The following is a 57,671-nucleotide window of genomic DNA, read 5'->3' on the forward strand; positions in this document are numbered from 1 at the left end:
AAGGGCACGGTGGTGTTTCCCTGTGCCTTCTTTTCCATATGCCTGAACGGCTTTCCACAATCCAGTCTGGTTTTGATCACCGAAAAAGCGTTTATATTCCATGGATAAATCGATTTGCTTGCCGCGGAACGGGAACTCAACATTTGCTCTTTGGCAGTTTTGGCGCAATACCTTCATATCCATGTTTCCCCAAGTAACAATCGAAGTAGGCTGATTTTGGTCATATTTTTTCAATAAAGCAATAAGGTCTTTAAAAGGTATCCCGCTTTCAACCTGTTCCTGTGAAATATTAAGGAAAGTTTTACAGCGATCTGTAAGTTTAGAGAATTTAGAGGGGATGACAAATGATGAAAATTGATCGATAATTTGCTCATTGATAACGGCCGCCAGTCCGACTTCAATAATTTCCGGGTAAAAACCATCAGGATTCATCTTTCCCTCAGGCATGGTAAATTCAAAATCGATAAATAAATGCTGTTGCCCACCTTCCATTTCCGCGCCTCCTTTCCTTATATATATAAAACGTTCATATTTTTAAATAATTGGCTCTGTTAAATTCCATTGTTGATTTTCAAATGGTCATGGAATCTACTCGCTTTCCGCGGACGAACTGGCAAGCCTCCTCACTCGTACCTCGCTGGGGGGTCTTGCCAGCCCGTTTTTCCGCAGGACGTTGAATCATCATCCTTGAATAGACACCGCACGAGAAAATGCGTATGCATTTTCGAGGAGTCTCGCAGATTCCCTTCCCAAAAACAACATTATCGTTTAACAGAGCCAAATAATTAATAACCTTCTATCTGCATCATTATTCAAACATTATAACAGAAACTTCTGAATAATTTTTATCTTTTTTGCATTTTATTCGGTATTTTTCTTAGCAACCCCTTTTTTCCTGCCAGGTTTTGGATTATCATGGGGAAGTAAATCGAGATTATTCGACACGAATCGATTGACGGTCCTTTAAGCGAAGAATTCTCCTGTACGCAGATAGAGACTACCTGTATCTGCCAAGCTTTAAGTCGGTGCCGTCATACCAAAATATATTAGATTGGAAGTTGGCTTATGCGCAAGTTTCTTGGCTATTTTTTTATCATCATGCTCATTCCTTTGCTTACGCTCTTGATTCTTCTATCATATCGAGAATGGACTTCCGCCGAGAGCTTCCACAAGCTGCTTGATACGAAAATTTCCGGCGATGGGATTAAATTGCCTCAAACCAGCTTCATGAGAGCAGCGGACGGCACCGTCATTTCTGAAATTTCAGGTCTTCAAAAAAGGAAATATATTTCTGATCAAGAAATTCCCTCATTTCTGAAGGACCTCTTTGTCACGATTGAAGACAGGCATTTCTATCAGCATGCCGGAATAGACGCTGTAGCCATCAGCCGGGCCATCGTTGTAAACTCCCAGAGTGACTCGATTGAACAAGGCGGCAGCACGATCACCCAACAGCTGGCCAGGAATGTATATCTTTCACAGGAAAAAACCTATAACCGAAAACTGACTGAACTTCTCTATTCCTATCAGCTGGAAAGGACTCTGTCTAAACCTGAAATCTTAGAATTGTATATTAATGCCATATACTATCACAACGGAAATTACGGGATCGAGTCAGCGGCTCAATTTTACTTTAGTAAGCCTGCGAAAAACCTTTCGAAGGCGCAACTTGCTTTTCTCGCGGCCATTCCAAACAACCCGAATTTGTATAATCCTTTGAAAAACTACGACGCTACCAAGAAACGGCAGGAACGGATTCTTTCCCAGATGGTAGAAACAAAAAAACTGACAAAAGAAGAATTTACGCAAATTGTCAATGAACCGATTGTGTTAAATGTCAGGAAACAAAATGACTTGCACCCAGATTATTCAGACTATGTGAAAAGGGAGCTTAGAAGCCTGGTCGCTCATTCTGAAGGAATGAGGGAAAGATTGAACGATCCCGATGCAAAAATTCGAGAAAAGGCTGCAGCTGAGCTTGATAAGAAGGTAACTGACTTGTTGGAATCGGGTATTACCATACACTCGGCTCTAGATACCGGGATACAGAGTCGTGCGAAACACGCGGTACAAAACCGCTTATCCTCCACCTCCGTTGAAGGTGCTGCAGTTGTCATACAGCATCATACGCACGAGCTTGTCTCTTTGATTGGGGGAACGGATTATAAAAAAAATTCTTTCAATCGGGCCTATCAAGCGTATCGCCAGCCGGGGTCGGCTATTAAACCATTATTGGTCTATGCCCCTTATATTGAAGAAACGAACGCAAGTGTCCTGGAGGGTGTCAGCGGGGCACGCTATTGCAAAAATGGATATTGCCCCAAAAATTACGACGGTAGTGTGTATGGAACAGTGACCATCAAAAAGGCATTTGCCAATTCATATAACACACCTGCCCTTAGGCTTTTTGAAAAAACGGGCATAAGAAAGAGCTTTAGCTATTTAGACAAGTTTCAATTTAGTCAAGTAAACGAACTGGATCACCATCTTTCTGCAGCAATTGGCGGGTTTACAAATACGATCAGTCCGCTCGAACTGACCAATGCCTTTACATCCTTTAAAGATGGCACCTATCTCCCTGCCCATGCCATCCGCAAAGTGACAAGCAAGGATGGAAAAGTGCTATATCAATGGAACGATAAACCGCAAACGGTATGGAAGCCAGAAACCGTAAAGAAAATGAGAGAACTGCTGCATGAAGTAACATTAAACGGCACAGCCAGAAGTGCCTACTTTCCCACAGAATACATTGGCGGTAAGACGGGCACGACAAATGATGTTAAGGATATGTGGTTCGTAGGGCTCACAAGTGACTATACAACGGGCGTATGGATTGGAAAGGACAAACCAGCTAGCATCGAGCATATTCAGCATACCTATCCGAACTTATCAATCTGGAAAGATATTAATAAAGATTTTAACTAAAGGCTCTGTTAAACGATAATGTTGTTTTTGGGAAGGGAATCTGCGAGACTCCTCGAAAATGCATACGCATTTTCTCGTGCGGTGTCTATTCAAGGATGATGATTCAACGTCCTGCGGAAAAACGGGCTGGCAAGACCCCGCAGCGAGGTACAAGTGAGGAGGCTTGCCAGTTCGTCCGCGGAAAGCGAGTAGATTCCATGACCATTTGAAAATCAACAATGGAATTTAACAGAGCCTAATTAAAAAAGCGGGAGGTCATTTTGATAGACTATCAAAATGACCTCCCGCTTTTCTTTGCTATAACGGCAAACTTGCCATCATGCTGTTGTAAAGCCTGATGGACGAATAAGCCACAACCAAAACAAGCGCCAACCAAATGAAAGTATCAAAGAAGATTAATCCAATCAACCCTGAAGTCGTCAAGCTCGGGCTTATTTTATACACGAGATAAATAAAAGCAATGACGGTCGTCCCTAAAAAAATAGCCGCCAAACCCAAAATCGAATTCACGCTGACCAAAGAAACCACTCCGCCAATAAAATAAATCATCGCACCCATCCGGATATTCTTTAAATCGTCCCCGTCCGAGTCCTTGGAGAAAAATAACAGAGAGAGTTCGATTATCGTATCGGAAATCAGCTTAAGGGCAGAGAACAGCATAAAACAAATCAGAAACATGACAATTAATAAGGAAAGCTTGATCCCCGTCTCGGATACAAATTCAAGCATTCCATCGTATATTCCAATATTCTTCAGCAAAATCAGAACTTTCATCTGCCCATATATCGCAAACGAAAGACTGAAAAGAACAATCGCAATCAACGGAAAATAACCAATCAAATATGTATTTTTCATTCTGTGTCTCCATCTCTATATCTAGTTCTCTTCCATTATGCAAAAATATCCATCAATGTACAATGGTCTTTTGAATTTGGACGGCAAAAGAGACAGCGACCGCTTCATTCTATCAAAACTGATGCCTACCCACCGCCATGGATTCGCACAGGATATCATCATTCCCTTCGCCATTCTCCAAGAGGGAGTTTATAGATAATTTTTTTTGGCGGATTTCGACCGGTTTCTACCTATTTAATAACTCGGGTTCTGTTTGCCGGCCAGGTAAACTGTATGCAATGCAGCAGCCTGAAAATTAGTTTATAATTTGCTTTATAGAAACTTTCTTATTTTTTTATATTATCTACAGATACTAAGGAAACATTTCGATAATTTTAAAAAACATGTACACCTTTACATATTATAAACGTACATTTTTAGCTATTCTCTAAGGAGGCTTACTCATGTCTTTACTTCACTGGGCCATCTTTTCCCCTTTTTTGGCCGCGCTTTTTGTGCCGCTTTTGTTTAAGCATTTCAGAAGTATTCACACCGGATGGTTTGTACTTATTGTACCCACCCTGCTGTTTACATACTTTTTTCAGTCTATTCCCAAGACGAGCAACGGGGAAATCCTGTCGGAAAGCCTGGCCTGGATCCCCTCGCTGAAAGTAAATATTGATGTATACCTGGATGGTCTAAGTCTTTTATTCGCTCTTCTGATCACGGGCATTGGGTCTCTAGTCATATTGTATTCCATTTTTTATCTGGATAAGACCAAAGAAAAACTTCACAGCTTTTACGTGTACCTTCTCATATTCATGGGTGCCATGCTTGGTTTGGTACTATCCGATAATCTCATTGTGCTGTATATGTTCTGGGAATTCACCAGTTTTTCTTCCTTCCTTTTGATCGGTTATTGGCATCATCGGGAGCGTTCCCGCTACGGTGCCCAAAAATCGATGCTGATCACCGTTTTGGGCGGGCTTAGTATGCTTGGGGGAGCTGTGCTGTTGGCTTTCATGGGTGAAACCTTCAGCGTGCGTGAGCTTATTGGCAAGAGTGGAGAATTGACGGCCCATCCAGTATTTAACGCCACCATCCTGCTTATACTGCTTGGGGCTTTCACAAAATCCGCACAATTTCCGTTCCATATCTGGCTACCCGATGCAATGGAGGCTCCTACACCCGTCAGTGCTTATCTTCATTCGGCTACCATGGTAAAGGCAGGGATCTATCTTGTTGCAAGGTTGAGTCCTGTGTTTGCCGAGTCTGGCTTATGGCTCTGGCTTATCGCCGGTTTTGGGATCCTTACTTTATTCTGGGGGTCGTTTTCTGCCGTAAAGCAAACCGACTTAAAAGCGATACTCGCCTATTCGACGATCAGCCAGCTTGGAATGATCATGTCATTATTGGGGCTTGGTGCAGCCGCCCTCCACTATGAAAACATGAATGAAAATATATATATGGCCGCAACTGTCGCAGCCGTGTTTCATTTGATTAACCATGCTACCTTTAAGGGGAGCCTGTTCATGGCCGCAGGTATCATTGACCATGAAACCGGGACACGCGATATCCGGAAGCTGGGCGGGCTGATGAATTTTATGCCGATCACCTTCACGATTACTTTAATCGGTGCGCTGTCAATGGCAGGTGTACCCCCTTTTAACGGGTTTTTAAGCAAGGAAATGTTCTTTGCGGCTATGATCCTTGTAACGGAAATGGATTTATTTAATCTGGACACATGGGGTGTGTTGCTTCCGGTTATCGCCTGGACGGGCAGTATTTTTACATTCATCTACAGCTTGATTATTGCCTTTAAGCCATTTACAGGAGTTTTTCGGCCGGAAATGCTGGAGAAAAAACCACATGAAGCGCCGATTGGTATGTTGATACCTCCTGTTATCCTGGCTTCATTGGTGATAATATTCGGCCTTTTCCCAAACCTGCTGGCTTCAAGCATCATCGAACCCGTCGTTGCGGCGATCCAACCCGGGCTGGCGAAAAATGAATTCCATGTTCACATCTCACCTTGGCATGGCTTTGAGCCAGAGTTATTCATGACCATCGGGGTTATCATTTTTGGGGTGCTTCTTTACCTCACATTGGACAAATGGAATAAAATCTACGGAATATTGCCGGATCGATTTTCTTTGAACCGCTTCTATGATGCCCTTATTAAAGGAGTCGAAAAAGTCTCCCTCTCGATAACAAAGCTGTTTATGACAGGCTATATCCGAACCTATCTTGTTTATATTTTTCTCTTTTTTATCCTTTCACTCGGATTTACGCTCTTCTGGAAAGATGCCTTTGCTTTTGATAGTGAAAACACTGCAGCCATCGGGATCTATGAACTGATTCTGGCAACGATCATCGCTGTTGGTGCCATTGCGATTCTTTTTGCAAAGTCCAGGTTAACCTCAATCATCATCCTTGGGGCGGTAGGCTATATGGTATCCATTTTCTTTGTGTTATTTAGGGCCCCTGACCTTGCGCTTACCCAGCTGGTGATCGAGACGATATCCGTTGCTCTATTTCTGCTTTGCTTTTATCATTTGCCGAAGCTACCGAGCAGGAAGGAAGAGCGGATGACCTTCAAACTGAATAACGCACTTATCTCTATCGGTGTTGGTGTCATAGTTGCTTTAATCGCCTTATCATCGCACAGTAACAAATTGTTTGACTCCATTTCCGGCTACTATGTGGAGAACGCGTATAAGGAGGCGGGAGGGAAGAATATTGTTAACGTCATTCTCGTAGATTTCCGCGGTCTTGATACCATGTTTGAAATAACTGTGTTAGGAATTGCAGCCCTTGGCATATTTGCGATGATTAAATTAAGGCTGACGAAGGAGGATGATGACGGATGAAAACGAATGATCTGATCCTACAAACCGTTACAAAAGTGGCATCCCCTGTTATCTTCCTTTTTTCCATCTATATATTTTTCGGGGGACACTACTCACCCGGGGGAGGATTCGTAGGCGGATTGCTGGCTTCGGGAGCCATCGTTTTGCTGCTCCTGTCCTATGATATAAAAACGGTGGCAAATATCTTGCCAATTGATTACAAGCTGGTGGTGGCTATCGGACTTCTGATTGCAGCATTAACCGGGACCGGAGCGCTGATCTTTGATGCTCCGTTTATGACCCATGCCTATCAGTATTTTGATTTGCCTATAATCGGTCACACGTCATTACATACAGCCGTTCTGTTTGATTTAGGTGTATATCTTGTGGTTATTGGCGTGACGATGACCATTATTCAAACGATTGGGGAGAGTGAATAATGGAAGTATTAATGGCAGTTGTTATTGGGATTTTGTTCATGAGCGCAACGTACTTGATGCTTTCGAAAAGCATATTGCGCATTATTATTGGTACCGGATTACTGAGCCATGGCGCCCATTTGCTTATTTTAACGATGGGCGGATTGAAGCATGGGACGGCGGTTCCACTGCTCGGGGAACAGGCTGAATCTTATGTCGATCCTTTGCCGCAGGCGCTGATTTTAACGGCAATCGTAATCAGCTTTGGGGTTACTTCCTTCTTTCTTGTCCTCGCTTACAGGACATACCAAGAGCTGGGAACGGACAATATGGATCAATTGAGGGGAAAAGAAGCTAATGAATAATATCGTTTTCCTGCCTGTTTTGCTGCCGTTCTTAACAGGCATCATCCTGATTTTCTTTTCAAAAAAGATACAAACACAGCGGATCCTGTCCCTGCTTTCTGTAATTCTTGGAATCGTGATTTCCATCGTCCTGGTTTTGAATGTGCATCATCAAGGGATTATGGCACTCGAAGTAAGCAGCTGGGAGGCGCCGTTTGGAATTGCCATGGTGGCGGACATGCTATCGAGCCTGCTTGTGGTTACAACAAGCATCGTAGGATTTGCGATTATGATTTATTCGTTTTATTCGATCGGTATTGAAAGAGAAAAATTCTTTTATTATCCGGTCTTTCAATTCCTGCTCGTTGGCATTAACGGGGCCTTTCTGACCGGGGATATCTTTAATCTGTTCGTATTCTTTGAAGTAATGCTGATGGCTTCATATGTCCTGCTCGTATTGGGCGGCACAAAGCCACAGCTTAGGGAATCGTTGAAGTATATTCTTGTGAATGTCATTTCGTCAGCACTTTTTGTCATTACCGTTGCCTATCTTTATTCCGTCGTGGGCACGCTGAATATGGCGGATATCAGCAGAAGGATTGCCGAAGCAGGACAGCCGGGCATCATTACAGTTATTGCTGTTTCCTTTTTGATTGTATTCGGCTTGAAAGGAGCGATTTTCCCGTTGTTTTATTGGCTGCCGGGTTCCTATTACGTTCCGCCCATCCCGGTGATTGCTCTCTTCGGAGCACTGCTGACCAAGGTCGGTCTCTATTCGATTATGCGCACCTATACGTTGCTTTTCTACCATGATCAGGGCTATACACACGAACTTCTTGGGATCCTTGCCATCGCAACGATTATCGTTGGTGTCATCGGGGCGGTTGGCTATTGGGATCTAAAGAAAATCATTATCTATAATATCGTGATTGCTGTGGGGGTTATCGCGTTCGGAATCTCTTTAATGAATGAACAAGGGTTGTCTGGTTCGATCTTTTATATGATTCATGACATCATCATCAAAGCAGCTTTATTTCTTTTGATCGGGGTCATGATTAAGATAACGGGCACGAGCAACCTGCGTGAAATCAGCGGGTTGATCAATTCCTATCCTTTCCTCGGCTGGACATTTTTTATCGCCGCCCTTTCGCTTGCCGGCATCCCGCCATTTTCCGGATTTACCGGTAAGCTGTTACTGCTGCGAGGAGCTGTAAGTGGAGGGGAATATGTTGGTTTTGCGGTGATTCTTCTTTCCAGTTTAATGATGCTCTACTCCGTCATGAAAATTTTCATCAATGGCTTTTGGGGCCCCCCATCCCCCTCCCGGCCACGTGCATACGCGGATGCCGAACGTGTGCCTGTCAAACGGCTTTTGTTTCCGTCTGCTCTTCTAGTTGCTGTATCGATTGTCTACGGTGTTGGCGCGGAGGCGGTCTACCCATTCATTTCCCAGGCAACGGAGACGCTAATGCAGCCCGACATTTATATCAATGCGGTTTTAAAGGAGTAATTTTATGGCCTTTCAAATATTGTTGAACGTGTTCCTTGCGTTTATATGGATGTTTTTAAAAAATGAATATAGCGGGAACACCTTTTTAATCGGTTATTTCTTTGGTCTGCTGATTATCTTGGGCATCCGAAGGTTTTTCGGCAGCAGGTTCTATTTACTGCGTGTCTTTGCGGTTGTGAAACTGATCCTGATTTTCACCAGGGAGCTGATTCTTTCCAATATTTCAGTGCTAAAGGTCATTCTCAGACCAAAGCTGGATATCCGGCCGGGCATCTTTGCCCTTGAGACGGAACTGGAGAAGGATTGGGAGATCACCATTCTCGCAAACCTGATCACGTTAACACCGGGTACTCTCGTAGTGGATGTTTCTCCCGACAATAAAACGCTCTATATCCATGCCATGGATATCGCTGATAAAGAAGAAGCAATCCAGGATATTAAAGGTTCGTTCGAAAAAGCGATTATGGAGGTGAGCAAGTAATGTTTGAGATTGTTTTGCAGATTTCCCTGCTTTGTGTCTCCATCTCCATGCTCGGCCTCCTCTACAGGTTAATTAAAGGTCCCACCGTTCCTGACAGAGTCGTGGCCTTAGACGCAATGGGCATAAACCTAATTGCGATTATGGCGCTAACTTCCATGCTCCTGGATACAACCGCTTACCTGGAAGGCATTCTTTTATTAGGGATCCTTTCGTTTATCGGAACTGTTGCGTTCTCGAAATTCATAGAGAAAGGGGAAGTAATCGAAAATGACCGAGATCTTTAAATTCATTTCAGGAGCATTTATTTTACTGGGCGCTTTCTTATCGCTCGTATCGGCATTCGGCATCATCAGGCTTCCAGACGTCTATACACGAAACCACGCGGCCTCGAAAACGTCAACCTTGGGAATTATGTCGCTGCTGACCGGCACATTTATCTTTTTCTTTGTGGAACATGGCCATTTTAATTCGAGAATTTTACTTGGCATATTTTTTATCTTCATGACCGCTCCGGTTGCCGGCCACCTAATCAGCCGGGCTGCCTATAATACGGACGTTAAGCTATGGGATCAGAGCGTTGAGGATGACTTGAAGGAGAGCCGGGACCGGGTGTCCACTCCTCCTACTAAAGAAGATTGAGGGGATTTGGAGGAAGAATTGGAAATTCTTCTTCCTATTCTTCATTCCTTTTAATGAGGACAAAATAAATCTAAACCGACTTTTTGGTTATATTCTTTAGGAGAAATGACAAGGGCTGGCCTTCTTCCGGCTTGCTCATGGCCAGATTGCGGCGTGAATCGCAGCCAAACCAAGTCACCGCGTGTGCGAATATACGGCGCCACCATTCTTCACTCCCCTGTTGATTACCCGTAGGCACTTCCTTATGCAGATTGTCCGATGTGACCTGAGACAATAAATGATCAGGGTTCGCCGTTTAGGTCGAATAGCTATTTGATCGCCTTCAATATGGAAATATAGAAGTAATGATAGAACCTAGGGCTTTCTTAGTGTACACCGGATGATAGTGTGGTTCATGTTTACATTGGGATGATGCCTTGGTTCTTTACCTTCCCCCTACTCTTTTAGCAGCTACTTTAGCATCTTTTTTAGATCTAAACCTAATCTGTTGCTGAGCTACATTCTAAGAGTTTCAAAGAAGGCCAACTCAAAAGTCACTTTAAGTGTTTTTGAAACTGCCCCTTGTCGAACTTAAATATATTTATTTGTTACATATACAATATCTTCTTCAAGATTGGCTAATTTTGAAACAAAACTCTCTCCATCTATTTTCACTTTCTTTAAAATCGGTAAATTCTCTACACCATAGACATCAGTATACATATGAAAATGAAAGGACAAACTATAACCTTCACTAATTAGTAATCTAAAAAGAGAGGCTAAAAACGGCAAATACTGCGACATCTTTTTATTATTACTAGTTTTTTTAAAAAAGTCGCAAGAGCACATACCGTTTGTTACAGTATAAACATAGCTATATTTGCCGGAAAATATATGAATAGAGTTTCCCTCAGATACTCTTTCGATCAAAATATTTTTTAACTCTAAATTATCTATTACCTGTTCCGATATTTCTTTATCTAATCCAATGGTGATTATATAACACACCTATGCAGCCTCCCTTAATAAAACGAATGTCCTCCTGATCGTTTTCAATTGTAATAGGGAATCAGCTTATATTTATATGTTTTAATTTATATATAGAGAAAAACAAACAAAAAAAGAGGGGAAAGTCCCCGCTATAATTACTTATTTTCTGTAATGATAAAGTTTCTCAGGTTTTTTGCAATTAATCGAGTATCTCCACTTTCATGTTCCCAGATATAGATTGGCTCCATCATTTGTTTATCCTGATTTTTAAAGCAAAGATGATTTCCACTTCCATCTTCCCCAATAATAATGTAATCATATTCATTTGAATATACTTGTTTATGGTTTGCTCTTACTATATCATCAAATGTTTTTTTTAGATTTTTTGGATCCTTTATGGGATAAAAAATCCACTCTCCTATCTCAGGTTTATTCGTAAGCATTACCAGTTCTCGATATTGAATAGGAAACGAGGTTCCTAATTGCTTTTCTGTTTCACATATTGCATCTGAAGTAACTCCTGGCTTGCTCGATTGTATCAAATCCAATAGGTCTTGCACACCTGCTCCTCCCTCTTTAAACTAAAGGAATTCAAGACTCAAAAATTTCTTTTTTTTCTTCTTTAGTCATACCCGTAAAGAATACTTTATGAACTCTTAGTTCTCTTGTTTTTTTTAGTATTCCTTTTTCTATCCATGTTGTAGCCAGCGGTATATGTTCTGGAAACGAGTTGACTTTAATTAGAAATTCCTCATATGGAGTTAAATCCATTTCTTCATCCTTTAGGCTACTATGTAAACTTGCAGCGTCTAACAATGCTAACTGCTTAGCTGTAATCGGTTCTTTTAATGTCTTAACGACACCATATCGAGATGGGATCCGTTTACCTGTTACAGAAACAAAGAAGTGATGTTCTTTTGGTAAACGGCCCTTCATCTTATCGTTAGCACCTGCAAGATATAAATAATCACCTTTATCTGCGTAGCACTTTAATGAAGCATCTCCAATTCCCACAAGCATTTTAGTGTACTTATTCATTACCTCATCTCCGCTTTCTTCCATAACCATCATGTTGATGTTGAGTTCTATGATTTCTTACATTTTGAAGTACGATATAAGTATATCCGTAACTTTTTTTGCTTCATAACCCTATCCAAAGATTTCACAATGCACTACGGATGCAACTAAGCATCTTTCTTAATGGATATTACCGCAAGGGTACAGCGGGATACGCTTATCAATTTGTCCTCTTCGTCACGGATTTTTATATCCCATACCATCGTCGTTTTGCCTTGATGCAGGATATTTCCTTCCGCCGTCACTACGCCATTTCTTTTTCCGCGGATATGATTGGCGTTTATTTCAAGTCCTACGACCGCTTCCCTCTCTTTATCAACCAATTCAAAGCCCCCGATGCTCGCCACTGTCTCTGCAAGAGCCACAGAAGCTCCTCCATGAAGCAAACCGAATGGCTGCCAGGTCCTTTCATCGACCGGCATCGTAGCGATAACTTTGCCCTCCCCCAGCTCTTTAATTTCTATTCCTAATGTGTTCATTAATGTTTTTTCCAGGTTCATATCAGTTCTCCTCATTCTCTTTTTTTAAAATGGTTCGTCATATTCCCCCTAAAACCCTTTTTTTCTTAAGATTTTTTCCACAAGAAGACAGTAAAAAACCGAAGCTTACAAAAAGCTTCGATGATTTATTACTCTTTTTCTTCCGCCAATCTCTCAACTAAAAGTGCAAGGGTCCTTACCATGACACCTGTGGCTCCTGCTGACCCTAAATCCGAAGCGCTGCTTGTTGTGGAAGTACCTGCAATGTCCAAATGCACCCATGGCGTATTTTCAGCGAATTCTCCGATAAACGCTCCACCCATGATCGCATGGCCCGCGCTTCCCGGTGAGTTGTTCAAATCGGCTATCTTGCTTCCGCGTACGCGTTCTTTGTCTTTCTCCGTAATCGGAAGACGCCACACCGGTTCCCCGGCTTCAAAGGAAGCTTCCAAAACCTGTTCAAAGAATTCCTCATTGTTAGTCATCGCGCCGGTCATATCATTCCCTAACGCTGTGATGACACCGCCTGTCAATGTAGCCACATCGACCAAGTAATTGGCTCCATGTTGCTTCGCATATGTAACGGCATCAGCGAGGACAAGTCGTCCCTCTGCATCGGTGTTCAGCACTTCAATTGTTTTCCCGCTCATCGAAATGATCACATCATCCGGCTTGAACGCGCTTCCGCTGATCATGTTATCGGTAGAAGGAATAACAGCGACCACATTTTGTTCCGGTTTTAATTCCCCGATGATTTCCATGGCGCCCAAAACGGATGCCGCGCCTCCCATATCCGTTTTCATGCCGACGAGGCCGGCTTTGGTTTTAATCGAGTATCCTCCCGTATCGAAGGTAACTCCTTTACCGACAAGACCGATAACGTCCTTCCACTCTTCCTTGCCTTGATATTTCAGAACGATCATTTTTGGAGCCTCTGTTGATCCTTGGTTAACCGCTAGCATGGCTCCCATGCCAAGCTTAAGCATTTCTTCTTTTTCAAGGATTTCCGCTTCAAAACCATAGCGTTCAGAAAGTTTTAGTGCATAATTGGCGAGATCGGTAGCTGTAAGCAGATTACCGGGAATGTTCACCAAATCTCTCGCCGAATTTGTCGCCTTTCCGAATACATGGCCTACCGTTAAGGATGCTGAGATCTCCTCTTCATCGGCTTCGCTATAGACCGTGATAGCCTCAATTGCTTTATCGACCTCATTTGATTTTTGCTTATAACCCGCAAATTCATAGGTGGAAAGTGCTAAAGCCTCGCCGAAAGCATGGGCCGTGTCTAACGCATCCACATTTGCTGTCGTGAATGTATCCAGTGCCAGGGACACGTTTGTGAATTTGGAGCCTTTCAAGGATTTAACAGCCTTACCAAATGCTTCTCTCAGACTTTCAAAGGTCAGTTCTTTTTCCTTTCCTAATCCTACGAAAATCAATCTTTTTGCTCCAAGACGCCCGAGGGTATGTACTTTGGCTACTGCTTTCTTTTTGGAAGAAATCTCTCCTTCCTTTACCAACTCCGTCAACTGACCGTCTAGCTTTTCATCTGCAGCCTGTGCCACGCCTTCCAGCTTGACCGGTTTATCAAATACGCCCAGCAGGAGACATTCCTGTTTATCATCTAAGTTAATGTTCTTTTGAACAGTAAACATTGTTCTACCTCCAAACTTTTCTCTCATACATTATATCGAAGTTACCACCAATTATGAAATTTCACCTCATCTGAAACCTCATAAGTAAAAAAGATTTTTCCTGATTTACGTTTAGTGTGTATCCATTTAGTTTAAAGACAATATATCTATGGAATCAGAGGCGTAATCAGAATAGATTATGGAAAAACTATTCAAATATCTGTAATCTCCTTTACAATGAAGAATAACAGTGGAAAGTAGGTTGGTCGCATGGAAATGTTTTTGAACTTCTCTTTAGTCGCATCCTTGACAGCGATTTTTTTCGCTCAATTCGTTAAGGTGCCGATTCAATATATTGCCCTTAGAAAGTTGGATTGGTCGCTGCTCACCTCCACCGGAGGAATGCCGAGCTCCCACTCTGCTGCGGTGACTGCACTCGCAACAGCAGTGGGACTGGAAGCCGGGATGACCTCGCCTGTATTCGCGGTTGCTTTGATATTTGCTATCATTACGATGTTCGATGCCACAGGGGTAAGGCGTCAGGCGGGTGAACAGGCTGCGGTATTGAATAAGCTTGTTACGGACTTCAATGTATTTGTCTCGGAAGCAAAGAAATGGCAAAATAAAGAAGAAGGCCAAAAGCAAAGAAAGCTAAAAGAGCTGCTTGGCCATAAGCCGATTGAAGTATTTTTTGGCGGGTTGACAGGAATCTTTATCGCACTTGTTCTTCATTTTTTTATTTTTAAAGGGTAGGTGAATCTATGTGAGGATTATCTCAATATGTCCCAGCAATACCGAACTTTGCGCCTATCTGGGTATCGAAGATCTACTGATCGCAGTTGATGATTATTCTGACTGGCCCGAAATGGTCGCCAGCCTTCCTAAATTAGGCCCGGATTTATCGATCAACATAGACCGGGTTGAAGAACTGCAGCCAGACTTGGTGCTAGCTTCCTTGAGCGTGCCAGGGATGGAAAAAAACATCAAACAGCTGGAGGAAAGAAATATTCCCCATATCGTCCTAAACCCGCAGTCTCTTGACGATATAGCCAATGATTTAAAGATAGTAGGGGAAGCTGTAGGAAAAAGACAACAGGCTGTAAAAAAGGCGGAAGAGTTTTTAGATATCATCGCACAATTTAAAAAGGTTTCCGCTACTATTCCAAACAAGCCTTCTCTTTATTGGGAATGGTGGCCGAATCCGTTATTTAGCCCCGGAGGCATTAACTGGCTGACTGAAATAAGCCGGCTAGCGGGGGCTTATAACCTCTTGGAAGATATTGAGCTTGCAAGCGTACAGATGTCAGCCGAAGAGATCATCAAACGCAATCCCGACTTTATTTGCCTCGCATGGGTTGGCGTTCCCGAAGAAAAAGTCAGGCCCGCGCTGGTAAAAAAACGCAAGGGCTGGGATGAGATGGATGCCGTTAAAAATGACAAAATCCTCATTCTCGAAGAACCTCTATACTGCCGGCCATCCCCTCGCCTGATCGAAGGCTTGACTAAACTTGCGAAAACTCTTCATCCAGAAAAATATAAGGCGTTAGAAATAATACACTTATAAGCAACACCATAAAACCTTGCCCCGAAATTGGAGCAAGGTTTTTGCTGGTAAATAAGTATTAGCCTTTTCAGCTGGGAAATAGACTAAATAAGTTGAATTTATAAATTTATAGCTGCCCGCCAATATATTTCGGCTTATGCAGTTGGAGCTTAGATGAGCCAAAAAGCAACAATATTATTTATCAATCTGTAATTCTTTAGTTCCACTTATATAGAAATGAAGGCTATTATTTTTTCGCCTTCCTGGTATATTGCTGGCGGAAAACCTGCATGTCTTTATCTTCATTCAAAGCGGTCAGTTCTTGCTCGGATAATTCCCCGTTTCCTTTCTTCATTATATATACGTCTAATGTCTTTTTTCCCCAATGATTATATACTTCATCGACGGTATCATAATAAAGATCCAGCTTGTTTCCTTTTATGGCTCCGCCTTTATCTGCAACGACTCCAAAACCATAATCCGGGATGAAGAGGATCGTCCCCACCGGAAATACAGTTAAGTCCGCCGCAACGGTAGAATACAAATCCCGTTTCACTTTTACGCCCGAATAGGTGATTCCATAAGAAGGGCTATCTGGATTCTTTCCAGTAGATTCATACCCTGCTGTATAACCGGTTGCCACAACATTATGCTTGGGATACTCGGAAAAGTCCACGGATTCCTCAATTGTCTTCGGTCCCGTGACCGAAGTCAACGTATCACTCCTGTTTTCGACCTGCAATGAACCAAGATTAACGTTCCGGCCTCCATTTACAGGTGGTTCCTTCTTAAAAGAATCATATCTTTCTGTCAAATACATACTAGCGTCGACTCCGGTAATGTGAACGAATGTAGTATGAAGTGCCAATAAAAATAACAATATAATAGCGACCCTTTTACATATTTTTTTCATATAAAGTTTTTCACTCCTCACAAGAATATTATTTTCCCAAAAAACAGAGAAGTATTCCTAATGGGAACAAATTTTTTTTTTAGAATAACGGTTAATCCAGGAAAAAAGCGAAAAAAAAGGCTTGCACATGACGTGCAGCCTGGCTTTCCTCTAAAACATCCGGTATCCCATTTTTCGTAACAATTTAATGACAATTCCAGCTAAAATTGCACCAGCAAGTCCGCTTAGCAAGATGATAATATCCGCAGTATGTAAAGCTGCGAATTTCTCCCCAAGCTGTCCAAAAGAATCACCCGGATTCCTGAAATACTCAATTAATTTCACTTTATTAACGATTGAAATGGCTACTAAAGGAAATATAAAAACCATAATCCAGGAAGATCGAAAAAGCATATTCAGCAAAAAGCCGATTCCAAAGAATAAAACAAAAAATAAAAGCACGGATATAAGTAATATAGGTATAGACATCTGTACTAGCCCCTCCCTAAGAAGCATCATTACTAGTGTACTTAATGAGGAGGGGCTCGTCAATATCGTATGCTTTAACCCTTTTCTCTTTAATTATCTTGTTTTTTTCCGCTTCCTCCGCAGCAGGAGCAGGTTTCTGAGCCACCAAGAAGTAGCTGGAAATAACCTTTTCCCGAACAATAGTCGCATTCATTATTTTTAGATATCATAAAAATCACCTTTCGAATAAAAGTTTTAATTTTCTGATAATATATCAAGAATGCTCAAAAATAGAAAATCCCATAATCGTTTATGTAAGCGAATACATATATCATTTTCTCTTATTAGCTTTATTTTTATCTAATTTACTGAAAATTACAAATATTTTCGATATGCCATATACCCAAACAGGTTCCTCGGATTCAGACCGTTAAAAAAGGGTCTGCATGCCTTCTTCTTATAGGAGAACGGTTGATCGAGCTTCAGTGAGCCTGTTCTTTCTCGCCCTATTATTCAATATAACTGAATCAATTTCATAAATTTCACCCTAAGAGCCCCAATGGTTCTGAGACGCAAAAAAAGGAGTACCTCCCCAAAATATAGGCTGTGTTAGTACTCACTCTTGATTTCCAAACCGGTTGATTGGAGCGGATACGGCGACCCCTGCGGGAAAAGCGTGGCCAGGTGAGACCCCGCAGGAGCGAAGCGACGAGGAGGCTCACGGACCGCCCGCGGAAAGCGTCCGCCTGTAGCGAAAATCAACAGCCCCATTCAACAGGTACAAACTCGACATCGTTACGTTCATTTATAATGCTTCATTTGTATCCATGCTCAGTTAAGTTAACAAAATATACGCTGTGTTAGTACTCACTCCTGATTTCCAAACGGGTTGATCGGAGTGGATACGGCGACTCCTGCGGGAAAAGCGTGGCCAGGTGAGACCCCGCAGGAGCGAAGCGACGAGGAGGCTCGCGGACCGCCCGCGGAAAGCGCCCGCCTGTAGCGGAAATCAACAGCCCCATTCAACAGGTATAAACTTAAGAAAATTTTTGAGTACCTAATATTCAGTTGGTCTGTGTTTCTTTATAAAAAGGAATTATGAAATTGATTCAACTTAGTAAACACTCATTCGGATAAAATAAAAAACTGCCAAGGAATAATCCCCGGCAGTCGTTCCTGATTAAATACTATAGAATATTGAACTTCCCTTTTTTGATAACCATTGAAGGTCCGCCAATCATATAAAGAGCGCGGTTATCGATCATTTTCTTCATGAATGAAGCCTTCTTCCCGGTCATTTTCTTGCCAAATGCGACACCGATGGCATCGTCTTCTCCAAGTGAGCAAACAGTACCTTTAATATCAGGTGTGAAAGTTTCCAGATTTTCCTCGTTACGCACTAAAGCTGTAAGGTTCTTCGCAACGACTTCTCCTTGTTGCATCGCGATTTGTGCAGTAGGCGGATATGGACGGTTGATTTCTTCGTTGATGATCAAGCTGCAATCCCCAATAATAAAGATATTATCATGTCCTGGTGCTCGGAGATCAGGATTGACTTTGACACGGCCGCGCATAGCCTCGATGCCGGAAGCCTCGATGATCGAATTACCGCGGACGCCCGCAGCCCATACAACGGTACCGGCTTTAATTTCTTCCACTTCATTTTCACCTTTGGCCACGATGATTCCTTCAGGTGTACAGCCCTTGATGGCAGTGCCGATTCTAAACTCAACACCTTTTTTCTCAAGATGAGAAACAGCATAGCTTACAAGTTCAGGATCAAAGCCCGGTAACGCGCTTGGGGCTGCTTCAACACAGATGACACGTACTTTATGGAAATCGACATCATATTGTTTGCAAAGCTCGGGAATACGGTTCGCTAATTCACCAAGAAATTCAATCCCTGTGAAGCCTGCACCGCCGACAACAATTGTCAAACGCTCATCTTTCTTTATTTCTTCAGTATTATAAGTAGCAAATTGGTATTCAATATGGCCACGGATTTGACGCGCAGAGTTTAGGTTGGAAATGGAGTATGCATACTCTTTCATCCCCTCAATTCCAAATGTTTCTGATTCCCCACCAAGAGCCACTACAAGGTAATCATAAGAAACTTCGCCGTTTCCAAGCTTAACGATCTTTTCAGCCGGTTTAATTTCCAGCGCAGTATCTTGAATGAAATCAATTTTGCTTTTGTCAATGACGCTGCGAATATCGTAGCGAACTTGATCAGGTTGCAGCGTGCCTGCAGAAGCTTCATGCAGCCAAGTTGTTTCATAATGGTAATCATTCTTGTTCACTAATACGACTTCAGCTTCGTTTACTCCTATAGACTTTTGCAAGCGCGTTGCAGTCATTAGACCACCGTAACCTGCACCCAGAATAACTATTTTCGGCTTTCTCACGTTATCAATTCCACCTTTACAATTTTTGTTGCTTTCCATAATTATATGTTTTCACAACTGGACAAACTTCATTATAAAAAGCTAAAAGTACTGAATGTGAATTACTTCACGAATAAATCTAAAAAAAGTCATAAAATCTTAACAAAATAATGTCTAAATAAATATTATTCCTTTTTATCCTCTTTTTCAAGACTGAAAACGCTTTTCCAAGTAAAAAATCATGTTTACAACCATTTATTTGTTAAATAAACGTTAAGTAGAAAGTAACGAAAATTGATGTAATTATCATCTGTTAGCATCAAAAGATACTATTTGAATATTCTTAAGAATGAATTATTTTTCACAATATCTCTGTTTTTCCATGCCTTTTTTCTTTAGTCGACAGCAATTTATGCTATTATATTAAATAAACAATTTTTACTTGAGGAGGATTACATTGAAGGAGAACGAAAAGGTATACGATATTACGATCATAGGCGGAGGCCCAACTGGCTTATTCACTGCATTTTATGGTGGAATGAGGCAGGCATCCGTTAAGATTATCGAAAGTCTTCCACAGCTAGGTGGACAATTATCTGCGCTCTATCCGGAAAAGTACATATATGATGTAGCAGGCTTTCCGAAAGTCAGGGCACAGGAGCTGGTTAACAACCTGAAAGAACAAATGGCAAAATTTGAACAGACGATTGCTCTTGAGCAGGCTGTTGAAAAACTGGAAAAGCAAGCAGACGGCATTTTTAAGCTTACGACTGATAAAGAAATTCACTATACAAAAACCGTCATTATCACTGCAGGCAACGGTGCATTCCAGCCTCGCCGCATTGAATTGGAAGAAGCCCATCAATATGAAGGAAAGAATCTGCATTACTTTATCGATGATTTGAATAAATTCTCAGGCCAAAAGGTCGTTGTCTTCGGCGGTGGAGACTCAGCGGTTGACTGGGCGTTGATGCTTGAACCGATTGCGGAAAAAGTGACGATTGTGCACCGCCGCGATAAATTCCGCGCACATGAACACAGTGTCGAAAATCTTAAAAATTCCAAGGTGGAAATAAAAACCCCCTATGTCCCGGCTGAAGTCATTGGCGAGGGCAATGAAATAAAACAGGTCGTTTTGGAAGGCGCTAACGGGGAGGAAAAAGAAATACTCGATGTGGACGCAGTTATTGTTAACTACGGTTTCGTTTCTTCACTCGGCCCGATTAAAGAGTGGGACCTTGAAATTCAGAAGAACTCCATTGTGGTGAATTCTAAAATGGAAACAAATATCCCGGGCATCTATGCTGCAGGCGATATCTGCACGTACGATGGGAAGGCAAAGTTAATCGCAACCGGTTTCGGTGAAGCGCCAACTGCCGTCAATAACGCGAAGCAATATATCGACCCTAAAGCGCGCGTCCAACCCCTGCACAGTACTTCCATGTTTTAATGTTCATTTAAAAAGGCCTGCTAAGCCGTATATGCAGGCCTTTTTTTGTTTACTAAAAACAACAGCGGGTACAAACACTATAGTGGTGATAAGGCATGTATAACAAAAACCTTGCATACCAAAAGCAACGTGAAAGGATGATATATTTTGAACATTTTAATAGCAGGGGCAAACGGAAAAACAGGCAAAATCCTTGTCGATCTTTTAGCGCAAAATGGACATACCGTTAAGGCAATGATTCGAAAGGAAGAACAATCTGAAAAAATGAAAGAACTGGGGGCAGTGCCGGTACTGGCAGACCTTGAAAAAGACACTAACCATGCCTTTAAAGATATCGATGCCGTCATTTTCGCTGCAGGATCAGGCTCAAAAACCGGACCCGAAAAAACAATCGACGTTGACAGAAATGGAGCGATTAGACTGATTGATACTGCGAAGAAAAACGATGTCAATCATTTTGTCATGCTCAGTTCCATGGGTGCCGACCATCCGGAGCAAGGCGTCAAGGAAATGCAGCCCTATTTCCAGGCAAAACACGACGCTGACGAGCACTTGCTAAGTAGTGGTTTAGCATTTACAATCGTCCGCCCTGGATTTCTGACAGATGGTGAACCGACCGGTGAAATCATCGCCCAGACAAAGCTGGAAAATAATAAGGGGGAAATTACCAGAGGAGATGTTGCCAAGGTCCTGGTTGAGTCCCTAATGCTGGAATCGACAAAAAACAAAACGTTTGAAATATTAAACGGCAATGTTCCCATAGAAGAAGCTTTAAATCATTTATAAGATAGTTGTATTGTATAAAAAAACAGGGAGGCCCCTGACATTTGCGCCGGGTCTCCCTGTTTTATCTGGTTATTAACAATTCTCCGGTGTACCGGCATTTACCGCTGTACGGAATGACGATCCGCAACCGCACGAGGCAATCGCGTTTGGATTATCAATCGTGAATCCGCCGCCCATCATGGACTGCTTAAGAATGTTGATATATAAAGGTTTATTTGTATTTTTGAGGGTTATAAATTGCAAGCATGGTTGTTAATTGCAAGCCAACTCGATTGTTAATGTCGTTAACCTAAGAATACCCAAATCCTTTACACATTTCAAGTAATAGCCGCACCATACCTAATGACTAATTAAAATATATTGATTCTTTTCCTACACTATAATAATAAGTCTTGAATTTTTTAAAATGCTCTAATTTTTCTTCCAACTTTTTTGTCTCTTCACCTGTAAGTGACCCAAGAGGTAACTCCCAATTTATTAATGATAGAGAATCGTTCACAAGTTCACGGGTAACTTCAAAAATTCTGTGTGCAAATGTACGTAAATCAAATAATTTTCCTTCATTAATTTTTGAATTAAACCCCCAGAAATTAGATTCCTTTATACTTAAACTTTCAAAAAGGTCTGGTGACTCATGTGGCAAAAATAATAAATTTGGTAATTTCTTGTCGGATGTAGAATAACCCATTCCTTGAATAAAAGTTCTATGTTGTAAAGAGTGCCTAATTTGGTAAATAATATTGATTTTTTTCTGGGTTACCTCATCTAATAAAAAGGCATACAGTTTAGGATTGAACACAGATAACTTCTTTATAAAATCAGTATTTTTTTTCTTCAATGGAACTTGAATAGAAATTTTCTGCGGATTTATTTCAAATTTGTAAAAGTCTTTAATAATCCAAGCTATTCCATCAAACGCACCTGTTACCAACATAATCATATAACCTAGATGATAAAGACATTCATCCAATGTATCATTGTTTGGGTTTTTTAGTGAATGAAAATCTATTTTATCTAATGCCTTGGATATTAAATACAACCTCTGATGTAAACTTCCAAAATTCGAGGGATGAATGGAAATTTCTTCATTTGAAATTGAATCCCATTTGATACTTGATTCAATAAGTCGTGGAAAATTAATTCTGACTCTATATGAGTAATATGTCTCTTCACCATAAATTCTACTATTTGGACGGTCATAAAAAATACCGTAATAAACTAAAAGTATTCGTAGTTCCTGTAAAAGTTCGTTAATAGTTATCTTTTTAGCATTTATACTGTTTCTTTCATAAAACTCATCATCCTTACTCATTACAAAGTAATCTGGATTAATGTGTGCTATTGCTTGTGAATCCAATACTCTAACCTTACTTTCTCCAACATACACTGCTCCCCACTTTGATAAATTACCATTTAAAATCCCTTTTTCTTTCCCGTTATACTTCAGTGCAACTTTTTCTTGAGAATACTTTGTATCTATATATGAACTGAATTCAATGTTTTCCTTTTGGAATAATGCTATTAAATGATTATTCGCTTCTCTCACAGGTAAAAATAACAAGGAAACAAAAGGAAGCTTAGAAATGTCAATAAGTTTCCTTACAGATTTAGATAATTGTTCATAATGTTCACTAAAATATTCTGTATGAACTACTATTACAATTGGATTGTTTCCAGAGGGTATTCCTCTATCAAATGGATTCTTTTGTATTTCATTCTTGTACATACCGTAACCCCTTAAATGTTTTAATCCGCTCCAACAAAAAATGTGGAAATAGACATTAATTCACTAAGTAATGTTGAGTTCCCTTTAATTTTATATTATCAATATGCACTTTTTATATGATGTTGTCGAGTTGTTCGATTTGTCTCGGCAACTTTTGAATTTTTGGGATGTGGAGATGAGGCAACCTATCCCATCTCCCGTCCATAACCCCCATGAAAATGTTGAATTCATCCCCCCATACCGATAGGAAATGAAAAAGAGACTCTTGGAGAGTCCCTATAGGCTAAAGTTATCCAGTTCATTGTCCGTCTCTTCTTTGTTGATGCCAATATAGGTAAGTGTAATCTTTGGGTGTGAATGATTCAGTATCTCTTGAAGCATTGCCACATTGTTGGTCTGCTTATAGAAGTGATAGCCGAATGTCTTCCTCATAGTATGAGTTCCTATTGACTCGATTCCTGCGAAATCTCCCGCCTTTTGAAGCTGTCTATAGGCTTGAATCTTGCTTATTGGCTATTGGCTTATCACCTTTACGAGAAGGAAATAGACACTCACTATCAAGTTCTGAGGCATATGTAAATACTTCATTAAAGATAGATGTGATATTAATTGTTCTTGCCTTCTTTGTCTTGCCCTCTTTGATTTGAAACTCCTTACGCTTCTTTGATTTCAACTTGATGATGGATTCTTTTTTCAGATTCAAGATATCACTCACTCGCAGTCCTGTGTTGATTCCGATTAGGAATAGGATATAGTCTCGCCCTGAACAGTGCCTCTTTAATGCCCACTTCATATCTTCTATTTGAGCCTTGCTTCTGATTGGTTGTACATCGATTAAGTGTTCTTTTTTAGTCATGCTAACGACTCCTTTATTATCAATGATTTGAATGTATACTTTTATATTGTATCCATAGCATATCACCAAAAATAGAGGAAGTCTATTATTATCAATGAAATGAATGTTAACTTTTATCTATTAGTTTACATTCATCTTGAGCAGTACAAATTCGCAAGCTTCCGATAAAAACACAAAAATGAAGCGATATCTATTCTTTTAATATCACTTAATGGGAAACATATTCGATTTAGATTATCCTTTTCGAACAACATCAGCTTATTACTTCCTGTTTTATCACTTTACCGCACTATAACACATCCATTTTTTGTGTCGTGTCGGAAATTTACCGAATACAAGTTTGTGAATGAGAGTGGTTTCTGATTTATGCCAACATACTAAGGAGTCACTAAAGGCTTCCAAAATACCCTCAGATTCAATCGTTAGCATCTTAGATTACTGGAAGGGAAAGAGGATTGGAGGAAACTCTAGACCCCCAACCACGAGCCATACTGAGCCTCTGTAGGCGTGTGAATATGAACTGTTGATGCTTCCCCTAACCTTGTATTACCACAACACCAAAAAGCATTCCTACTTTATCCAGAAACGCTTTAGCGGAATATTGGATTTGATTCCCATTCTTCTCGTAGAAGTCCCATACGGATAGAATCATAATGATTTCCATTATAAAAACGACACTTTCTAAGCCTAGCCTCCATTTTCATTCCAAGTTTTTCACCAAGCTTAATCATACGTTCATTACCTGACCAAGTGGCAAACCCTACACGAACCAAAGGTAAGGTGTTAAACAGATGATTAATCCATAAACGAAAAACTCTAGTGCCATAACCTCCACTCCAAAAGTTTGGATTATAAATTGCTATCCCCATTTCGAGCCAATTCGATGGCTTATGCTCCCAATAATAATTTACTGTCCCAATAACCTCTCCATTTACTTCAATAACCCATCGATTGTCTTGATTTACAATAGTTTCTTTGTTCGATAAAAACTCTTCATATGGAACTCGCTTAAGTTCGAAATAAGGTGCATCCCACTTTTTCCATTCGGGAGATTCTTCTTTATACATTAACTCCCATAGTTTTGGTAAATCGCCATCAATTATTGGTCGAACAATTAATTCATTATCCTTATAACACACAACCATTTCCTCCAAAACTTCACTAAATTCCCTTTAAATATATAGTTCTCGTCCTTGCCTTTATTTCCTCCTAAAAATTTCACTATTTCACTTGACAATAATACAAACAAAAAATTTTCCTTTTAAGCCTTGCATCTTAATACTGATAGGTAATAGGGTGAAGACCTCTCTTTTTCCACCTTACCGTTACAACCATCTGAACAGAGTGTCGTTTAGATGACACTTCATTCCAAAATAGGTTTAGATAAGGAGCATCCCTCACATGAGGCTTACATAATGTCTCAGATTCAATTTTAAGCACATCTTCAATTAAAGGGAGGGGAAGAGGTGATGATAAGTAAGGAAGACTCTCAAACCGCCACCACGAGCCATTCTGAGCGGCTATGTGATGGTTAAACCCTTTAGCATAATACAAAAAAGCGTTCCTGCTAGTACAGAAACGCTCCATTTAGTTTAATACCATGCTATTCTTTAAAGGCACTTCCTGAGATATTGACTCTCTTTGATACAAAGAAATATACAAATACATAAACAAATAAACTTCCAATTACAAGATAGTATATTTTAGCAGTAGAAGTATGAATCAACATAGCGAAAGATAGTATGAAAAATTGTGCATATAATATAATCAAGACAAACTTTAAGAAAGAATCATTCTTCTGGGATTTAGAAATTGGATAAAGTAATACACTTTGTTTAATTTCATGTTGTAAAGGGATTACTTGAAATCCAGTCATAAATAAAATTAGGAGATTAAAAATCCAACCATTTGTTGGCACAGCATAATTAACAAATATACCAATTAGAGTTAGCCTTAAATAAAGATAAAAGTAATCATTATATCTGACAAACAAGTGTAAGTATAAATATACAAATGTACGACTTTGACTATATGGAATAAACCTTTTCACAATCATAGTGAGCAAACGTCTATGACGATAAGAACGTTTAAGATTAGGAACATCCATGAAAACATTAATAAATTTAAAGTTTCTTAATAAGGCACTTTCTTCTTCGGCTATTAGCCACTGCCAATTCAGATTTCTTTTTTTTCCTATAAAATAAATTAAATAGAAGAAATTTATACTCATTAAAACAAACTCAAAAATCCAGTCATTATTAAACAAAAAATAACACATTAAATATACTGAAAAAATCCTCATCAAGCTATGTAACATAGATTGTACATAGTTCTCTATCCATTGTTCAGTCCATTTCATTAAAATGTTATAAGCAACAATCCCAATTATAAAAAAAAGGATGTGAAGATTAATTTTAGTTGTGTGTAAAAATAGGGATAAGAAAACAGAAATGAAACTGAGCAATTTAATCGTATCAATAACAAAACTATATCCAAGTGATTTAATAAAATACGGCTTTAACTCCCATTCTAACGGCAACAAAAAGACTATATCTGCTCTTTTAATAAATGTTCGAACTTTTGTCCGTATTAAAAGAAAGGTTATAAACAGGGATAAGATTACCTCAACTGATATGTGAGGAGGCATCCACTGAAGAAATAAATGAAAATAATAAATAAAGATACTACCAATGACCAGAAAAAAATAAACTACATTCGCACCAATGATTGAATAGTACCTGAACATTTTTCTATAAAATTCCTTAACTCTTAACTCCCATAAAGATTTTATATCCATTAGTACACCATACTTTCATTGAATAATATCCTAATGGCACTATTGTATATTTCAATTAGCTTTTTTCTTTTTGTAAAATTACCCCCGTTGTTTGAAAAGTAAAATAATTAAGCACCAGTAGTAGTCAAAAAATACATTCCAATAAGTATAATCATTATAACCTATACACCTATGAGAAAACGTTTCAAAATAATTCCTCCAATAAAATATTACTCCAATACCTACTTATGACTGAATATTCTCCATTCGAATTGCATCCCTTCTTTCACTAAGAAGCCAGTCAGTTTAAGTACATTCCATCACAAAAAATATAGCCTTTTTTAAGGGAAATAAATACACCACATTAGGCTTATATAATGCCTCAGATTCAATCCTAAAATACAACAACATAAGAAGAAGGGGGAGAAGACTCTTAAAACGCACCACGAGCCATTGTGAGCGTCTATGGACAGGGTACATTATAAACTCATCTGTTTTCCACTTATCGGGTTCAAATCGATACTAAAAAAGAACTTGGAAAGTTTCCAAGTTCTTCATCGAATGTACAACTATTGCATCAGTAATTGGAATATTTTTTTTGGTTCAATATTGTTAGCTAATTTATATCAATTTTAACTTTCTCTAACTCAACAGGTATATTCGCACTTAAAATTCCCATATTAACCCTTAATATATATTTACTTTGGCTAAAATCATCAAGCTTGCTAATATCAAAAGTGCTTCTAAATCGCAAATCGTCTTTCTTAACAGTTTCGACAGAATGTTTGATTGGTTCTTTATATATCTCTTTCTCTGATTCTTTAACTAAAGTGATATCGTTACGAGCAAAATCCTTAAAGAACATAAAGTTCCAATTCCTTTTATCACCATTATTAACTTGAAAATCGACAGTGACACTCTTATCTTTAACAGTAATATTTTCAACTTCCACTGACAATCTTTGCCTATTAGCCTTTATTTCAATAGGTGTTGGCTGATTTAATGATACAAATTGGTCTGGTTGACTTAAGGCTACTTTCGGATGTACCTCTATATAACTTGTTTTTCCTTTTAATGATTCTGGAATGATACTTCTCCCTTTAACAATAATTTTATCCTTTTCTTTAGTTGTTTCTAGGTCAATACCATCTTGGGAGATATTAATTTCGTTACTCGTATCATCGTATGCCTCCAACCTTACTTGGTCTTGTTTTCCTTCAATAAGGAAAGTAGCTGTATAGTTGATAGCAGTTGATGCTTTACCTACAATAATTGAATCAAATTTAACTTTAACACCTGCATTTTCTTGGATAATTTGTTTATCAATTGTTTCCGTTTCATATGGTAATTGGCTAATCGGAACATCGAACCTCCAACTTCCTTTTTTATCTCCAACCATTTTGAATTCTAATGGGAATGTAGTATTCGAAGGTAATTCAGTTTTAGGATAACTTAATTGAATATGACCAACAAATCCATTTTTAGAGGGCTTCATATATACGACTTCTTTACTATCAGATATACCTTCCTTGCCATCGAATATCTCATAAAAGCCAAAAACATTACCGTTTTTTTCGGTCTTCAAATCTCCCTTAACATTAAAAGTCACCCCAATAATTGCCCCATCATAATAGGCACTCGTAATTGAAACATCTATACCTTTACTGGTCGATGTCTCATTTAATGTTGTTATTAATTTTTGTGATTCTAAGTTTCTTCCAACTAAGTCGTTAAAAGACAGATATATTTTTCCTAGTAAAGGTACATCCGCCATAACACTTGAAATTGTAGGTGAAATAAAACTTGATGAGATGAAAATTGTTGCAGCCAAAACTGCCGAAATAACAAATGGTCTAGGATTCTTTTTATATGCTAACGTATGTTTTCCTTGCGATTCTAATAGTTCAATATCAGTTAAAATTCGATTTTTCAAATCTTGTTTTTGTTTTGTCTTCCACAAAAAATCGGAATCAAGCTTTTTCAATGGACTATCAAATTCAGTATCTTCGTATTGCTTCCTCACTTGAATATCCCTCCTTTAGTAATTGTTTTTTTAATGCTGGAGTTGCTCTAAAAAGAGTTGATTTCACTTTACTCTCAGACCAATTTAATATCTTTGCAGTATCTTCAATTGAAAACCCTTTGATTTTTCTTAAAATTATTACCTTTCTATATGTATCTTTAAGTTCTCCCAATGCTTTATAAAGTTCAAATGATTCTTCTTTTAATTGAAAAATTTCTTCTGGCAATGGGACGTGGTCTTTTTGCATTAGAAAAATCTCTTTAAAAAACGTGGCTGGTTTACGTTTCCTTAAAAAATCGACAGTAATATTATGGGCAATACTAAAGAGCCATGTTTTTTCACTGGAATAATGTTTAAATGAATCATAATATAAGTACGCCTTTACAAATGTATCGTGAGTTAAATCCTCCGCTTGCTGATAATCTTTTACCATAAGTAAAATAAAGCTTAGTATAGATTTGCTATGTTGGTCATACCAATCAGACATTTCTTCCTTTTTATGCTCTAACAAATACCACCCCTCCTTTCATGAATGTTCAATACTTAGACGTATGAGTTAACTAAAAGTTGTGGTTATTTTACCAAATTTTTTTGAAATTGTCGGTATCGATACTGGTATTAAAAAACATCATTTTCCATAGAAACTTGAATTCGTAGATAAACAAAGAAGGTAAGCCACTATCTTGGCTTACCTTCTAGTTAGAACAATCATCTTTTTTAGATTAGTATCAAAAAGCAGGGAGGATTGAGATTCTGTAACTCTTAATGAAATCACAGTTTTATTAATCGTTGGGCAGCTGCGTCTTGAAAATCACCCTATGTCCAACCATCCGCTCCAATGCACAAAAAAAAAGGAGAGACTCAAATATGAGTTCTCCTTATCATTTTCCACCATTCCTAATCCTTTGAAATACTTCTAACGGATTGTTTGTAGTTTGCCTCCACTTCACAGTCTGTCCTCCCTCAAACAGCTTATCCCATTTCCTACTCTCTGCTTCCTTTTCACGTTGCAATTTCTGTTTATACTCGGCTATACTTTCTTCTGCTTTAACCTCTCTTGCCAACTCCATAATAACAGAGTCAAGTCTCAAGTATTCCATAGCTTTATCTCCATACTTTTCTTCATACTCACGAATCTCATCTCTAATGTCTTCTATTGCTGCCATATATTCATCATCCAAGATTTCATTATTGTGATTGGTAGGTTCAATATTTGATTTAGCTATAGTGGTAATACCCTTTTGTTTAAGGTTTTCTACTCCATTCTCCTTATTGGTTTGATTAGCTTGATTTTGTTTAATTTGTTCTTTCTTAGTCAATTCTTCATGCTGTTCAATATTCACAGAGGATTCATCATAATTATGAATTCCATTCTTTTCACTTTTATTACTCTCTATTTGTTCTGGATTATCCAGTCCTAACTGTTCAAATTCTTTCCTTCTATCTTCATCAATCATTTTTTGAACAGCTTTGATTTCTTTAATGTCAATCTCATTCATGCTATGCAATTGGATATGGATGTTTCTAATGCAATCAACATACTTATCACTCTCAAGTAGAGACACATACGGTGAAGGCTCTTTTTGGTTCAAATCGACCTCCTCTTCTTCCTGTTCCCTAACAAATGCAGTGGCTTCTTCTTCTGTTAGTCCTAACCCAATCATGATTTCTTTCATAGCTTCTTTATTTTGAACTTTTTTGCCCTGCTTCTTCATCAAGTAATTGTCATGTTCCTTTTGAGCATTTCCTAAAACATAATCTAGCAACTTGCTATGGTATGCCTGTTCATTTTCTTGCAGCTTGAATGAATCAATCTCAAAAGGATAATGTGCCTTAATGAACTCATCAAGTGCGTTTTTGTTTAGAACCTCGATTTGGAACACTTCATAAATATATTGCAATCGCATTGCATCGCCTTCGGCATCTTCAACATTCTCGATATAGTCAAGCCAATCAGCTTTAAAAGCTTTAGTCTTTGGTGAGTTCTTAAACATTAGTGAATATGATTTAGAGATTTCATGCTTTTTGAGTAACTCGGCTTCGATGTAATTAATTTCCATTGCTATTGCTTCATCTATGTCAATCGGCTCTCTGGAAGCTTTCACCTTACCTTTCCATGAGGAGATTATCCTAATCATACCCATTCCTGAAGCTTGATTAAATACAGTCTGTAATTGTCCTTTACTTACGTTCCTTAATGTATATGCAATGTCTTGAAATACCTTCTCTTCTCCATCCGCTAAGATACCTAATCTAATCATGTACTCTTTGTATGGCTTAATTACTTCTTCACTGTAAATACCACTCATGATATCTTGCTCAGCTGGTGATATAAGTCCAAAATAGGTCGCCCAACCATTCTAGTCCTCGCCTTGTTATCTATGCCATCCATCTTACTCATAACTATTAGTGCTAGGTGCTTTGAATGAGACGGTGCTATTCCTTTATTGAAATGTCGCTTGTCTTCTTTCGGAACTTTTTCTTTTCGCTTCTTATCTGTGTAAATGATTCGATTCTTACCAATGCCTTCATACCAAACCTCTTCATAATAACATTCAATTTCTTAGATAAGAGATTCTAATTCACGTTTGTTTAAATTACCTTTATTCCTCTTCAATGATTCTATCTTTTCTGGTTTAAACTTCTTTACTGCATTTTCAAGTGTCCATTTTTTTGACACTTTGTTCACCTACTTTCTCCTTATTTTTTCAATATAGTGATACACCAATACAGTAAATTAATTAGAAAATCAAAAGGAGTGACCGAAGATGTCACTCCTTAATTATTTTTTACCTTCTCTTTGTTACCATCTTCATTACTGGTGAGAATGTATCATGACTTTTTCTAAGGTCGTCAGTGTCCATCTGAATGTACCTTCTCATTGTCCTTATATCTGACCATCCGCCCATCTTTTGCAGTGTAAAAGCATCGCACCCATTTAAGGTCATATACTTTGCCCAAGTATGCCTGTATACGTGAGCGGTTACCTTTTTGCCTTCTATTCCTGCTTTTTCTCCGTAATACTTAAGACGCTTGTTGAAATGATTTTGACCAAGCGGTTCTCCGTATGAAGAAAGGAATATCCTATCCGTTGAAAAATGCTTTTTATTTTCATTAATCAGTTGCAACAGTAATTTAACTGTATGTGCAGAAATCGGAACAATCCGAGGTTTACGATTTTTATTTTTCTCCCCGCCAAGTGTAATAAACCTTGTTTGGAAATCAACATCCCCTGCACGTAAGCTAAGTAGTTCATTGGCTCTGATTCCACTGTCTAATAACAAAACCATGGCTACATAATCTCTATATCCAACATAATCTCGTTGATTTGGCTGCTTTAGTAACTCTTTAACTTCTTCATCAGTAAAACAGTTTGTAAGGTCTATATCCTGTTTTAATAACCGTACACCTGACATCGGGTTAACCTCGATTAAATCTTCCCGCTCAAGAAAATTAAACATGGCACGATACACCCTGAGTCGAATATTAATGGTTGTTTCGGATAAGCCTATGCCTTGGTCACTTTGAATAAATTTATGCCCATTATACTTTGGTGCATCGTATTTCAAATAATTGATGTAGTCACGAAATATCTGAGGTGAAAGTTCATCTACAGTTTCAATTTCATAATTATTTTGAAGCCAAGTAACGAAATATCCCCAATCCTTTCGATAATCCTTTAATGTCCGTTCTCTTAAACCTTCTGCACTCTTTCCAGAAACAACTAGGTCAATTGCTTGTTCCATCGTTAATTTTGGATATTCCTTTTGATTGGACATTTTCCCTACTGGTTTTTTCCTTATTCGCTTGTTTAAAGACATAAAAAAGCCTCCTCAAATAGTAATGTTTTTCAACATTAACTATCGAGAAGGCATGTAATTCACAACCTTAATTTATTGCTTTTAGGGTTGTTAACACATCTTTTGAGACTTGTGTACACTCAAAATTTCAATGTAATTCATAACCCTATCCTTAGCAATTCTCCGGTGTACCGGCATTTACCGCTGTACGGAATGACGATCCGCAACCGCACGAGGCAATCGCGTTTGGATTATCAATCGTGAATCCGCCGCCCATCATGGACTGCTTGTAATCAATTTTAATTCCGTTCAAAATCGGGGCATCCTGGCTATCGACGAGAATATGGATGCCGAACTGTTCAAGCTGCTGATCCTTTTCGGCTGCTTCCTGTTCAAAGCCCATACCATAAGAAAGTCCGCTGCAACCACCACCTTTTACAGCTACTCTTAAGAAAGAGCCTTCTTCGCCATTATGCTTCATCATTTCTTTTATTTGAAAAGCTGCCGCTTCCGTTAATTGTAACTCTTCACTCATATAAAACCCTCCCTTAATAAATTTGAGAAAGTGCAAAATTTCCACTCGAAACCATCGTGACAATACTCTGTATAGTGAGAAGTTCACTACTCCCCTAGTATATACTAAAAAATTCAAGGTGCTCAACTCATATACATTTAAAGGCTGAAAGAATCCAATTAATCCTGTAAAAGTATTAACGTATTCGCTATAATTATTCTATAGGGACAAATTCCTATGATAAAAGAATCACATTATACATATGGCAAAGGGTGATGGAATTGGAAGAACTACAGCCTGCATTTGACCGGAAAGTTGAATGTATCTATTGCAAAAATAAATTCACAACTAAAAAACTTCGAGCCCAATTTGTTAAGGTAACCGAGTACGATACTGACTTCCGTCCACAATACGAAAGCGATCATGCAAATCCGCTCTTTTATAATATTTTTGTCTGCCCGGAATGCGGTTTTTCATTTTCCGAAGATTTCACGAAAACTTTTGCACCCGGAACAAAGAAACAGATAGAAGAAAAGATTGCATCCAAATGGACGAAGCACGATTATAGCGGCGAAAGAACAATCATTGATGCGCTCAACACTTATAAACTGGCAGGTTATTGTGCAACGTTAAAGAAGGAAAAACATATCACTACGGCTGGTATTTACATGCGTCTCGCCTGGCTATACCGTCAAAAGAAAGATGATGAACAGGAAATCCGATTTTTAAAGCTCGCACGGAAGGAATATCTTGAATCCTATTCAACAGAGGATTTTAAAGGCACACAAGTCACGGAAATCCGCCTTTTGTATTTAACGGGCGAGTTGTCGGTCAGAATTGGCGACATGGCTACGGCAACAAAATATTTTTCCATGGTTATTGAGAAACAAAAACAGGCTGTGGAGACAAAGCTGGTTGAAATGGCGAGAGAACGATGGCAGGAAATCCGTGATCGACAAACGGCAAAATAAGTGAATGAAAACCTGAAAAAGAAGCTGCCCATTTGAGAACAGCTTCTCTCATCCGTTTTCACGCCTTTCACATGCTTGAAGGGGAGGCTGCGGAATTATTTTTAAAACATTGGATTTTCTTCCAGATATTTATATATATTCTCGACAAGCTCTTCAGGAGTATCACCTGTAACCGGCTCGCCGTTAACAAGAGCATATAAGCTTGCCGCACATTTACCGCAATAACCCAAACAACCGTATTCTACAATATCAAAATTGGGATCTTGCTCTAGTTGTTCCAACGCCGTCTGAGCTCCACTGGCAAGGTTGCTTATGCAAAATTCTATGATTGGGTTCATTCTCTCACCTCTCTATCACTAACAGATTATCCTACCCTTTTTCTTTTAAACAGTCAACGAAACAAGTTTTGGAAAACGCTTTATTTTCACAATATTATTGTGATTTTGCCACAATTTCGATATACTTTGTATGGATTTAAAAATCGCAATATTTGAATTGAAAAGTAATTATTAAACTATTTAATACCCGTTATCATTGGAGCCGATATTTATTTCACTTTAATAATAATATCTACAATATAGGGTAAGTGAAAATAGTAACAAGTTATTCTGCAGAAACAAAGGGGAAATTCACGATGAGAAACTTAGTCATACTTGGCGGCGGTTACGGAGGAATGAGAATCCTTGAAAAATTATTGGATGGACAACTTCCAGACGATGTTAAAGTAACATTGGTTGACCGGAATCCATATCATTGTTTAAAAACCGAATATTATGCATTAGCAGCGGGAACGATTTCCGATCAACACATCCGGGTTGCATTTCCGGAGGATACGAAATTGAATGTCACTTATGGAGAAATCCATTCTATTGATTTAGAAGAAAAAAAAGTCATCCTGAAAGATCAGGAACCCATCGAATATGATGACCTGGTGATTGGGCTAGGGTGTGAAGATAAGTATCACAATGTTCCGGGTGCTGATACCTATACATACAGCATCCAAACAATCGATAAATCACGCCGCACCTATCAGGCTCTGAACAATCTTGGGACAGGGTCAACCGTTTCCATCGTCGGCGCAGGGTTGAGCGGTGTCGAGCTGGCAAGTGAACTGATTGAAAGCCGACCTGATTTAAAAATTAAATTATTTGACCGCGGTGATCATATTCTTTCCGCTTTTCCTAAACGATTAAGTACATATGTTGAATCATGGTTTCACAAACATAACGTTGACATCGTTCCAAATTCAAATATTACCAAGGTTGAAGAAATGCTTTTATATAACCATGACGAAGCGATATCAACTGATGTAATTGTCTGGACTGCCGGAATCCAGCCGAATAAAGTTGTCAGAGATATGAATATTGAAAAGGATAAACAAGGCCGTGCGATCTTAACTCCTCAGCATTTCCTTCCGACGGATGACAGCGTCTTTGTTGTAGGGGACTGCGCAAGCCTTTCTCATGCTCCGAGTGCTCAACTGGCTGAAGGTCAGGGTGAACAAATCGTGACAGTCCTTTTGAAAAAATGGGCAGGCGAACCGCTACCTGAGAGCTTTCCGACCATCAAATTGAAGGGCGTACTGGGCTCGCTGGGCAAAAAACACGGTTTTGGTCTTGTAGCTGACCATGCCATTACGGGAAGAGTAGCCCGTTTATTAAAATCAGGAATCCTCTGGATGTATAAGTATCATAGAGGCTAAAAAACTTGCTGAATTTCAGCAAGTTTTTTTGTTTTGACCTGCTTGTTGATTTCTGCTCCGGACGCTCGCTTTCCGCGGGCAGTCCGGGAGCCTCCTCGACGAAAGGCACACCTGCGGGGTCTCCCCTGGCCTGCTCTTCCCGCAGGAGTCTCGCGTCCTCCGCTCCAATCAACGTAGAGAAACTCGATGAAATAGGGTTTGCCTACAGCTTTTTTTCTTAGCTTTTATACCCGTACTTTTCCATTTCTTTAACGATTGCTTTTAGCTGTGGATTGCCTTCCCCGACTATTTCATTCTCAATGACTACCACTGGATAGAACAGGTCTTCTTCGATGACCCTTTTCGAGAAATCCAGTTTTTTTTGTTCCGCCTGGGGATTGAATATGTCAATATAGGTAATCGTAAAATTCTGATCCGGAAATTTTCTGGAGAGGGCTGCCTCAAGCCATTCGTATGTTTCCTTCGATGATGGCAGATTCACACAGCTCGCACATATTTGTTCGGCACCGTATACTTGTATCTCAATCTCTTTTTGCTCCATGTTTCCCCTCCTGATTATTTATTTCCATTGTACCTGATTTCCAGATGTAAAAAAAAAGAAAGATTCCATTAGAAGAAGTTTGAGTTGAATTTTTTTGAGTCATGGCAGTATAATAAAGAATAGGAAAGGAGTCGATTGCAATGTCTGAACAGGCAATGTTTGGTCAGGTTCAAGAGGTGCTAGATAAACTTCGTCCGTTTCTTCTTCGTGACGGCGGTGACTGTGAACTTGTGGATGTAGATGATGGAATTGTCAAGCTTCGTTTGCTTGGAGCATGCGGCAGCTGCCCAAGTTCTACTATCACGCTAAAAGCTGGTATTGAACGCGCTCTTCTTGAAGAAGTTCCAGGTGTAGAAGAAGTTGAACAAGTATTCTAATAGAGTAACATATACAGTAAACTCGCCGATTGGCGAGCCTGAAAGGCGAAATCAGAGGCGTAGTTGCCCTTATGCAGATAAGAAAGTTTATACTTTCTTATCTGCGAAAATAAAGCTGACTATGTGAAGTGTCCTTTATGAAGGACACTCACTACAGTCAGCTTTTTTGCTATGCTCTTTCTTTCGATTTAAGCTTCTCTCCTGTTAACATTTCAACCTTGCTTCCTTGATTATCGATTTTCAGTTCTTGTACAATAAACTCTGGAAATGCTTCAGCCAGGTTCTTCTTTACTTTGCTTGCCTTATCCCATAAAGCAAAGCTGATTACCGTAGGGCCGGCCCCGCTCAAGACTGTTCCAAATGCACCTGATTCTTCAGCAACTTCTTCCACTTTGGCTAAATGAGGGACAAGATGTGAACGAAATGGCTGGTGGAATTCATCATTTTTCATCATTTCTCCAGCCAGCTTCCATTGCTTGGACAACAGTGCCGCAACCAATACATTGGAAACAGCGCTTGCCTGCACAGCATTTCCAAATGAAAGCGTAGCAGGCAATACTTCTCTTGACTCCTCCGTTGGGAGTTCATAATCCGGAATGACGGCAATTACCTTCACTTCATCAAGTGGAAATGAAAGGACATCCGTTTTCTCTTTAACATGCCGACCTACGACAAGCCCTCCATATACAGAGGCACCCGCATTATCTGGATGTCCCTCAAAGGAGGAGGCATGCCGGTTTTTTTCTTCTCTCGTTAATTGAAGACCGCCGGCTACGTTCGCCAGTTCAATGCCGGCCACAATTGCGGACGCGCTGCTTCCAAGTCCTCTCGTAAGCGGAATATCACTGGACACATACACGCGGCACGGCCTTAGTTCCTTTCCGTGATGGTCCGCAACTTTTTTGGCCACTGAAATGATATAATTGTCTTCATTTGAAGGAAAAACAGCCAATTCCGTTGTAAGCGGAATGACCTCCCATTTCTCAGCAAGGCTGACTTCCAGTTTCAGGTAAAGTCCAAGCGCCAAGCCAATAGAGTCAAAGCCCGGTCCTAAATTGGCAGTGCTTGCCGGTACGGTGATGGAGTACATCTCACCTTCTTGCATCATGACTTGACCACATCTTGCAAGTGTTCCATGATGATCTTTTCGTCCATCGCTAACAAAACAGGCTGAATGAGACTTGTTTCCACAGCAGTCGTCGGATCCTTTAAGCCATTGCCAGTTAATACGGCAACCACCTTACTTCCTTTTTTAATTTCTCCGCTCTGCAGCTGTTTTTGCAGACCGGCAATGGAGGCACAAGAAGCAGGTTCGGCAAAGATTCCTTCCTTGCTGGCCAATAAACGGTAGGCAGCTAAAATTTCTTCATCAGAAACCTCGTCGATTTTTCCATTTGATTCCGCTGCTGCTTCCACCGCGAATTTCCAGCTTGCTGGATTTCCGATTCGAATTGCTGTAGCAATGGTTTCCGGACTTTCAAAGACACGATCATGAACAATCGCAGCGGCGCCTTCCGCTTCAAATCCTCTCATTTGCGGCAGCCCTGTTCCTTTTTGCTGATGGTACTCTTTAAAGCCTTTCCAATAGGCTGTGATATTCCCGGCATTCCCTACCGGCAGTGCAAGCACGTCAGGTGCTCCGCCTAGCACATCACAAATTTCAAATGCTGCCGTTTTTTGTCCTTCAATCCGATATGGATTTACAGAGTTTACAAGCGTAATTGGGGAAACATTACTAATGTTGCGGACAATCTGCAGTGCGTTATCAAAATTTCCCTCGATCGAGATGATTTCTGCGCCATACATAACAGCCTGTGCAAGCTTCCCCATTGCGATCTTTCCTTCAGGAATGACAACGATACAGCGCAGTCCCGCTCTTGCAGCATAAGCCGCGGCGGCAGCTGACGTATTGCCCGTTGATGCGCAAATGATTGTATCGCTTCCCTCTTCAATCGCCTTTGCCACAGCCATTACCATTCCACGGTCTTTAAAAGAACCAGTCGGATTGGCTCCTTCGTATTTAACATAAAGCTCGACGCCCAATTCCTCAGATAGCCGTTCACAAGGAAGCAATGGTGTGTTTCCTTCTAGCAGTGTCAGTGCCGGGGTTTTTTCCGATACAGGTAGGAATGATGCATATTCTTGAATTAATCCTCTCCAGCTCATATTGCTCCCTCTCCTTCTACGCGGTATGCACTTTTTATTTCTTTAATCATTTCGTAATCATTTAGTTCCTGCATAATTTTTTCAAAATTATATAAGGATGCCCGATGTGTTACAAGTACAACTTCAGATGATTCCTTCTGCTTTAACGGAAGCTGAAGGATTTTATCGAAGCTCACCCCATGGTCTGAGAAAATAGAGGTAATATTCGCCAGTACACCTACTTCATCGCTGACATGCAGCCGGATGAAAAATTTGGCGTTGATATCCTCCGGGCCTTTCATTGCTTTCGGGTATTGCGGGGCCACGGCGCTTCTGCCATTCACTCCCAGTCTCAAATTCTTTAAAACTCCCACTAAATCGGAAACGATTGCTGTAGCCGTCGGGAGGCTTCCCGCACCCGGTCCGTAGAACATCGTCTCACCGACCGCTTCTCCGTACACATAGACTGCATTATATTCATCTTTTACAGAAGCAAGCGGGTGATCTTCGGGGAGTAGAGTAGGCTGGACGCTTACTTCCACTTTTTCATCGCAGCGTGAGGCTATACCAATCAACTTCATCGTGTAGCCAAGCTTTTGACTATAATCCAAATCATCCTTACTGATTTCTGTAATACCCTGTACCTTTACATCATCCAAGTCTATATTCATTGAAAAACCAAGGGTAGCGAGGATCGACATTTTACGAGCGGCATCCATCCCGCTGACGTCAGAAGTGGGATCTGCTTCCGCATAGCCCAATTCCTGCGCCTCTTTAAGCACATCTTCATACGCGCTGCCGTTATTGCTCATTTTTGTTAAAATAAAGTTCGTCGTGCCATTGACGATACCCATCATCTTTGTAATCCGATCCGATGCAAGCCCGTCTACCAAACCTCTTAAAATTGGAATTCCACCAGCAACACTGGCTTCGTAAAACAAGTCACATTGATTTGCGGTGGCTTCCGACAATAATTCAGGACCATGAAGGGCCATCAAATCTTTATTCGCTGTCACGACATGTTTTTTATTTCTAAGTAAATTGAGTAGGAGACCGCGAGTTTCTTCTATGCCGCCCATGACCTCAATCACTACGTCGATATCGGGATCATTGATAACATCGTCCGGGTTTGTTGTAAGCAAGCTGGAATCAACAGCCACCTGGCGTTCTTTCGATAAGCTCTTTACAAGTATTTTCTTGATGACTACAGGGCATCCGATTTGGTGCATCAGTTTGTCTTGATGACTCTCGACAATTTTGACGACTCCCGAACCGACTGTACCTAATCCTAGCAGCCCGATAGAGATGGCTTTCATATAATTTCCCCTCTTCCCTGTTTTCTCTACATATACATTTGTTTTTACATAGTAGACATTATAAGGTGTATTCCACAAATTATCAAGAGTGACAGGCTACTCTATTATTTTATTAAGAAAAAGTGCCCTTCCCTTTTGGAAAAGCACTTTCTTAACGTTATTTTATTTTTTCCAGATGGTCTGTGGTGCTGATAAGGATGTGCGGCTTACTATCTGGATTCAGCCATTTAAGGATGCTGATGACATTTTTTTCGTCTGTTGCTGTGCATCCTGCTGTTGGGCTGTTCGGACCACGCCATATATGAAGAAAAATGGCACTGCCTTTTTTCTTAACGACCGGGTATCTGTTGTAATTTATCACGGCACCATATTTATACAGCGGGTGAGTCATTTTCTCATGGCTAACTGAAGGAGCCTTTGTCAATGTGACCCATTTGTTATAATCCTTAGACCTATAATCATCAATCCAGTAATCATTTTTTGTAGCTTTCCTGTATGCCCATTTCATGCCAGCGGGTTTTGTTTGGCTGCCAAAAGCAATTCCCATCGAATAAATACCCATTGGCGCTTTACCGTCACCCTCCACTTTATTCGCCGATAGACCATTCTTTCCGACCACACCTGCCATTGGCTTTAGTGCCCTTCTCCACTCGCCATATGTAAATTCATAAGCTTTGATCGAAACTTTCGTATCCGTTGTTTTATTCCCTGTCACCGCAAGAACCTGCTTGACACTTGATCGTGTTTTAAACTTGGAGAGTACCAAGTTTTCTTGGGAACTATAAAGCTCTTTTGCTTGATTTGCAGCGATATACCCAGGCTTGTTTCCATAACAAACCTTATACCACCCACCAATACGTTCCATGACGCCGAGCTTTTGGTTTATTTGCAGTTTTTTCAAAACCTTTGCCTTGGCATCCGGCTTTTCTTTAAGGTCGGCACTCATTTTGAGTTGTATCTGGAAACTGGTTTTACTACAGCTGCTCTGCTGTGTTACAGCGGCACTCGCTTTGCCGTTAAAACTGCTAATTAGTAGGAAAAGTATAATAATGGCCATCCCTGTTATTTTCTTCATATTCTGCCCTCTCCTGTACATGCATTTCTTCTGCTTTTTTATTTTTGAGATATTTTAATCGGTTAAAGTTATGATTATCATAACATAGGAAAATGAAGGATGAAATGAGATGAAATAAAATTCTGAATATATCACAAAAAAAAGGGGCGCCCCCTCCCCCTATACCTTCTTCTCATACTTAAAGCCAAGTCAATATCGGTATGTTCATTTGCCTAACAGGTATTTCGACCAACTCATAAAAGCTTCTTAGAAACTCTTCATAATCAGCCGACTTTTCGATATAAGCGGCAATTTGATCTTCAAGCTGCAGTGATCTTGCCTCGGATGGATTACTGTAATACCCTTCAATGGTTTCAAAATAGTGAATCGGGAAGATGAGGCGTGCGTAGAGAAACCTGCAGTAAAAGGAAGTAAGCGGCTGAACGCTCTGATAATCGTTTACGAACTGCCGTAGTCCAGGATGGTACGTTTGCGGGCTTGAGAAATAATGTTGCCTGGCCCATTCCGAGACATCCCTGCTTCCGTGATCAAATATCCAGTCAAAAGGATTTTTGATGCAATATGGCCCGCCCCAGACTTCGCTCGTAAATCGTTCATAACAGACCGTACCCGCGTCCAATTCGCCCGGGTTGTCGTCGATTTCCGTATCCACTACATATTGGATCGCATTTTCGCCGAGAGCCATAAAGTATGGGAAGGTTTCTACAAAATACTTCTCAAACTGATTATTGGGATGTGCTTGGAGTTTATCGCGCCATATTATTTCTAGTTGATCGATCCGCTGTTCCCACAAAACCTTCCAATTTCCGATTCGCGAGCATTTTTTTATCGGATAGTCAATAGAACGGGCTCTGGCATGAAATTTGGAAAGCTTCCTGCCAAGATGCAGATCTCTGGCCTTTGCAAGGACGTTGTTTCCAAGCAGCAGGAACATTTGGTCATCCGCTTCAGAAATATAACTATGATGCTTTGCCATGATAAAGGATGAAACATAACGGTCTCCTTGCTGAATGAGATGCTCAGACATTTTTAGCCTTTCCACCAATTCTCCCTGTTCCAATTTCTCAAGCGGTATAATACTATATAGTACATTCTGTGAACGAAAAGAAGGAAACCGCCCCATTGGCTCCTCTCGCTCCACTTGGATTCCGTAATTTTCGTAAATGATTTCTTCTATCATATGGGTAAACACCTGCTTTCAAATAGTGTAAAGTAAGTATAGTTGGGTATTCTATCTCTTATATATATGAAGATATGGCAGATTTCTGAATGAATAATGATTATTTGAACAGACATTTCATTACAGGTTTTAATACCATAAATTTTAGAAATATAGCTTAGACCAACTGAATTATTCAGAAACGGGTGATAATATGGCAGAAAAAAGCGTGAATATGACCGAACAAACGGCAAGAAAATGGTTAGCGGAAAGAGGGGTAACGATACAAGATATTGCGGATTTGGTTATGTATCTTCAAAAAAGTTACCATGAAAATCTGCAGATGGAAGACTGTATCGAGAATGTCGAAAGAGTCTTATCAAAGCGAGAAGTGCAAAACGCGATCCTCACTGGCATCCAGCTTGATATGTTGACTGAGAAAAAGATGCTCGAACAACCGCTTCAGAAAATTATTGAAGTCGATGAAGGATTATACGGGGTCGACGAAATCCTGGCACTTTCGATCGTGAATGTATATGGTTCGATTGGTTTTACAAACTACGGTTATATCGATAAACAGAAACCCGGGATCCTTAAATATTTAAATGACAAAAGCACCGGAATGGTTCACACATTTTTGGATGATATCGTCGGTGCCATCGCTGCTGCTGCTTCAAGCAGACTTGCCCACCGCGTACAAAATGTGGAGTAATCCGGTGATATAAGAAAAGCGGTAGTAAGGAGCTGCTGCGTCGTCGTTTTGCCCCACTTCCTGTGGGGGGACCCGCCGTTCCGCGAGAAGGCAGTTCCTATTTGTAAATTCAAATCATCCGTTGTAAATCTCAATAATCGCTCGTTATTTGAAGGAACAAACAGGGACTTTTGTTGCGGAAATTTCCGTTTTGTTGCCGGTTTAACCAGTTTTGTTGCCAGAACTAGAACTTTCGTTGCCGAATTTCTGACTTTGTTGCCGACTTGTTCAGTTGTTCTTTTGCAACTGGAACTTTCGTTGTTAAAACGTTATCCTATAAAAACAGGACCTGCTTCCCTTGCCAAGCATGGGAAACCGGTCCTTTATCTTCTTATTCGAATTTCCATAGGTGTAAAGAATCTATTGTATACGTAGGTTGTTCTTTATAATTTTGCAGCAGTTCCCTTGTCGTTACACCTGTATGAACTAACAGTGTATCCATCCCGGCATTTATGCCTGCAAGAATATCGGTATCATAATTGTCGCCGACCATAATCGTATCTTCTTTTGGCACACCGAGGACTTTTAAGGCTTGCTCGACGATGACTGATTCGGGCTTGCCTATAAATATTGGCTGTACTTGGGTCGAAACCGCAACAACCGATGTTAATGATCCATTCCCCGGGAGCAGCCCTCTTTCAGTGGGAATGGCTATATCTCCATTCGTTGAAATAAAGGTTGCCCCTTTACGGACAGCAAGGCATGCTTTTGCAAGCTTTTCATAATTCACGCCTCGGTCGATCCCCATGACGACAAAGTCCGGATTGTCATCATCGAAGGTCATGCCCTTTTCCTCTAACGCATTGATAATCCCCTCTTCTCCAACTACATAAACAGAAGCTTTCTTTTTCTGCTCGGCAATATAATTGGCAGTGGCCATGCTCGTTGTAAACACTTGGGTATCTTCGGTTGGGATGTCAAATTCCCTCAGCTTTTCAGCCACCTGTGCCGGTGTTCTCGAGGAATTGTTCGTCACAAACAAATACGGAATCCCTCTTTTTTTCAACTCATGGACAAAATCACCGGCCTCTTCTATTTTTTCCGTTCCCCGGTACATCGTCCCATCTAAATCAATTAAATAACCTCTATACTGTCTCACTATTTTCACTCCTACTATTCAGCAGACGACAGGAATATAAATGTTTGGTCCCGCCTGCCGCCTATATATTCATTTTAGTTTTTGAATGCAGACACGGGGCCTAGTTCGTTTGTTAGATATTGCCTGACTAGGTTGGGATATGCTTTAAACGCATTTATATTGTCAGTAAAATTTTTCAACAGCTCTTCATGCGAGATGGTTATGTAGTCCTGAACAAGCATTTTCCTTAGAGACAATACCCGCTTAAACTGATCGGCGTCTTTTTGCTCGATCACTTTTTCATCGAGCAGAATATCTATAATATCTTCAAAGCTTCCCGGATCTCGCATGATAAAGCCATCAATCATAGCGTTCCCTGCATCGAGTACGGCATCCAGCGAAGTTTGGACGATTCTCTCCAATGCGAGCCTAGCGAGATCATTCTCCCATTCTGGATTGTTTTCAAAACGGTCAAGCTGCTGTTCCAAGTAATTAAGTATTTGTTCAATTTTTTGTCGGTCTACAAAATACATTGTCACAAGACTCCTTTTCGGTAACGACCTGTTTTTACTATCGGATTTGTGTTAGATCAACCTCTTGATCATACCATAGCCTCCCCGCACTCTCAATTTCCTCTTGACACCCGGCCCTAACAATTGATTTTCTTTGACTGCTTAGTTGTATTATTTGATATGATGAAAAACAAAGACCGAAAATGGAAGGAGATATTAACTTTGGAAGAACGTTTTTTCTTATACAATGACTTGATCGATTCAAAGACACGTTTTGTGAGTTTTATGGGAGAACAGTCTAGATTCGACGTTGCTATTACAACAACTGATCGTTTTTATGGAAAAAAGCTTGTGCTTGATATGCAGAGTAACCGATTTGCGATAATTGGGCCGGATGATTTGGATGAGGAAGGCTATATTGAACATGCCTTTCAAATCTCAGAAAACGAAGCAATCGAGCTACGGAACTTTTTATTTGAAGTTGTCTAGAACCGTCACATTAGGGAACCCTTAGATAAAGATTGTCGAGTCTTTTTACACGACGCCAAAATGTATTTATAAGGGTGAATGCAATGGATAAAAAAGAAGAACAATTCGATTTTGCAAATGTGGAAAAACAACGGGACTACCTGGTTCCCGAAGAATTTACCGAAGGACCATATGGAGCTACAAGAGGGAAAAACAAACCTGTGGAAAATGAAGGAATTGTCAAAACGTAGGTTATCCATAAGAAAAAGGGAAACACAGAGCGATTCGGCAAGTGAATTCGCTCGGTGTTTTTCTGTTTTCATGCAGATTTAACTGTTGAATAACTCGTTGTAACTTAGCTTGCAAAATGTCCTTTGGTTTTCCGACTAATTTTTGATGAATTATCCCCTATTATGATTTCTTTTACGTTTATTTGGTCATAATTATTGGGAGTCTATATGATGAGGTGACGATTTGAAACGCAAAGTAATTTTAACCCTTGCATCAGTCTTTATATTATTTATGGCTGCTTTATTCATTTATTACCTCGTGAAGGGGGATTCATCACGCTGGCAGGTTGCGCTTGGGGGAGTATTTGTTAGTGCACTGCCCATTGCCTTATTGTTTATCAAAAAAAATCCATTCAATATTCCGATCATTATCGGATATTATGTTGCTATTTTCTGTACCACTTTTTTGGGATCAATTGCGAAATTTTACCTGAATCATAAGTGGTGGGACACCACCATTCATTTTTATAAAGGCGGATTGGTTGGTTTTATTGCAATTGCACTTTATAAACATTTCATACCCGGAAGGGTCCGAGCAGATATTTCGAAATGGCTTCTCTATCTGTTCGTTTTATCGCTGTCGATCGTTTCCAGTGTGCTTTGGGAAATATATGAATTCGTAGGGGATCTGTGGTTCACCCATACAATGCAGTTGGGCGGCAATAAAGATACAATGTATGATCTGATCGCAGGTATGGCCGGAGGGCTTCTTATCGCGATTTACGCCCGTGTGAATAAAACGAAGCTATAACGATAACTAGAGGTGAAATTGTGAATCGAAAGCTTGTACTGATACTTAATTTGTTGTATGTACTATTCATGGCCAGTTTAGCTGTCTTTTACTATACATCTGAAGAATCGTTTAAATCGCTAGTTGCGATTGGCGGAGTAGTTTGCGGGGCGATCCCACTCCTTTTGTCATTATTTACTAAGCTTCAATTCAATCTTCCATTAATCATTTCTTATTTAATATTTTTAATTGCTTCACAGTACTTAGGATCGATCTTAGGTTGGTACGGGCTAGGCTGGTGGGACACATTTTTGCATGTATTAAGCGGTTCCATCCTTGCTTTTGCAGGAATTGCCCTGTATGAACGTTTAGCGCACAAAAATGCCGGCAAAGAAATTTCACCATGGTTTGTCTTTCTGTTTACCTTCTCCTTCGCGGTACTTGGCGGCGTGATCTGGGAGGTCTATGAATTCAGCTCTGATCAATTATTTGGAATGACTTTGCAGGGCGGAGGAAATAAAGACACAATGGTTGATCTGATAGCAGACACTGCTGGGGGACTATTGATTGCTCTGTGGGCAGGAATAAGGACGAATCGCAAGTTGAAGAAGTCATAAAACCTTCATCCAATATTTCGTATCATTAGGTTAATCGCTACATAAAAACGGCCGGCTATTTTCAGACGGTTTTTATGTAGCGATAGCTATTTCAGACAGCATAGTTCAATCTAAGATAGAAATCACGTTTTAATAAGCTATCGAAGTCAAAATTCGTTTCTTATCCTTTAGAATTGCTTCTGCCATTTGTACCATTGATGCGGCTGGAGCACAGTATGCGATCCCTTGGCCGAGCAAATTAACTATTTCTCCAAATATATATCCTTATTTCTTTATTTTTTTCGCCACAAAATAAGGGCAGCCAAAATTGCAGTATTCATATAGATATTCGGTGAGGGTACTGATTTTATTATCAAAAGTTGCCTTCTGGTTCTGATCGTCAAAGAAACCGCGGAGCCTTAACTGGCCGTAACCCCAATCGCCGACTATATAATCATATTTCGTTAAAATCTCGCTATAACGAGCACGAAAAGCCTCTTCATTGAAGCCTTCCCTAAAATCCTCTGCTATTTCATAGGCTATATTATTGATACTAATCATTTTTTCACCTCACATCTTTACACTTAACTACCTTAAATTATAACTGATTCCCCATGAATTACTAAGCTAAATTTAAATGACTTGTTCATCCTAAGCATTAAGGGGGTGCTTGATCTTTGAAAAAATCGATACTGACAATAGGTTTGGGCTCACTAATTGTGCTTTCCGGCTGTGGCGCACATGGCGATAATGACCAGCGTACCGGCATCCTTGACACAACTCCGACGAGATTGAATGCACCATCTCAATATTATGATGAAGACTACCGTGGAGCAAATAATGATTCTGAGAATTTTGGGTTTACGCGTGTTAATAATGGAACTGGCGAAAATGAAAACGTAACAGAAGCACCTACGATAGACCGGGAACAGCTTGCAGATATTATCTCACGCCTGAGCAATCAAATACCAAATGTGAATGATGTATCTACACTTGTTACCGATGAAGAGGTTCTGGTCGTATATGATTCTGATACGAATAACCGCAATGCGACTGCAGATCAAGTAAAAAGGACGGCTTTATCCATCGTGCCGCGTTATTTTCACGTTTATGTCAGTGACAACGAATCACTCAGACAAAACATTGAAAATTTTGCGACACAAGATACAGACAGCCGTGGCATTGAAGACTCCATTGATTCAACGATAAAGCAAATGCTTAAATCTCCTCAGGGAAATAAAGTGAGCGACGGTGAAAACGCTAACGGCGAAAGCATTGGCGAACGCAGGTAATATACTCGGGTAACGAGGATTTAACCCGGCATACGGAAATATGTGTTGAATTTTAATAAAAGAAAGTGCCGTGAAATTACTGGCACTTTCTTTATTTGTCGCAATGTATATTTGTTGAAAATAATTTTTGGCTATTCCCATGAGCCCCTGAGAAAGCACGCTTTCTCTCTGGTCTCATGGGAATATGAGCAACCTTTCAGCTTTGCTGAAAGCCGTTTGAAACCAAAGTTTCAAACGATTGAGTCAAAAATCAACAGGGAGTATTTCTAATATAGCCTTATTTATTAATTTGCTTCCAGCACCTGTTCACCTTGCTGCTGCATTTGTCTGGCGGCAGAGTTTACTTGTTCATCGGCATGGTAGGAAGAACGGACCATCGGACCTGCTTCACAATGGCTGAATCCTTTTGAAAGAGCGATTTCCTTCAACTCTGCAAACTCTTCAGGACTGTAATATTTCTGCACCTTCAAATGCTTTTTAGTCGGCTGTAAATATTGACCGATCGTCATAATATCGACCTTGTGAGTGCGAAGATCATCCATTGTTTCCATAATTTCTTCTTTTGTTTCACCAAGACCGATCATTAAGCTGGATTTGGTTGGAATTTCAGGATACATTTCCTTTGCTCTCAATAATAACTCCATAGAACGATTGTATTTTGCTCTCGCACGTACGCGGTCAGATAAACGTCTGACCGTTTCAATATTATGGTTCAAGATGTCCGGCTTTGCGTCCATAAGTGTTTTAAGGTTTTCATAAACCCCACCCATATCAGATGGCAATACTTCAATCGTCGTAAATGGATTTTTCCTGCGGATGGCGCTTACTGTCTCAGCAAAAACAGCTGATCCCCCATCCTTAAGGTCGTCACGTGCAACCGCTGTAATAACAGCATGCTTTAAATTCATGGTAAATACGGAATCAGCAACGCGTTCCGGTTCCGCCAAATCCAATTCAGTCGGCAAGCCTGTTTTTACTGCACAAAAACGGCATGCCCGTGTACAAGTATCGCCAAGGATCATGAAAGTCGCTGTACGTCTCACAGCCCAGCATTCATGAATATTAGGACATTTAGCTTCTTCACATACTGTATGTAGGTTTTTCTCGCGCATCATTTTTTTCAAGCCTGTATAGTTTTCATTCGTATTTAATTTTATTTTCAACCAATCAGGTTTACGAACATGTTCTTCTTTTGTACTCATGAAGATGTCACTCCAATTCTGTTTTTTAAAAAAGCGACGATTGGTAAGCCTTTTTAGGCGACGATTAGGGTATCGCACTTTTGCAGATATCAAAGTTTATACTTTTGTATCTGCCAAGCAAAAGCGTGAATTTTTTCTTCTTATGTCACTTGCCACTTTATCATAATAAAATGCATTCAGACAAGTTTCCGGCCTTATTACCATTATTTGATTTCATTATTTTTATTATAACTCAGCAAACTAATTTCATGAATTAAAGAAAAGCGCGAGTGATGCATCGCTGCCGAATTACACCTTGTCCTGTACTTCTATCAGAGACCGGCACAGATTGAATAAACAATAATTAATTATTTTGCGGAAAGGAGAATCAGCGTGTTATTTAAAAAAGTCCTTCCATTTGTCGTTTTCATTATCATATGCGGGTTATTTCAAGCGCCGGCCCTTGCCAATACGGACCATTCAGTGCAGTCAGCCAAAGACCAGCTGGCTACAAGGATGATGTTGTATAAAAATATAGAAACCATTACACATATCCCCTGGTATTACATGGCAGCGATCGATCAATATGAGCATAGCCTGAGGAACGCTAGAAGAGACTTGGAGGAAGCCAAGGGGGCTGTTGGCATTTATATAGAACCCGAAAAATGGAGCGGACTGTTGAATCCTAATAATAATGATGACAATCCATTATCCATCGGTTTTTTTGAAGGAATCGGTATGGATGGAAACGGTGACACACGTGCGGATATAAATGATGATGCCGACGTTTTATTTACTATGGCTAACCAAATTCTCTATTTCGGTACGGATGAAGATAACTTTCGGATCGCACTCTGGGATTATTATAAGCGGGATAAGGCAGTCGGAATTATCATGGGCAATGCAAGGATTTTTAAAAAATATGGCCGCATAGACCTTCAGGAAAAAGCGTTTCCCGTCCCGGTCAGGACACATTACAGTTATCGCAGTACATGGGGCGTGGCACGCGGCTGGGGCGGAAGACGATCCCATGAAGGCACGGACATCTTTGCCGATTATGGATTGCCTGTAAGGTCAACCAGCTACGGGATTATTGAAATGAAGGGCTGGAATCGATACGGAGGCTGGCGGATCGGCATTCGTGACATTAACAATACGTATCATTATTTTGCCCATCTAAGCGGGTTTGCCAAGGATCTCAAGCATGGACAGATTGTTGAACCGGGAATGGTAATCGGCGGCGTCGGCAGCTCTGGATACGGTCCGCCTGGAACATCAGGGAAGTTCCCACCGCATCTGCATTACGGCATGTATAAGGATAATGGCTTCATTGAATGGAGCTTCGACCCGACCCCACACTTGCGTGTTTGGGAGCGAAAAGATTTAGCAAAGAAACGTCGTTAAACAAATACTGAAGGTCCGCAGCTGGACCTTCAATTATTTTTTGGCTTCGGCAATTCAACAGCCGGGTTTGAATTTCCACCGTTATTATAATACTGGGGAACCTCTCCGGGAATAACGACTTCTCCTAAAAGAATGTCTTGTTTAATTGTTGTTGTTTTAGTAGCAAAAGGTATGATCACCTGGACATTTACCTCTACATGAATAACAGCTTTAAAACTTCCAAAATTTATGCCGTATGATTTATAGCTGCTTTTCGCCTTTACTCTTGCATTCCCAATAGTATGGAACTGGACCGGGATTTTTGGACCGAAATTCCCAAGCAGGGTGATGTTGGTTGCCTTCCCGAGCGGAACATGGAACACCATACCCGATGACTTGCCTTTTTTATTCATTTTTATATCCACATCCGTTAAGGATTCAAGATCTGAAAGATTGCCTTTTTCCGCTTCTTTTAGATTCATCAAGATAAGGTTTTGCGTTTCGCCCTGTATTCGATTCACCGCACTTGGATTCAGTTTTGCATATTTTACTCCATTTTCATTTTCCGTGATTTCTATAATGTTATCAAAGTCATTTTCCTCAATTATTTTCTGGTTAATCGCTTTATTAATAACCAAATTGGCAATTTCATGAGTCTGGGCTTCAGCATAGCTCATCAATGTTGGCTCAATTCCTTTATCAATGATTAACACTCCACCTGCCGTAGAAAAAACAAAAAAAACAAATGATAATAGTAATACATATTTGAACGGCAAAGGACCTTTTTGCCTTCGTCTGAATGCCAAAGAAAATCCCCCCTTACATGCTATATGTATGCTTGTAAAGGGGGATTTCATTCTTTATTTTCGTCAATGGCTAACTTTACTATCGGAAGAGTCGGAACCGGTAATCATTAAATGAAGATATGTTTTTAAATCCACTTCATATGTATCAATAATTGGCAACTCGTTTTCCTCAAGTATCTCAATGACCGGCCTGTCACTTGCCCCGACATTCTGGCGAGATACTACTCCCTTTCGCCCATCGCTCAATATAACTCCCAGTCCATTCGGATAAATGGCTACGGCTCGTCTGAACGCTTCGACTATTTTCGTATCGAATTGAGTGCCTGCACCGGCATATAGGATTTCAAGCCCTTCATGGGGGAGCATCGCTTTTCTATAAACACGATTCGAGGTAACCGCATCAAAAACGTCAGCAACTGCAATAATCTTGCCAAAAATATGGATATTGTCATCGGCAAGACCGCGGGGATAACCGGAACCGTCCAATCTCTCATGATGCTGGTAGGCGCCGTGTGCTACGAGAACCGGAACTGTTTTTACACCTCTAATCAGTTCAAAGCCTGCCTCGGAATGCTTTTTCATTTCCTCAAATTCTTCTTCAGTCAGCTGACCTGGTTTCATCAGAATTTCAGGAGGAACGAGCATTTTCCCGACATCATGTAAAATAGCCCCGAGTCCCAGCATCTCAACTTGCTTTTGATTCAGTTGCATCTCCATCCCGATAGCAAGAGAATAAAGCGTAACATTAAATGAATGGGTAAAAATATAATTATCATATGTAAAAACATCTGCCATCATCGTCAAAAGATCCTGATCCCCGCGTATTTCATTCATAATATTGCGGATTAACTCATTAAAACGCTTTGAAGCCTTTTCAATGACAAATGAGCTGGAAAAGACATCCTTCCTCTGGATATCGACAAAAGTATTTTCAATCGTTTGAACGGCTTCTCTTCTCAATGCGTCTGATATACTTTTCCCCGGTTTAATGTGATCTGTCCTCGGATCCTTAATATACACAAATGGGATGTTAAGATCCTTCAGTCGCTGGATCATTCTCTCGCTTAGCTGTATCCCCTCACCTAACAGGATTTGTCCATTTTCATTTTGAATGCTTTTTCCAAGTTCAACACCTGGAATCAAAGAATCTGTAGCTAATAATCTCATGTTCATACTCCTATTGCTTTTAATTACCTTCTTTGGATATCTACAAATATGCCGGGTTATTAAGTGTTTTCTCCAATTAGGCAAAAATTACCTTTACTCCTTTTATCGGATATTCTTCTTGAAATATAAAGGTTTTATTTTAAATATCCAAAAAAAAGGTAAAAAAAGAACGCGACATCACTGGAGATGTTGCATTCTCTACAATTAATAAGACATGATTAATAAAGCTTCTCTGCCGATGATCCCTTTTGAAATCCCTATTTGTTCTGCTGCCAGCGTAACAGATTCTAAAGGGGCATTCAACAATTCATCTATCGTTTTAACACCAACCGCTCTACCTGCGATAATATTGCGGTCTTTCAGCCTTTCATTCAATAAGCCGACATCCAATGCACCGCACATAATATATCCAGTGTCGCTTGTCACAACGAGCAAATCCGTTTTTGGCAACGCAACAGAAATGCTTAAAAAAGTCTTGCCTTCTATTATTATGGGGGTGACGTTTATCATCTAATCGCTCCTTCCCTTTCATTCATACTTTATGAAATGAAGCAAAGAAGGGTGTTATCAATTCTCAAGAATACATCTTTTTCAGTTTCCAAATCATGATATCTCTTAAAAATTCGGGCATGAAATATTCTTTGTCTCTAGAGCGCTGGATTTGCGGAAAAAAGAATCCGAATGTAAACATATCCGGTATCGCCAGCTTGTAACGGTTTTCGGCAACAAGTTCCTTCCCGTTTACCAGCACTCTTGCAATCACTTCATTCTGTCCTTTTATAAAATCTACACGGTCATAGACAATAACTCCCATAACCTTCCCTCTAAATCCAAAGCCTTTCATCTGGATGTGCGGCCATTCTTCATTTAGGGATTGTAACAGAATTTCTTTCAATTCGCTTCCGCTTAACTCCACTACACAGGGATTGATCGGATGAGGAAGGATTTGATGGATATCCCCTTTCATAACCCCGCCCGCATCCAATCCCTCCAAAAGCAGCCCCGCATTTAAGAAAGCGCAGTCTGCCTGGCCCCATTCCCTTAAAGCCTCACATAAAATGGCTGAAAGCTCCGATTTCTTAAACCATTCACTTTTTAGACTTCTTGGAAGCCGCACAATTTCTTGTCGCAGCGAGTCTTTCCCCCGATTATAGATATCGTCTATCCAACTTCTTTCATCCGGTTTCTCCTCTAAATCATTTGTATCGTGTAAATAAGCTTCTTTTCGGGTAACTTTCCCGCTATCATCCACTACTATTTCTACATGTCCGACAAACATGCCAAATTTACCCCCGGCACACAGCAGCGTGTCATTTATCATTTTTCCTTGATGTAAGATGTGGTGCGTATGAGCACCAAGAATAATGTCAATCTCGGGAAATTCAGCTGCCATTCTTTCGTCTTCGTGGATTCCGAGATGGGAAAGAATGACGATCACATCGCTCTGTTTTTTTAAATTTCCCAGCTGCCTCCCAAGCTCCAGAAATGGATCAGAGAGCTCCCAGCCTAGTGCAGAGTAAAAGTGTCGGAAGAAGGCCGTTAGTCCGACCAGACCTATTTTTGTGCCATTTGCAGTCGTATGAATTTCATATGGCAATGCCCACTCAGGCCTTTCACCATTACGATAATAAATATTCGATGCCAGCACTTTGAATTCAGCCTGGTTATATAAAGCATCCAGCCCTTCGAAAGGCAGGGTGATCCCTTCATTATTCCCGATGGTTACATACTGATAGCCGGCTTCATTCAGAAGTGTAACATTTCCTTTACCGAGCGTTCCTTCCGTAAAGGGATGCCAGCGGTCGATATGATCGCCAATATCAAGAAGAATGGCTTCTTCTCCCACTTCTTTATGCAACGCACATCTTTGTTTGAGAAATTCTTTAATCCGCGGCCAATTTTCAAAATGGCTGTGAAGATCATTGGTATGATATAAGTGAATGATTTCTGACATTTTAACTCCCTCAATCTGGTAATGTCGATCCATGCATGAATGTTAATGTTTTGAATGGACTATGTTCTGGGGTCCCCTTGTTTAACTTACCCTTTTGATTTAAAACAAATCGAGCTGCTTTGGTGCAAGCCCTTCATAATTGATCCCAAGAAGGTCTATCATTTGTTTAGCGTTATCGGCGGCATCTCCACCTGAATTATTATTGAATAAAACATACAGATCCTTGGATTGTTTTTCAAGCAAATGGAGATTTTCCGCCCATTCTTCCAGTTCCTTTTGATTATAACGATACAGATAACGAACCTCTCGCCAGTTTCCATCCCCTGGATTTCTCCACCCATGAACGTTTCTTCCATGAAAACGGACTAACGTTTTATCAAGGTCGGTGGCTTTAATCACAATGGGAATGGAACCGCTACCTGCTTGCGGTTCATCACAGACTGTATGGATCCAGCCTTCTTGTTCCATAAAAGCCAACGTCTTATCATAAAAGTGAGCTTCATACCAGGTCTGATTTCGGAATTCAAGCGCCACAGGTATTTCCCCCATTTCCTGTTTGCACCAGCGTAAATAATCGACATTTTCCTTCTTGCAGTCAAACCAGGGCGGAAATTGAAAAAGAACCATTGAAAGCTTATCTGCCTCTTTAAAAGCCTTGAGCGATTCATGAAAAGCCGAAAACATTTCTTTCTTGTTTTCATAAGGGCTTTCCCCTCGCTGATGACCTGTCATTCCTTGATAGGCCTTGATGATAAACTGAAAGGATCCTGGTGTTTCAGAAACCCATTTTTCTGTATTCCGTTTAGATTGAATGGCATAAAACGATGCATCAATCTCTACGATTGGAAAATGGGCAGCATATTCTTTTAATTTGTCCCGGGGTGGAATTTTCGCCGGATACAAACGATCGTGGTCTCCCCATCCCGTAACTCCAATATAGATCATTATCATCACATCTTCTAAAAAAGTATATATATCCCATCATAGCATAGAACCACGTTTAAGAACCCTGTCTGTGATTGTCTTTAAAGATTAAAACCGATAGAACCTTGTAATCAAGAAACATCAACTAAAATCTGCTACATCCTTATGTCTTGCTTTTACGTGATCGACTGGTTAATATTTTATAATTCCCTAAATTCTACTCCGCTGAACCCGCAATGGCTATTTATTTATCTAAATTGATAGAACCTCATCATTTCGAACTTGATTAAATGGTTCATTTCCACACTCGGTACCATAGTTCTTTTGAAATTAATTTTTGATTTTTATATTATTAAATAGTAAAAAGTCCCAATCTTTTTTGGATTGGGACAGACTTTATATTTGTATGCTTACTTGATTTTAAAGATGGAAACCGAATCGCTAAGTTCCTCAGCAAGATTAGCAAGGGATTGAGCCGTTGAGGCTGTTTGCTCACTGCTTGCTGCTGCTTCTTCTGTAGCAGCCGAGATACTTTCAATCGAGTTCATTACATCTGAAGTTTGCGCTGCCTGTTCTTCACTTGCTGCCGCTATTTCTGTAACCTTATTCGCAGATTGCTGAACCATATTAATTATGTTTTCAAAAGCTTCTCCGCTCTTAAGAGAGGATTGCACTCCTTCACCGACCGCAACTACACTTTTCTTCGTGTTTTCCTGCATGCCTTTAATGATCACTGTAATTTCCTTAGTCGCTTCACTACTGCGTTCCGCCAATCTGCGGACTTCATCAGCAACTACCGCAAAGCCTCTGCCTTGATCTCCTGCACGCGCTGCCTCAATAGCCGCATTCAATGCAAGCAGATTGGTTTGATTGGCAATGTCTTCAATAACTTCAATGATTTCTCCAATTTTGTTGGAGTCCTCTTCAAGTAACGACATCTGAGCATTAACTCCATTCATTCCTTCAATTGAAGAGTTAATGATCGTACCTCCACCCTCGGCAATATCCATTGTATTATTGGCTAATTCTGAAGCATGCTCTGCACCCTGAGCAACAGAATTGATTGCCACTGAAAGTTCCTTGAATAACTCAGCCATTGTTTGTGCTTCATCAGCTTGACTGCTGCTGCCGCTAGCTATTTCTTCAGTAGTAGCGGAAATTTGTTGAGATGCTGCTGCAACGCTTTCAGCTGAAGATAGGATGCCACCAATAGTCGCTCTTAAGCTTAACACCATCTCGTCCATTGATTTGGACACTTGTCCAACTTCATCCTTCGTATCTATATCCAGTGTTTCAGTTAAATCACCTTTGGCTACTTTGCCAACAACAGCAACAACACGGTTTAATGGACGTGCAATGATTTGAGAAATAAAGTATCCGAAACCGATGCTTAGGATCACCGAAGCGATAATAATTATAATAGTAACCGTTCGGGAGCTATTGTATAAAGCGTTCCCGTTTTCACTTGATTTTTTCGCAAGTTCAGCGTTGTATGTAACTAACTCTTCCAAAATACCTTCTGCCTTGTCACCTTTAGCCTTGAACTCTGGAGCGATTTTTTTATATTCAGCAATATTGTCTGCATACGCTGATGCGATCGCATGGTCCATTATCACATTATATTCTTTCCAAGCTGCATCGAATTGGTCCAGCAATTCTTTTTCGTCTTTAATTACAAGAGTGCTGTTGTATTTATCGATATTTCCTTGAATTTCTTTTCTAAAGTCATTGATAGCTTGCTCTTTTTGAGCTTTTTCCTCTTTTGTCGCCGCAGTGAAATTCATATCGCGGATGTTAACCCTCATTCGTTGATAAAGAACTTGAGATTCGGCAACATAATTTGTCGGAACTACTCTCTCTTTGTACATAAAATCT

The 57,671-nt window shown here is 40.1% G+C and carries 59 protein-coding genes and 4 pseudogenes (2 of these 63 cut by a window edge); 22 read left to right on the forward strand and 41 right to left on the reverse strand.

Annotated features, from left to right (window positions below; all coding sequences use genetic code 11):
* Positions 1-492: the 5' portion of a 3'-5' exonuclease KapD gene (gene kapD / locus LQ216_RS04150; protein WP_230126993.1), read on the reverse strand. 132 nt of this gene lie to the left of the window's left edge; only the first 492 of its 624 coding nucleotides appear in the window; it begins with the start codon at positions 490-492; its stop codon lies off the left edge, out of view.
* 573 nt (positions 493-1,065) lie between these two features.
* On the opposite strand from kapD, the gene LQ216_RS04155 reads away from it, so the two are divergent.
* Positions 1,066-2,925, forward strand: coding sequence for a transglycosylase domain-containing protein (locus LQ216_RS04155; protein ID WP_230126995.1), 1,860 nt, complete (start codon positions 1,066-1,068; stop codon positions 2,923-2,925).
* 297 nt (positions 2,926-3,222) lie between these two features.
* Here LQ216_RS04155 and LQ216_RS04160 read toward each other — a convergent pair whose 3' ends face one another.
* A complete protein-coding gene (locus LQ216_RS04160; protein ID WP_230126997.1) occupies positions 3,223-3,780 on the reverse strand; it encodes a DUF5366 family protein in 558 nt (185 codons plus the stop codon).
* A 443-nt stretch (positions 3,781-4,223) separates the two neighbouring features.
* Here LQ216_RS04160 and LQ216_RS04165 point away from each other — a divergent pair, with 443 nt between their 5' ends.
* From LQ216_RS04165 to mnhG, 7 genes are read left to right on the forward strand one after another with little or no spacing between them, the layout of a single operon-like run.
* Positions 4,224-6,629, forward strand: coding sequence for a Na+/H+ antiporter subunit A (locus tag LQ216_RS04165; protein ID WP_230126999.1), 2,406 nt, complete (start codon positions 4,224-4,226; stop codon positions 6,627-6,629).
* Positions 6,626-7,048 carry a Na(+)/H(+) antiporter subunit B gene (locus LQ216_RS04170; protein ID WP_230127001.1) on the forward strand — a complete coding sequence of 141 codons (423 nt, stop codon included), beginning with the start codon at positions 6,626-6,628 and terminating at the stop codon, positions 7,046-7,048. Before LQ216_RS04165 ends, LQ216_RS04170 begins: the two co-directional genes overlap by 4 nt.
* Positions 7,048-7,392: a Na(+)/H(+) antiporter subunit C gene (locus LQ216_RS04175; RefSeq protein WP_230127003.1), complete on the forward strand. Its 345-nt coding sequence runs from the start codon at positions 7,048-7,050 to the stop codon at positions 7,390-7,392. The genes LQ216_RS04170 and LQ216_RS04175 overlap by 1 nt, the downstream gene beginning before the upstream one ends.
* Positions 7,385-8,881: a Na+/H+ antiporter subunit D gene (locus LQ216_RS04180; RefSeq protein WP_230127005.1), complete on the forward strand. Its 1,497-nt coding sequence runs from the start codon at positions 7,385-7,387 to the stop codon at positions 8,879-8,881. Before LQ216_RS04175 ends, LQ216_RS04180 begins: the two co-directional genes overlap by 8 nt.
* Before the next feature lie 4 nt (positions 8,882-8,885).
* A complete protein-coding gene (locus LQ216_RS04185; protein WP_230127007.1) occupies positions 8,886-9,362 on the forward strand; it encodes a Na+/H+ antiporter subunit E in 477 nt (158 codons plus the stop codon).
* Entirely contained in the window at positions 9,362-9,646 is a 285-nt protein-coding gene (locus tag LQ216_RS04190; RefSeq protein WP_117306851.1) for a Na(+)/H(+) antiporter subunit F1, read from the forward strand. The genes LQ216_RS04185 and LQ216_RS04190 overlap by 1 nt, the downstream gene beginning before the upstream one ends.
* Positions 9,630-10,001: a monovalent cation/H(+) antiporter subunit G gene (mnhG, locus tag LQ216_RS04195; protein ID WP_230127009.1), complete on the forward strand. Its 372-nt coding sequence runs from the start codon at positions 9,630-9,632 to the stop codon at positions 9,999-10,001. Before LQ216_RS04190 ends, mnhG begins: the two co-directional genes overlap by 17 nt.
* Positions 10,002-10,057: 56 nt before the next feature.
* On the opposite strand, the pseudogene LQ216_RS04200 reads toward mnhG, so the two are convergent.
* The 7 genes and pseudogenes from LQ216_RS04200 to LQ216_RS04225 all read right to left on the reverse strand — a co-directional run.
* Positions 10,058-10,207 (reverse strand): annotated as a pseudogene (locus tag LQ216_RS04200) (type II toxin-antitoxin system PemK/MazF family toxin); the annotation flags it as partial.
* A gap of 364 nt (positions 10,208-10,571) precedes the next feature.
* Entirely contained in the window at positions 10,572-10,988 is a 417-nt protein-coding gene (locus LQ216_RS04205; protein ID WP_230127011.1) for a hypothetical protein, read from the reverse strand.
* Positions 10,989-11,125: 137 nt separating this feature from the next.
* Positions 11,126-11,530: an SMI1/KNR4 family protein gene (locus LQ216_RS04210; RefSeq protein ID WP_230127013.1), complete on the reverse strand. Its 405-nt coding sequence runs from the start codon at positions 11,528-11,530 to the stop codon at positions 11,126-11,128.
* Positions 11,531-11,561: 31 nt separating this feature from the next.
* Positions 11,562-12,008 (reverse strand): hypothetical protein, encoded by a 447-nt coding sequence (locus LQ216_RS04215; protein ID WP_230127015.1) that lies wholly within the window; start codon positions 12,006-12,008, stop codon positions 11,562-11,564.
* 4 nt (positions 12,009-12,012) lie between these two features.
* Positions 12,013-12,099, reverse strand: a pseudogene (locus LQ216_RS20460) (hypothetical protein); the annotation flags it as partial.
* 55 nt (positions 12,100-12,154) lie between these two features.
* Positions 12,155-12,547: a hotdog fold thioesterase gene (locus LQ216_RS04220; RefSeq protein ID WP_230127017.1), complete on the reverse strand. Its 393-nt coding sequence runs from the start codon at positions 12,545-12,547 to the stop codon at positions 12,155-12,157.
* Positions 12,548-12,675: 128 nt separating this feature from the next.
* The gene (locus LQ216_RS04225) at positions 12,676-14,181 is read right to left on the reverse strand and encodes a leucyl aminopeptidase (protein WP_230127019.1); all 1,506 of its coding nucleotides are present in this window, start codon (positions 14,179-14,181) and stop codon (positions 12,676-12,678) included.
* Positions 14,182-14,430: 249 nt separating this feature from the next.
* Between LQ216_RS04225 and LQ216_RS04230 the strand changes: the two genes are divergently transcribed.
* On the forward strand, positions 14,431-14,913 hold the full coding sequence (locus LQ216_RS04230; RefSeq protein WP_230127021.1) for a divergent PAP2 family protein: 483 nt from the start codon (positions 14,431-14,433) through the stop codon (positions 14,911-14,913).
* Positions 14,914-14,923: 10 nt separating this feature from the next.
* Positions 14,924-15,724 carry a cobalamin-binding protein gene (locus tag LQ216_RS04235; RefSeq protein ID WP_230127023.1) on the forward strand — a complete coding sequence of 267 codons (801 nt, stop codon included), beginning with the start codon at positions 14,924-14,926 and terminating at the stop codon, positions 15,722-15,724.
* A gap of 226 nt (positions 15,725-15,950) precedes the next feature.
* Here the strand turns inward: LQ216_RS04235 and LQ216_RS04240 are convergent, their stop codons facing one another.
* The 4 genes from LQ216_RS04240 to LQ216_RS04255 all read right to left on the reverse strand — a co-directional run bounded on the left by LQ216_RS04240 (position 15,951) and on the right by LQ216_RS04255 (position 19,468).
* Positions 15,951-16,616 (reverse strand): 3D domain-containing protein, encoded by a 666-nt coding sequence (locus tag LQ216_RS04240; protein WP_230127025.1) that lies wholly within the window; start codon positions 16,614-16,616, stop codon positions 15,951-15,953.
* 150 nt (positions 16,617-16,766) lie between these two features.
* Positions 16,767-17,084, reverse strand: coding sequence for a YuiB family protein (locus LQ216_RS04245; RefSeq protein ID WP_230127027.1), 318 nt, complete (start codon positions 17,082-17,084; stop codon positions 16,767-16,769).
* Between the two features lie 89 nt (positions 17,085-17,173).
* Positions 17,174-17,293 carry a YuiA family protein gene (locus tag LQ216_RS04250; RefSeq protein ID WP_230127029.1) on the reverse strand — a complete coding sequence of 40 codons (120 nt, stop codon included), beginning with the start codon at positions 17,291-17,293 and terminating at the stop codon, positions 17,174-17,176.
* A gap of 957 nt (positions 17,294-18,250) precedes the next feature.
* A complete protein-coding gene (locus LQ216_RS04255; RefSeq protein WP_230127031.1) occupies positions 18,251-19,468 on the reverse strand; it encodes an NAD(P)/FAD-dependent oxidoreductase in 1,218 nt (405 codons plus the stop codon).
* A gap of 436 nt (positions 19,469-19,904) precedes the next feature.
* On the opposite strand from LQ216_RS04255, the gene LQ216_RS04260 reads away from it, so the two are divergent.
* Positions 19,905-20,897 carry an NAD(P)/FAD-dependent oxidoreductase gene (locus LQ216_RS04260; RefSeq protein WP_230127033.1) on the forward strand — a complete coding sequence of 331 codons (993 nt, stop codon included), beginning with the start codon at positions 19,905-19,907 and terminating at the stop codon, positions 20,895-20,897.
* Positions 20,898-21,044: 147 nt separating this feature from the next.
* Complete coding sequence (locus LQ216_RS04265; RefSeq protein ID WP_230127035.1) at positions 21,045-21,683, forward strand: SDR family oxidoreductase; 639 nt, start codon at positions 21,045-21,047, stop codon at positions 21,681-21,683.
* 72 nt (positions 21,684-21,755) lie between these two features.
* Here LQ216_RS04265 and LQ216_RS04270 read toward each other — a convergent pair.
* The 11 genes and pseudogenes from LQ216_RS04270 to LQ216_RS04315 form a co-directional block, all read right to left on the reverse strand.
* Positions 21,756-21,872 (reverse strand): annotated as a pseudogene (locus LQ216_RS04270) (iron-sulfur cluster assembly accessory protein); the annotation flags it as partial.
* Between the two features lie 157 nt (positions 21,873-22,029).
* Positions 22,030-23,409, reverse strand: a complete 1,380-nt coding sequence (locus LQ216_RS04275) for a hypothetical protein (RefSeq protein ID WP_230127037.1) — start codon at positions 23,407-23,409, stop codon at positions 22,030-22,032.
* A gap of 276 nt (positions 23,410-23,685) precedes the next feature.
* Positions 23,686-24,265: pseudogene (locus tag LQ216_RS04280) on the reverse strand (tyrosine-type recombinase/integrase).
* 590 nt (positions 24,266-24,855) lie between these two features.
* On the reverse strand, positions 24,856-25,404 hold the full coding sequence (locus LQ216_RS04285) for a GNAT family protein (protein WP_230127039.1): 549 nt from the start codon (positions 25,402-25,404) through the stop codon (positions 24,856-24,858).
* Between the two features lie 464 nt (positions 25,405-25,868).
* Positions 25,869-27,062: an ABC transporter permease gene (locus LQ216_RS04290; RefSeq protein ID WP_230127040.1), complete on the reverse strand. Its 1,194-nt coding sequence runs from the start codon at positions 27,060-27,062 to the stop codon at positions 25,869-25,871.
* A gap of 595 nt (positions 27,063-27,657) precedes the next feature.
* Positions 27,658-29,064, reverse strand: coding sequence for a DUF4179 domain-containing protein (locus LQ216_RS04295; protein ID WP_230127042.1), 1,407 nt, complete (start codon positions 29,062-29,064; stop codon positions 27,658-27,660).
* Entirely contained in the window at positions 29,039-29,575 is a 537-nt protein-coding gene (locus LQ216_RS04300; protein WP_230127044.1) for an RNA polymerase sigma factor, read from the reverse strand. Before LQ216_RS04300 ends, LQ216_RS04295 begins: the two co-directional genes overlap by 26 nt.
* A gap of 370 nt (positions 29,576-29,945) precedes the next feature.
* Entirely contained in the window at positions 29,946-31,373 is a 1,428-nt protein-coding gene (locus LQ216_RS04305) for a hypothetical protein (RefSeq protein ID WP_230127046.1), read from the reverse strand.
* A 254-nt stretch (positions 31,374-31,627) separates the two neighbouring features.
* The gene (locus tag LQ216_RS20325) at positions 31,628-31,753 is read right to left on the reverse strand and encodes a hypothetical protein (protein ID WP_290369222.1); all 126 of its coding nucleotides are present in this window, start codon (positions 31,751-31,753) and stop codon (positions 31,628-31,630) included.
* A gap of 100 nt (positions 31,754-31,853) precedes the next feature.
* Positions 31,854-32,885 (reverse strand): tyrosine-type recombinase/integrase, encoded by a 1,032-nt coding sequence (locus LQ216_RS04310; protein WP_230127048.1) that lies wholly within the window; start codon positions 32,883-32,885, stop codon positions 31,854-31,856.
* 151 nt (positions 32,886-33,036) lie between these two features.
* Positions 33,037-33,399, reverse strand: a complete 363-nt coding sequence (locus LQ216_RS04315; RefSeq protein ID WP_230127050.1) for an iron-sulfur cluster assembly accessory protein — start codon at positions 33,397-33,399, stop codon at positions 33,037-33,039.
* Positions 33,400-33,653: 254 nt separating this feature from the next.
* On the opposite strand from LQ216_RS04315, the gene LQ216_RS04320 reads away from it, so the two are divergent.
* Entirely contained in the window at positions 33,654-34,349 is a 696-nt protein-coding gene (locus tag LQ216_RS04320) for a DUF2225 domain-containing protein (RefSeq protein WP_354958406.1), read from the forward strand.
* Positions 34,350-34,450: 101 nt separating this feature from the next.
* Here LQ216_RS04320 and LQ216_RS04325 read toward each other — a convergent pair whose 3' ends face one another.
* Complete coding sequence (locus LQ216_RS04325) at positions 34,451-34,687, reverse strand: YuzB family protein (protein WP_230127054.1); 237 nt, start codon at positions 34,685-34,687, stop codon at positions 34,451-34,453.
* 296 nt (positions 34,688-34,983) lie between these two features.
* Between LQ216_RS04325 and LQ216_RS04330 the strand changes: the two genes are divergently transcribed.
* Positions 34,984-36,051, forward strand: coding sequence for an NAD(P)/FAD-dependent oxidoreductase (locus LQ216_RS04330; protein ID WP_230127056.1), 1,068 nt, complete (start codon positions 34,984-34,986; stop codon positions 36,049-36,051).
* 217 nt (positions 36,052-36,268) lie between these two features.
* Here LQ216_RS04330 and LQ216_RS04335 read toward each other — a convergent pair whose 3' ends face one another.
* The gene (locus LQ216_RS04335; protein ID WP_230127058.1) at positions 36,269-36,592 is read right to left on the reverse strand and encodes a YuzD family protein; all 324 of its coding nucleotides are present in this window, start codon (positions 36,590-36,592) and stop codon (positions 36,269-36,271) included.
* A gap of 140 nt (positions 36,593-36,732) precedes the next feature.
* On the opposite strand from LQ216_RS04335, the gene LQ216_RS04340 reads away from it, so the two are divergent.
* Positions 36,733-36,969 (forward strand): NifU family protein, encoded by a 237-nt coding sequence (locus LQ216_RS04340; protein WP_230127060.1) that lies wholly within the window; start codon positions 36,733-36,735, stop codon positions 36,967-36,969.
* Between the two features lie 169 nt (positions 36,970-37,138).
* On the opposite strand, the gene thrB is transcribed toward LQ216_RS04340, so the two are convergent.
* The 5 genes from thrB to yutH all read right to left on the reverse strand — a co-directional run bounded on the left by thrB (position 37,139) and on the right by yutH (position 42,685).
* A complete protein-coding gene (gene thrB, locus LQ216_RS04345) occupies positions 37,139-38,077 on the reverse strand; it encodes a homoserine kinase (RefSeq protein WP_354958409.1) in 939 nt (312 codons plus the stop codon).
* Positions 38,074-39,135 (reverse strand): threonine synthase, encoded by a 1,062-nt coding sequence (thrC, locus tag LQ216_RS04350; RefSeq protein ID WP_230127062.1) that lies wholly within the window; start codon positions 39,133-39,135, stop codon positions 38,074-38,076. Before thrC ends, thrB begins: the two co-directional genes overlap by 4 nt.
* Complete coding sequence (locus LQ216_RS04355) at positions 39,132-40,430, reverse strand: homoserine dehydrogenase (protein ID WP_230127063.1); 1,299 nt, start codon at positions 40,428-40,430, stop codon at positions 39,132-39,134. The genes thrC and LQ216_RS04355 overlap by 4 nt, the downstream gene beginning before the upstream one ends.
* 157 nt (positions 40,431-40,587) lie before the next feature.
* Positions 40,588-41,505 carry a L,D-transpeptidase family protein gene (locus LQ216_RS04360; RefSeq protein ID WP_230127064.1) on the reverse strand — a complete coding sequence of 306 codons (918 nt, stop codon included), beginning with the start codon at positions 41,503-41,505 and terminating at the stop codon, positions 40,588-40,590.
* A 178-nt stretch (positions 41,506-41,683) separates the two neighbouring features.
* Entirely contained in the window at positions 41,684-42,685 is a 1,002-nt protein-coding gene (gene yutH / locus LQ216_RS04365) for a spore coat putative kinase YutH (protein WP_230127066.1), read from the reverse strand.
* Between the two features lie 193 nt (positions 42,686-42,878).
* On the opposite strand from yutH, the gene LQ216_RS04370 reads away from it, so the two are divergent.
* Positions 42,879-43,376: a phosphatidylglycerophosphatase A gene (locus tag LQ216_RS04370; RefSeq protein WP_230127068.1), complete on the forward strand. Its 498-nt coding sequence runs from the start codon at positions 42,879-42,881 to the stop codon at positions 43,374-43,376.
* Between the two features lie 370 nt (positions 43,377-43,746).
* Here the strand turns inward: LQ216_RS04370 and LQ216_RS04375 are convergent, their stop codons facing one another.
* Both LQ216_RS04375 and LQ216_RS04380 read right to left on the reverse strand, forming a co-directional pair.
* A complete protein-coding gene (locus LQ216_RS04375) occupies positions 43,747-44,514 on the reverse strand; it encodes a TIGR01457 family HAD-type hydrolase (protein WP_230127070.1) in 768 nt (255 codons plus the stop codon).
* A gap of 74 nt (positions 44,515-44,588) precedes the next feature.
* A complete protein-coding gene (locus tag LQ216_RS04380; RefSeq protein ID WP_230127072.1) occupies positions 44,589-45,026 on the reverse strand; it encodes a DUF86 domain-containing protein in 438 nt (145 codons plus the stop codon).
* Positions 45,027-45,227: 201 nt separating this feature from the next.
* Between LQ216_RS04380 and LQ216_RS04385 the strand changes: the two genes are divergently transcribed.
* From LQ216_RS04385 to LQ216_RS04400, 4 genes are all read left to right on the forward strand, one after another.
* On the forward strand, positions 45,228-45,494 hold the full coding sequence (locus LQ216_RS04385; protein WP_230127074.1) for a DUF3055 domain-containing protein: 267 nt from the start codon (positions 45,228-45,230) through the stop codon (positions 45,492-45,494).
* Between the two features lie 83 nt (positions 45,495-45,577).
* A complete protein-coding gene (locus LQ216_RS04390) occupies positions 45,578-45,724 on the forward strand; it encodes a hypothetical protein (RefSeq protein ID WP_230127077.1) in 147 nt (48 codons plus the stop codon).
* 223 nt (positions 45,725-45,947) lie between these two features.
* The gene (locus LQ216_RS04395; protein WP_230127079.1) at positions 45,948-46,514 is read left to right on the forward strand and encodes a membrane-spanning protein; all 567 of its coding nucleotides are present in this window, start codon (positions 45,948-45,950) and stop codon (positions 46,512-46,514) included.
* A 20-nt stretch (positions 46,515-46,534) separates the two neighbouring features.
* Positions 46,535-47,110, forward strand: coding sequence for a hypothetical protein (locus LQ216_RS04400; RefSeq protein WP_230127081.1), 576 nt, complete (start codon positions 46,535-46,537; stop codon positions 47,108-47,110).
* Between the two features lie 264 nt (positions 47,111-47,374).
* Here LQ216_RS04400 and LQ216_RS04405 read toward each other — a convergent pair whose 3' ends face one another.
* Positions 47,375-47,650 (reverse strand): YutD-like domain-containing protein, encoded by a 276-nt coding sequence (locus LQ216_RS04405; protein ID WP_230127083.1) that lies wholly within the window; start codon positions 47,648-47,650, stop codon positions 47,375-47,377.
* Between the two features lie 116 nt (positions 47,651-47,766).
* On the opposite strand from LQ216_RS04405, the gene LQ216_RS04410 reads away from it, so the two are divergent.
* The gene (locus tag LQ216_RS04410) at positions 47,767-48,381 is read left to right on the forward strand and encodes a YhcN/YlaJ family sporulation lipoprotein (RefSeq protein ID WP_230127085.1); all 615 of its coding nucleotides are present in this window, start codon (positions 47,767-47,769) and stop codon (positions 48,379-48,381) included.
* A gap of 284 nt (positions 48,382-48,665) precedes the next feature.
* Here LQ216_RS04410 and lipA read toward each other — a convergent pair whose 3' ends face one another.
* Positions 48,666-49,589 (reverse strand): lipoyl synthase, encoded by a 924-nt coding sequence (gene lipA / locus LQ216_RS04415; RefSeq protein WP_354958497.1) that lies wholly within the window; start codon positions 49,587-49,589, stop codon positions 48,666-48,668.
* Between the two features lie 456 nt (positions 49,590-50,045).
* Here lipA and LQ216_RS04420 point away from each other — a divergent pair, with 456 nt between their 5' ends.
* Positions 50,046-50,966: a M23 family metallopeptidase gene (locus tag LQ216_RS04420; protein ID WP_230127487.1), complete on the forward strand. Its 921-nt coding sequence runs from the start codon at positions 50,046-50,048 to the stop codon at positions 50,964-50,966.
* Between the two features lie 29 nt (positions 50,967-50,995).
* On the opposite strand, the gene yunB is transcribed toward LQ216_RS04420, so the two are convergent.
* The 6 genes from yunB to LQ216_RS04450 all read right to left on the reverse strand — a co-directional run.
* The gene (yunB, locus tag LQ216_RS04425; RefSeq protein WP_230127089.1) at positions 50,996-51,751 is read right to left on the reverse strand and encodes a sporulation protein YunB; all 756 of its coding nucleotides are present in this window, start codon (positions 51,749-51,751) and stop codon (positions 50,996-50,998) included.
* A 63-nt stretch (positions 51,752-51,814) separates the two neighbouring features.
* Positions 51,815-52,918, reverse strand: coding sequence for an HD-GYP domain-containing protein (locus tag LQ216_RS04430; RefSeq protein ID WP_230127092.1), 1,104 nt, complete (start codon positions 52,916-52,918; stop codon positions 51,815-51,817).
* A 204-nt stretch (positions 52,919-53,122) separates the two neighbouring features.
* A complete protein-coding gene (locus LQ216_RS04435) occupies positions 53,123-53,428 on the reverse strand; it encodes a DUF1805 domain-containing protein (RefSeq protein WP_230127093.1) in 306 nt (101 codons plus the stop codon).
* Positions 53,429-53,492: 64 nt separating this feature from the next.
* Positions 53,493-54,872, reverse strand: coding sequence for a bifunctional UDP-sugar hydrolase/5'-nucleotidase (locus LQ216_RS04440; protein WP_230127096.1), 1,380 nt, complete (start codon positions 54,870-54,872; stop codon positions 53,493-53,495).
* Positions 54,873-54,971: 99 nt separating this feature from the next.
* The gene (locus LQ216_RS04445; protein ID WP_230127098.1) at positions 54,972-55,817 is read right to left on the reverse strand and encodes a DUF72 domain-containing protein; all 846 of its coding nucleotides are present in this window, start codon (positions 55,815-55,817) and stop codon (positions 54,972-54,974) included.
* 389 nt (positions 55,818-56,206) lie between these two features.
* Positions 56,207-57,671, reverse strand: the 3' portion of a protein-coding gene (locus tag LQ216_RS04450; RefSeq protein ID WP_230127100.1) for a methyl-accepting chemotaxis protein. The gene runs 125 nt beyond the window's last position; the window shows 1,465 of its 1,590 coding nt (coding positions 126-1,590); its start codon lies beyond the right edge, outside the window; the stop codon is at positions 56,207-56,209.

The organism is Bacillus sp. CECT 9360 (assembly GCF_918741275.1).
In the GTDB taxonomy this organism is placed as follows: Bacteria; Bacillota; Bacilli; order Bacillales; family DSM-1321; genus Peribacillus.

What these genes read in the sequence shown, in the direction of transcription:
- LQ216_RS04355 (WP_230127063.1), bottom strand. Translation starts at nt 40,430, where the DNA reads ATGAAAGCCATCTCTATCGGGCTGCTAGGATTAGGTACAGTCGGTTCG.
- LQ216_RS04370 (WP_230127068.1), top strand. Translation starts at nt 42,879, where the DNA reads ATGGCAGAAAAAAGCGTGAATATGACCGAACAAACGGCAAGAAAATGG.
- LQ216_RS04440 (WP_230127096.1), bottom strand. Translation starts at nt 54,872, where the DNA reads ATGTCAGAAATCATTCACTTATATCATACCAATGATCTTCACAGCCAT.
- thrB (WP_354958409.1), bottom strand. Translation starts at nt 38,077, where the DNA reads ATGATGCAAGAAGGTGAGATGTACTCCATCACCGTACCGGCAAGCACT.
- LQ216_RS04335 (WP_230127058.1), bottom strand. Translation starts at nt 36,592, where the DNA reads ATGGAGCAAAAAGAGATTGAGATACAAGTATACGGTGCCGAACAAATA.
- LQ216_RS04155 (WP_230126995.1), top strand. Translation starts at nt 1,066, where the DNA reads ATGCGCAAGTTTCTTGGCTATTTTTTTATCATCATGCTCATTCCTTTG.
- LQ216_RS04320 (WP_354958406.1), top strand. Translation starts at nt 33,654, where the DNA reads ATGGAATTGGAAGAACTACAGCCTGCATTTGACCGGAAAGTTGAATGT.
- LQ216_RS04310 (WP_230127048.1), bottom strand. Translation starts at nt 32,885, where the DNA reads ATGTCTTTAAACAAGCGAATAAGGAAAAAACCAGTAGGGAAAATGTCC.
- LQ216_RS04170 (WP_230127001.1), top strand. Translation starts at nt 6,626, where the DNA reads ATGAAAACGAATGATCTGATCCTACAAACCGTTACAAAAGTGGCATCC.
- LQ216_RS04330 (WP_230127056.1), top strand. Translation starts at nt 34,984, where the DNA reads ATGAGAAACTTAGTCATACTTGGCGGCGGTTACGGAGGAATGAGAATC.
- yutH (WP_230127066.1), bottom strand. Translation starts at nt 42,685, where the DNA reads ATGATAGAAGAAATCATTTACGAAAATTACGGAATCCAAGTGGAGCGA.
- LQ216_RS04405 (WP_230127083.1), bottom strand. Translation starts at nt 47,650, where the DNA reads ATGATTAGTATCAATAATATAGCCTATGAAATAGCAGAGGATTTTAGG.
- LQ216_RS04180 (WP_230127005.1), top strand. Translation starts at nt 7,385, where the DNA reads ATGAATAATATCGTTTTCCTGCCTGTTTTGCTGCCGTTCTTAACAGGC.
- LQ216_RS04225 (WP_230127019.1), bottom strand. Translation starts at nt 14,181, where the DNA reads ATGTTTACTGTTCAAAAGAACATTAACTTAGATGATAAACAGGAATGT.
- LQ216_RS04290 (WP_230127040.1), bottom strand. Translation starts at nt 27,062, where the DNA reads ATGGATATAAAATCTTTATGGGAGTTAAGAGTTAAGGAATTTTATAGA.
- LQ216_RS04315 (WP_230127050.1), bottom strand. Translation starts at nt 33,399, where the DNA reads ATGAGTGAAGAGTTACAATTAACGGAAGCGGCAGCTTTTCAAATAAAA.
- LQ216_RS04340 (WP_230127060.1), top strand. Translation starts at nt 36,733, where the DNA reads ATGTCTGAACAGGCAATGTTTGGTCAGGTTCAAGAGGTGCTAGATAAA.
- LQ216_RS04445 (WP_230127098.1), bottom strand. Translation starts at nt 55,817, where the DNA reads ATGATCTATATTGGAGTTACGGGATGGGGAGACCACGATCGTTTGTAT.
- LQ216_RS04325 (WP_230127054.1), bottom strand. Translation starts at nt 34,687, where the DNA reads ATGAACCCAATCATAGAATTTTGCATAAGCAACCTTGCCAGTGGAGCT.
- LQ216_RS04175 (WP_230127003.1), top strand. Translation starts at nt 7,048, where the DNA reads ATGGAAGTATTAATGGCAGTTGTTATTGGGATTTTGTTCATGAGCGCA.
- LQ216_RS04240 (WP_230127025.1), bottom strand. Translation starts at nt 16,616, where the DNA reads ATGAAAAAAATATGTAAAAGGGTCGCTATTATATTGTTATTTTTATTG.
- LQ216_RS04220 (WP_230127017.1), bottom strand. Translation starts at nt 12,547, where the DNA reads ATGAACCTGGAAAAAACATTAATGAACACATTAGGAATAGAAATTAAA.
- LQ216_RS04380 (WP_230127072.1), bottom strand. Translation starts at nt 45,026, where the DNA reads ATGTATTTTGTAGACCGACAAAAAATTGAACAAATACTTAATTACTTG.
- LQ216_RS04190 (WP_117306851.1), top strand. Translation starts at nt 9,362, where the DNA reads ATGTTTGAGATTGTTTTGCAGATTTCCCTGCTTTGTGTCTCCATCTCC.
- LQ216_RS04250 (WP_230127029.1), bottom strand. Translation starts at nt 17,293, where the DNA reads ATGATATCTAAAAATAATGAATGCGACTATTGTTCGGGAAAAGGTTAT.
- LQ216_RS04305 (WP_230127046.1), bottom strand. Translation starts at nt 31,373, where the DNA reads ATGAGTGGTATTTACAGTGAAGAAGTAATTAAGCCATACAAAGAGTAC.
- LQ216_RS04390 (WP_230127077.1), top strand. Translation starts at nt 45,578, where the DNA reads ATGGATAAAAAAGAAGAACAATTCGATTTTGCAAATGTGGAAAAACAA.
- LQ216_RS04430 (WP_230127092.1), bottom strand. Translation starts at nt 52,918, where the DNA reads ATGAGATTATTAGCTACAGATTCTTTGATTCCAGGTGTTGAACTTGGA.
- LQ216_RS04360 (WP_230127064.1), bottom strand. Translation starts at nt 41,505, where the DNA reads ATGAAGAAAATAACAGGGATGGCCATTATTATACTTTTCCTACTAATT.
- LQ216_RS04215 (WP_230127015.1), bottom strand. Translation starts at nt 12,008, where the DNA reads ATGAATAAGTACACTAAAATGCTTGTGGGAATTGGAGATGCTTCATTA.
- LQ216_RS04275 (WP_230127037.1), bottom strand. Translation starts at nt 23,409, where the DNA reads ATGTACAAGAATGAAATACAAAAGAATCCATTTGATAGAGGAATACCC.
- LQ216_RS04185 (WP_230127007.1), top strand. Translation starts at nt 8,886, where the DNA reads ATGGCCTTTCAAATATTGTTGAACGTGTTCCTTGCGTTTATATGGATG.
- LQ216_RS04435 (WP_230127093.1), bottom strand. Translation starts at nt 53,428, where the DNA reads ATGATAAACGTCACCCCCATAATAATAGAAGGCAAGACTTTTTTAAGC.
- LQ216_RS04160 (WP_230126997.1), bottom strand. Translation starts at nt 3,780, where the DNA reads ATGAAAAATACATATTTGATTGGTTATTTTCCGTTGATTGCGATTGTT.
- LQ216_RS04245 (WP_230127027.1), bottom strand. Translation starts at nt 17,084, where the DNA reads ATGTCTATACCTATATTACTTATATCCGTGCTTTTATTTTTTGTTTTA.
- LQ216_RS04165 (WP_230126999.1), top strand. Translation starts at nt 4,224, where the DNA reads ATGTCTTTACTTCACTGGGCCATCTTTTCCCCTTTTTTGGCCGCGCTT.
- mnhG (WP_230127009.1), top strand. Translation starts at nt 9,630, where the DNA reads ATGACCGAGATCTTTAAATTCATTTCAGGAGCATTTATTTTACTGGGC.
- thrC (WP_230127062.1), bottom strand. Translation starts at nt 39,135, where the DNA reads ATGAGCTGGAGAGGATTAATTCAAGAATATGCATCATTCCTACCTGTA.
- LQ216_RS04230 (WP_230127021.1), top strand. Translation starts at nt 14,431, where the DNA reads ATGGAAATGTTTTTGAACTTCTCTTTAGTCGCATCCTTGACAGCGATT.